41 protein-coding genes and 1 tRNA gene are annotated in these 51,681 nt (G+C 70.3%); 30 read left to right on the top strand and 12 right to left on the bottom strand.

The window, feature by feature from the left end; genetic code table 11:
• Window positions 1-1,657: 1,657 nt before the first annotated feature.
• A complete protein-coding gene (locus tag ASF21_RS17425; RefSeq protein ID WP_235499068.1) occupies window positions 1,658-3,223 on the top strand; it encodes a hypothetical protein in 1,566 nt (521 codons plus the stop codon).
• Window positions 3,216-4,205: an HAD-IIA family hydrolase gene (locus ASF21_RS16180; protein ID WP_055773586.1), complete on the top strand. Its 990-nt coding sequence runs from the start codon at window positions 3,216-3,218 to the stop codon at window positions 4,203-4,205. Before ASF21_RS17425 ends, ASF21_RS16180 begins: the two co-directional genes overlap by 8 nt.
• Here the strand turns inward: ASF21_RS16180 and ASF21_RS16175 are convergent.
• Window positions 4,202-4,489 carry a hypothetical protein gene (locus tag ASF21_RS16175; protein ID WP_055773584.1) on the bottom strand — a complete coding sequence of 96 codons (288 nt, stop codon included), beginning with the start codon at window positions 4,487-4,489 and terminating at the stop codon, window positions 4,202-4,204. The genes ASF21_RS16180 and ASF21_RS16175 overlap by 4 nt on opposite strands.
• Here ASF21_RS16175 and ASF21_RS16170 point away from each other — a divergent pair.
• Genes ASF21_RS16170 through ASF21_RS16140 form a run of 7 tightly spaced genes read left to right on the top strand, consistent with a single transcriptional unit; the run spans window position 4,488 to window position 11,937 of the window.
• Entirely contained in the window at window positions 4,488-5,339 is an 852-nt protein-coding gene (locus ASF21_RS16170; protein WP_082471661.1) for a TlyA family RNA methyltransferase, read from the top strand. The genes ASF21_RS16175 and ASF21_RS16170 overlap by 2 nt on opposite strands.
• Entirely contained in the window at window positions 5,332-6,258 is a 927-nt protein-coding gene (locus tag ASF21_RS16165) for an NAD kinase (protein ID WP_055773583.1), read from the top strand. The genes ASF21_RS16170 and ASF21_RS16165 overlap by 8 nt, the downstream gene beginning before the upstream one ends.
• Window positions 6,255-7,982: a DNA repair protein RecN gene (gene recN, locus ASF21_RS16160; RefSeq protein WP_055773581.1), complete on the top strand. Its 1,728-nt coding sequence runs from the start codon at window positions 6,255-6,257 to the stop codon at window positions 7,980-7,982. The genes ASF21_RS16165 and recN overlap by 4 nt, the downstream gene beginning before the upstream one ends.
• Window positions 7,979-9,679, top strand: a complete 1,701-nt coding sequence (locus tag ASF21_RS16155; RefSeq protein WP_055773579.1) for a CTP synthase — start codon at window positions 7,979-7,981, stop codon at window positions 9,677-9,679. Before recN ends, ASF21_RS16155 begins: the two co-directional genes overlap by 4 nt.
• An 8-nt stretch (window positions 9,680-9,687) precedes the next feature.
• On the top strand, window positions 9,688-10,368 hold the full coding sequence (locus ASF21_RS16150) for an NUDIX domain-containing protein (RefSeq protein ID WP_235499066.1): 681 nt from the start codon (window positions 9,688-9,690) through the stop codon (window positions 10,366-10,368).
• Between the two features lie 5 nt (window positions 10,369-10,373).
• The gene (gene xerD, locus ASF21_RS16145; RefSeq protein ID WP_055773595.1) at window positions 10,374-11,336 is read left to right on the top strand and encodes a site-specific tyrosine recombinase XerD; all 963 of its coding nucleotides are present in this window, start codon (window positions 10,374-10,376) and stop codon (window positions 11,334-11,336) included.
• Complete coding sequence (locus ASF21_RS16140) at window positions 11,329-11,937, top strand: 8-oxo-dGTP diphosphatase (protein WP_235499064.1); 609 nt, start codon at window positions 11,329-11,331, stop codon at window positions 11,935-11,937. The genes xerD and ASF21_RS16140 overlap by 8 nt, the downstream gene beginning before the upstream one ends.
• Window positions 11,938-12,092: 155 nt before the next feature.
• On the opposite strand, the gene ASF21_RS16135 is transcribed toward ASF21_RS16140, so the two are convergent.
• The 4 genes from ASF21_RS16135 to ASF21_RS16120 are packed head-to-tail and all read right to left on the bottom strand — an operon-like array spanning window position 12,093 to window position 16,395.
• Window positions 12,093-13,232, bottom strand: a complete 1,140-nt coding sequence (locus tag ASF21_RS16135) for a bifunctional 2-methylcitrate synthase/citrate synthase (RefSeq protein ID WP_055773576.1) — start codon at window positions 13,230-13,232, stop codon at window positions 12,093-12,095.
• Window positions 13,229-14,185, bottom strand: coding sequence for a methylisocitrate lyase (gene prpB / locus ASF21_RS16130; protein WP_055773573.1), 957 nt, complete (start codon window positions 14,183-14,185; stop codon window positions 13,229-13,231). Before prpB ends, ASF21_RS16135 begins: the two co-directional genes overlap by 4 nt.
• 10 nt (window positions 14,186-14,195) lie before the next feature.
• On the bottom strand, window positions 14,196-15,716 hold the full coding sequence (locus ASF21_RS16125) for an MmgE/PrpD family protein (RefSeq protein ID WP_055773572.1): 1,521 nt from the start codon (window positions 15,714-15,716) through the stop codon (window positions 14,196-14,198).
• Window positions 15,709-16,395: a GntR family transcriptional regulator gene (locus ASF21_RS16120; RefSeq protein ID WP_055773593.1), complete on the bottom strand. Its 687-nt coding sequence runs from the start codon at window positions 16,393-16,395 to the stop codon at window positions 15,709-15,711. Before ASF21_RS16120 ends, ASF21_RS16125 begins: the two co-directional genes overlap by 8 nt.
• A gap of 189 nt (window positions 16,396-16,584) precedes the next feature.
• Here ASF21_RS16120 and ASF21_RS16115 point away from each other — a divergent pair, with 189 nt between their 5' ends.
• A complete protein-coding gene (locus tag ASF21_RS16115; RefSeq protein ID WP_414826635.1) occupies window positions 16,585-18,579 on the top strand; it encodes an AMP-binding protein in 1,995 nt (664 codons plus the stop codon).
• A 44-nt stretch (window positions 18,580-18,623) separates the two neighbouring features.
• On the opposite strand, the gene ASF21_RS16110 is transcribed toward ASF21_RS16115, so the two are convergent.
• Both ASF21_RS16110 and ASF21_RS16105 read right to left on the bottom strand, forming a co-directional pair.
• Window positions 18,624-19,346, bottom strand: coding sequence for a response regulator (locus tag ASF21_RS16110; protein WP_055773570.1), 723 nt, complete (start codon window positions 19,344-19,346; stop codon window positions 18,624-18,626).
• Window positions 19,343-21,181: a sensor histidine kinase gene (locus ASF21_RS16105; RefSeq protein ID WP_082471660.1), complete on the bottom strand. Its 1,839-nt coding sequence runs from the start codon at window positions 21,179-21,181 to the stop codon at window positions 19,343-19,345. Before ASF21_RS16105 ends, ASF21_RS16110 begins: the two co-directional genes overlap by 4 nt.
• A 223-nt stretch (window positions 21,182-21,404) precedes the next feature.
• Here ASF21_RS16105 and ASF21_RS16100 point away from each other — a divergent pair, with 223 nt between their 5' ends.
• The 14 genes from ASF21_RS16100 to ASF21_RS16035 all read left to right on the top strand — a co-directional run bounded on the left by ASF21_RS16100 (window position 21,405) and on the right by ASF21_RS16035 (window position 34,040).
• The gene (locus ASF21_RS16100; RefSeq protein WP_055773568.1) at window positions 21,405-22,808 is read left to right on the top strand and encodes a cation:dicarboxylate symporter family transporter; all 1,404 of its coding nucleotides are present in this window, start codon (window positions 21,405-21,407) and stop codon (window positions 22,806-22,808) included.
• A gap of 360 nt (window positions 22,809-23,168) precedes the next feature.
• Window positions 23,169-24,053 (top strand): ParA family protein, encoded by an 885-nt coding sequence (locus tag ASF21_RS16095; RefSeq protein ID WP_055773566.1) that lies wholly within the window; start codon window positions 23,169-23,171, stop codon window positions 24,051-24,053.
• Window positions 24,054-24,097: 44 nt separating this feature from the next.
• Entirely contained in the window at window positions 24,098-25,036 is a 939-nt protein-coding gene (locus ASF21_RS16090; RefSeq protein ID WP_055773564.1) for a segregation and condensation protein A, read from the top strand.
• Entirely contained in the window at window positions 25,029-25,670 is a 642-nt protein-coding gene (scpB, locus tag ASF21_RS16085) for an SMC-Scp complex subunit ScpB (RefSeq protein WP_055773563.1), read from the top strand. The genes ASF21_RS16090 and scpB overlap by 8 nt, the downstream gene beginning before the upstream one ends.
• A 97-nt stretch (window positions 25,671-25,767) precedes the next feature.
• On the top strand, window positions 25,768-27,168 hold the full coding sequence (locus tag ASF21_RS16635; protein ID WP_082471664.1) for a pseudouridine synthase: 1,401 nt from the start codon (window positions 25,768-25,770) through the stop codon (window positions 27,166-27,168).
• A gap of 3 nt (window positions 27,169-27,171) precedes the next feature.
• Window positions 27,172-28,293, top strand: coding sequence for a prephenate dehydrogenase (locus ASF21_RS16075; RefSeq protein ID WP_055773561.1), 1,122 nt, complete (start codon window positions 27,172-27,174; stop codon window positions 28,291-28,293).
• Between the two features lie 113 nt (window positions 28,294-28,406).
• Window positions 28,407-29,057 (top strand): (d)CMP kinase, encoded by a 651-nt coding sequence (gene cmk / locus ASF21_RS16070; protein ID WP_055773590.1) that lies wholly within the window; start codon window positions 28,407-28,409, stop codon window positions 29,055-29,057.
• Between the two features lie 79 nt (window positions 29,058-29,136).
• Window positions 29,137-30,693: a ribosome biogenesis GTPase Der gene (gene der, locus ASF21_RS16065; RefSeq protein ID WP_055773560.1), complete on the top strand. Its 1,557-nt coding sequence runs from the start codon at window positions 29,137-29,139 to the stop codon at window positions 30,691-30,693.
• An 87-nt stretch (window positions 30,694-30,780) separates the two neighbouring features.
• A tRNA-Pro gene (locus ASF21_RS16060) sits at window positions 30,781-30,854 on the top strand.
• Window positions 30,855-31,053: 199 nt separating this feature from the next.
• On the top strand, window positions 31,054-31,440 hold the full coding sequence (gene gcvH / locus ASF21_RS16055) for a glycine cleavage system protein GcvH (protein ID WP_055773558.1): 387 nt from the start codon (window positions 31,054-31,056) through the stop codon (window positions 31,438-31,440).
• Window positions 31,441-31,562: 122 nt separating this feature from the next.
• Window positions 31,563-32,009, top strand: coding sequence for an FHA domain-containing protein (locus tag ASF21_RS16050; RefSeq protein ID WP_235499063.1), 447 nt, complete (start codon window positions 31,563-31,565; stop codon window positions 32,007-32,009).
• An 8-nt stretch (window positions 32,010-32,017) separates the two neighbouring features.
• Complete coding sequence (locus tag ASF21_RS16045) at window positions 32,018-32,758, top strand: MerR family transcriptional regulator (RefSeq protein WP_055773554.1); 741 nt, start codon at window positions 32,018-32,020, stop codon at window positions 32,756-32,758.
• A gap of 11 nt (window positions 32,759-32,769) precedes the next feature.
• Window positions 32,770-33,273 (top strand): bifunctional nuclease family protein, encoded by a 504-nt coding sequence (locus tag ASF21_RS16040; protein WP_055773552.1) that lies wholly within the window; start codon window positions 32,770-32,772, stop codon window positions 33,271-33,273.
• A gap of 179 nt (window positions 33,274-33,452) precedes the next feature.
• The gene (locus ASF21_RS16035) at window positions 33,453-34,040 is read left to right on the top strand and encodes a MerR family transcriptional regulator (protein WP_055773550.1); all 588 of its coding nucleotides are present in this window, start codon (window positions 33,453-33,455) and stop codon (window positions 34,038-34,040) included.
• An 80-nt stretch (window positions 34,041-34,120) separates the two neighbouring features.
• On the opposite strand, the gene ASF21_RS16030 is transcribed toward ASF21_RS16035, so the two are convergent.
• Window positions 34,121-34,945, bottom strand: coding sequence for a ParA family protein (locus ASF21_RS16030; RefSeq protein WP_055773548.1), 825 nt, complete (start codon window positions 34,943-34,945; stop codon window positions 34,121-34,123).
• Window positions 34,946-35,167: 222 nt separating this feature from the next.
• Between ASF21_RS16030 and ASF21_RS16025 the strand changes: the two genes are divergently transcribed.
• The 3 genes from ASF21_RS16025 to ASF21_RS16015 all read left to right on the top strand — a co-directional run bounded on the left by ASF21_RS16025 (window position 35,168) and on the right by ASF21_RS16015 (window position 41,933).
• Window positions 35,168-38,662: a pyruvate carboxylase gene (locus ASF21_RS16025; RefSeq protein WP_055773546.1), complete on the top strand. Its 3,495-nt coding sequence runs from the start codon at window positions 35,168-35,170 to the stop codon at window positions 38,660-38,662.
• Window positions 38,663-38,803: 141 nt separating this feature from the next.
• Window positions 38,804-40,513, top strand: a complete 1,710-nt coding sequence (locus ASF21_RS16630; protein WP_082471659.1) for a MinD/ParA family protein — start codon at window positions 38,804-38,806, stop codon at window positions 40,511-40,513.
• A 19-nt stretch (window positions 40,514-40,532) separates the two neighbouring features.
• The gene (locus ASF21_RS16015) at window positions 40,533-41,933 is read left to right on the top strand and encodes a mycothione reductase (protein WP_055773544.1); all 1,401 of its coding nucleotides are present in this window, start codon (window positions 40,533-40,535) and stop codon (window positions 41,931-41,933) included.
• A gap of 51 nt (window positions 41,934-41,984) precedes the next feature.
• On the opposite strand, the gene ASF21_RS16010 is transcribed toward ASF21_RS16015, so the two are convergent.
• Window positions 41,985-43,793 (bottom strand): AMP-dependent synthetase/ligase, encoded by a 1,809-nt coding sequence (locus tag ASF21_RS16010; RefSeq protein WP_055773543.1) that lies wholly within the window; start codon window positions 43,791-43,793, stop codon window positions 41,985-41,987.
• Between the two features lie 132 nt (window positions 43,794-43,925).
• Between ASF21_RS16010 and ASF21_RS16005 the strand changes: the two genes are divergently transcribed.
• Window positions 43,926-45,023, top strand: a complete 1,098-nt coding sequence (locus ASF21_RS16005) for an ROK family glucokinase (RefSeq protein ID WP_082471658.1) — start codon at window positions 43,926-43,928, stop codon at window positions 45,021-45,023.
• Between the two features lie 58 nt (window positions 45,024-45,081).
• Here ASF21_RS16005 and ASF21_RS16000 read toward each other — a convergent pair whose 3' ends face one another.
• Window positions 45,082-45,648, bottom strand: a complete 567-nt coding sequence (locus ASF21_RS16000; protein ID WP_055773541.1) for a hypothetical protein — start codon at window positions 45,646-45,648, stop codon at window positions 45,082-45,084.
• Window positions 45,649-45,933: 285 nt separating this feature from the next.
• Between ASF21_RS16000 and ASF21_RS15995 the strand changes: the two genes are divergently transcribed.
• Window positions 45,934-46,797: a lysophospholipid acyltransferase family protein gene (locus ASF21_RS15995; protein ID WP_055773539.1), complete on the top strand. Its 864-nt coding sequence runs from the start codon at window positions 45,934-45,936 to the stop codon at window positions 46,795-46,797.
• A 96-nt stretch (window positions 46,798-46,893) separates the two neighbouring features.
• Entirely contained in the window at window positions 46,894-48,276 is a 1,383-nt protein-coding gene (locus ASF21_RS15990; protein WP_055773537.1) for a class II 3-deoxy-7-phosphoheptulonate synthase, read from the top strand.
• A gap of 70 nt (window positions 48,277-48,346) precedes the next feature.
• Here the strand turns inward: ASF21_RS15990 and ASF21_RS17010 are convergent, their stop codons facing one another.
• Window positions 48,347-50,680 carry a Stk1 family PASTA domain-containing Ser/Thr kinase gene (locus tag ASF21_RS17010; protein ID WP_055773535.1) on the bottom strand — a complete coding sequence of 778 codons (2,334 nt, stop codon included), beginning with the start codon at window positions 50,678-50,680 and terminating at the stop codon, window positions 48,347-48,349.
• A gap of 101 nt (window positions 50,681-50,781) precedes the next feature.
• A partial coding sequence (locus ASF21_RS15980) for a LysM peptidoglycan-binding domain-containing protein (RefSeq protein ID WP_055773534.1) occupies window positions 50,782-51,681 on the bottom strand: 900 nt, incomplete at its 5' end.

Raw genomic sequence — 51,681 nt, 5'->3', positions numbered from 1 at the left:
AGCGCCGATGGTACTGCACCCGAGAGAGTGTGGGAGAGTAGGACACCGCCGGACAACACTTCACAGGCTGAGGCCCCACACCACCAGGTGCGGGGCCTCACCCCATTAACCCCACAACCCCACGGCAAACACCCCCAGGCAAACACCCCCAGGCAAACACCCCCAGGCAAACACCCCCAGGCGAATTCGATCACCCAGCACCGAGGCCAGGCCACCCCCGGGCGTACCCGAACACCTGGCAGCCCGCCAGCATGCCAGTGCCCCGAGGGCACCCGGTCAGGCCCAAAGGCCCACGGCCGCCGCAGCCGGCATCGCCCCGCACTCAATGGCCGGCCAGCAGCGAAGACCCACGGCTGGCAAGCAGGCAGGGAGGCAAGTGAGCCGCACGGCAAACAACCGATGAGTGGTGAAGCGTGGCTTCGTGGTTCCATAGATAGGCAAGACCTACAGCAAAATAGAGATCCGCCGACGGTACACCGCCGGCACCTGATGAGAGGACCGCGCTGCCATGACTGAGCAGGAGCACACCGCTGGACACGATGCGGAGGCCCGCGGAGCGGACAGTCGAGACGGCGATCGTCAGGAAGGATCCACTCAGCGGGGACGCCACTCCTGGGGTTCCAAAGCGGGCAGGCAGTCGAGCCCTGGCAGGGCGCCTGCAACCGGTCGGTCCGCTGGCGATGAAGGGTCGACCCCTGCTTCGCCGTCCGCCCGGTCCGACGACCGCGCACATTCAGCCCTGGACAACCCTCGCCGGGACGCCTCCGATGGATCTCGCCGTGAAGCGACCGATGTCGACGGCGGGGAAGGACGCACGCTGTCCGCCGACCGCTCCGACCGGAGCCGCCCCTCACAGGCGTCGCGCCGCCCGGACCGTCCCGCGGACCGTCCCATGGACGCTCCGCAGGCGGATGGGTCAGGCGACCGAGGCAATGGCGCACAGGGCGAGTCCCGCAGGCCCGCCTGGAAGAGTCAGTCGGACGCCCGGAACGCGAACCGTCGCGACAGCGGCTCCGCAGGTGGCGATCGTGATGATCGACCGAGGGGTGGTTCAGGCGATGGTCGGGCAAGGGCGCCGTACGGCGGGTCCGGCCAGGACAGGCGGCCGGGCTCACGAGACGGAGCGTCGGAGAGTCGGCGTACCGATCGCTTCACGAGTGGATCGGGTCAGGACCGGCGGTCGGATCAGGGAGACACCGGCGGGCGGGGTGCGCACTTGCGTGGCGCCGCGTCGCGCGGGGGCTCGGCCTCCGGTTCGGCTGCTGATCGGCAGGGCACGTACGGCAGCCGTGGCGGCACATCTTCGGGGAAGCCGTCGAACGGCGCGGAGCGTCCTTGGCAGTCGCGGACATCGTCCGGGGGCGATTCCTCCGGCAGGGCTCGTCGACCCTCCCAGGATGGCGGCAGTACCTTCCGTCGGCCCTCTGACAGGCAGGACCGCGGGTCTGCCGGCTATGGACGCAGCGACGACCGGACCGGCCGCAGAGCGGACGACGCCGCGACGGCTCCGCGTACCCACAATGCCCGTGATCTGCGCAGCGCCAACAGGCCCGACAGGGAGCGTTCGCCCGAGATCGACGAGGACGTCAAGGGTGATGAGCTCGATCGTGTTACCCGCGCCCAGATTCGGAACCTCGAGGAGCGGAGCGCGCTCTGGGTGTCCAAGCACCTCGTGATGGCCGGACGGCTCCTCGATCTCGACCCTGAGCTGGCGTTCCAGCATGCCTTGGCAGCCAGCCGCCGAGGCGGGCGGCTGGCCGCGGTCCGCGAGGCCGTGGGCCTGACGGCATACGCGGCGGGACATTACGGCGAGGCGCTGCGCGAGTTCAGGACCTTCCGTCGCATCAGCGGTTCGAATGTGCACCTGCCGGTCATGGCCGACTGTGAGCGCGGGTTGGGGCGACCCGACCGGGCGCTCGACCTCGCGCGCTCGGAGGAAGCGGAATCCCTGGATGCAGCGGGCAAGGCAGAACTCGCGATGGTCGTGTCCGGCGCACGCTCCGATCTCGATCAGCTCGACGCTGCCGTCGCGGCCCTCGAGATCCCGCAGCTCGACCTGCACCGCGCTTTCGCTTTCAGTCCTCGTCTCTTCCGTGCGTACGCCGATGCTCTCGACGCCGTCGGACGGACGGGCGAGTCGGAGAAATGGCGCCGGCAGGCCCGTGTGGCCGAGAAGGCCCTGGGACTCGAGGATGACCTTGAACCGGACATCATCGACCTCGGTGAGGACGACGAGCCCACCCCTGACCGAGTCCCCAAGGTGGCGGAGGTACTCGCCGGTCCGGCTCGGAACGCTCACGGTTCGACGAACGACGAGGTGGGCCAGGCGCCCAACCAGCAGTCCGGAGGGGCCACCGACGAGGGTGCGGGACCGTCGGCACGGAACGAGTCGACCGCCGCACGGCAGGACGGAGACCAGGACGACGACGTGACGGACGGTCTCCTCGAACACCCGGACGAGGAGTTGGGCACGGATCCCACCGAGATGCCGGACGGTGCCGCCGGACGTACGACACAGGACCCAGCCGCCACCACGGCGGCGGTGGACCAGGGTCTCGTGGGCGACGTCTCGCTCGATCTGGAGGCAGACCTCGCAGAACCGGGAACCGGCCGCACCATCGGGACCGCATCGTCCGAGGAGCCTGTCCCGGAGAACAGCTCGCAGGAGACAACGCGGAACCAGGACGCAGCGCAGGTCCGGGAGTCAGGGGATGACCCGGAGCCGGCAGAGGTTCAGGAGCCAGCGGACCGCAGGGCGATGCCGGAGGAAGCAGCCGGCGACAGTCCCGGGAAGACAGGAGGGACGGACCTGGACGAGGTGCAGGGCGCGGACGACGTCGTTCCGGCAGCGGACGCCGTTCCCGCCGGCGAGTCTGCGCCACGGGTCGAACCGCTTCAGACCGAGATGCTGTTCAGCATGGACGCACTGGGCGGAACCCGGATCGAGCCGTCCACCGAGGACGCCGACACCGCGTCGTCGGCCGGGACTCCCGCCGTCCGGTTCTCGGCCGGTGAGGCGCCGGACAGTTCGCTGAGCGACAGCTCCTCGGGAGCCACTGCACTGCAGGACTCAGAAGATGCAGCAACGGGCGCCGCAGTGCAGGACGGGCCGGCGCAGGACGCGCAGGACGTCCCGCCGGTGGCCGAAGCCCCGGCGACCAGTGCCAAAGCCAGGCGGACGCCGAAGACGACGGCGAAAACGGAGGACGCAGCGGATGAGTGAGCGGTTGATCGATGGTTTCGACGGGGTGCTGTCCGATCTCGACGGCGTCGTCTATGCGGGGCCCAACGCCATTCCCGGGGCCATCGAAGCGCTGGATCGGCTCGCGGGGGAGGGCAAGAGCCTCGCCTATGTCACCAACAACGCCTCCCGGTCCTCCGCGCAGGTTGCCCAGCACCTGCGCGAGATCGGTGCACCCGCAACCGCGGAGCAGGTCTTCGGCTCGGCACAGGCCGGCGCCGAGCTTCTCGCCGCGCAGGTCCCGCCGGGGTCGGCTGTGCTCGTCGTCGGCAGTCAGACGCTCGCGGACGCCGTGCGGGCGCAGGGGCTCTCCGTCGTCGGCTCCGCCGACGACGGGCCGGCCGCCGTCATCCAGGGATTCTCCCCGACCCTCGGCTGGAAGGACCTCGCCGAAGCAGCGTACGCGGTGACCGCGGGTGCCACCTGGGTGGCGACGAACACCGATATGTCGATCCCGCAGGAGCGGGGGATCGCGCCCGGCAACGGCACGCTCGTCGCCGCCGTCGCCGCGGCGACCGGCAAGCAGCCGCTCGTCGCAGGAAAGCCGGGCGCCGCCCTTTTCGAGACGGCCGCCCGGCATTCGGGGGTCGATCGTGCCCTCGTGGTCGGTGACCGCCTCGACACCGACATCCTCGGTGGGAACCGTGCCGGCATGGCCACGGCGCTCGTCCTGACCGGCGTCGACACCGTGCGGACGGCGCTCGGTGCGACGGTGGAGGAGCGCCCCACGTACCTCATCGCCTCGCTCGCCGACCTGTACGAGGAGTATCCCGCGGTCGCGCAGGACGGGGACATCTACTCGTGCGGGAGGTCCACGGCTCGCGTGGTCGGCGGTTCGGTCAGCATCAGTGGCAGCGAGGACGACGTCGACAGCTGGCGTGCCGCGTGCGCAGCCTGGTGGGCCGCCCACCCGGCTCACGACCCCGAGCAGCCTCCGGCGGTCGATGTCGTCGCTGCCCGCTAGGGTGGGGGACGGTTCGCCGGCGGACCGCTGCAGGACAGATGGATGAAGGACGAGTGGGAGCAGAACAGGAGGAGCCCGTGCACCATGACGGCGCCGACGCGCAGGCGGAGACCGGCTCCAGCACGTCGTCGACGGGGGATCTGCTGGTCGACGACGTACTGGGCTCCCTCGACCGGTTGGCAGAACTGCCCGTCGACGATCATGCCGCCGTCCTCCTCGAGGTCCACGATCGGCTTGGCGGCGTCCTCGCGCCCGAGCAGGCCCTCCGCCCGGGCGGAGTCCATGGCGCGCCTTGACCAGGAACTCGTGGTCCGCGGTCTCGCCCGCTCGCGGTCCCATGCAGCGCAACTCATCGCCGCCGGACGGATCACGCGGAACGGCGCCCTCGCGGCCAAGTCCTCCGTCTCCACCGGTCCGGCGGACGTCCTGCTCGTCCAGGGCGACGGCGACGACTTCGTCAGTCGGGCGGGGACGAAGCTCGACGGCGCCCTGCGGGCCTTCCCGGACGTGCTGGTCGAGGGTCGGCGCTGCCTCGACGCGGGGGCCTCGACAGGAGGATTCACCGACGTCCTCCTGAGGCGCGAGGCACGCGAGGTGGCGGCGGTCGACGTCGGACACGGCCAGCTCGTGCAGCATCTGCGCGACGACCCGCGCGTCCAGGTGTTCGAGGGCATGAATGTGCGTCACCTGCTTCCCGGTGACATCGGTGGCCCGGTACAGCTCACGGTCGCCGACCTGTCCTTCATCTCCCTGCGCCTGGTCATGGCGGCCCTCGCGGGTGCCACGGAGACAGGCGGAGACCTGCTGCTCATGGTCAAACCGCAGTTCGAGGTGGGCCGCGGGGGGCTGAACCGGCTCGGGGTGGTGACGGAGCCCGCCGCCCGCCGTCGCGCGGTGGCCGGAGTGCTCCGCAGCGCGCTCGGGTGCGGGCTCGACGTGGGCGGGGTGGCGCTGAGCCGTCTGCCCGGGCAGGACGGCAACCTGGAGTACTTCGTGTGGACAAAGGTGCCCCACGAGGGTTTGATGCCTAGGATCGAGGGGGAACTGGACCGGCTGACCGAACAGGCCCTCCCCGGCGGCGATCTGTTCGGACCACCCGACCGTTCCACCGATCAGACGGAGCTCGATGAGTAGACGAATCCTGGTGCTCGCGCATACCGGCCGCAGGAACGCGATGATCGCGGCGCAGGAGGCGTGCACACGCCTCCACAACCTGGGCCTGCAGCCGGTCATGCGTCCCGAGGAACTCGCCGACATCCAGCGCGAGTACGGCGAGCTCGCTGCGCCCGCCCAAGTGCTCGGTGACGACGTGGCCTTCGGCGACGTCGAGCTCGTGATGGTCCTCGGCGGGGACGGCACCATCCTGCGCGCGGCGGAGCTCGTCCGCGAAGCCGACATACCCCTGCTCGGGGTCAATCTCGGGCACGTCGGCTTCCTCGCCGAGAGCGAGCGTGCCGACCTCGAGGAGACCGTCCGCTGGGTCGCCGAACGCAGCTACACGGTCGAGGAGCGCACCACCATCGAGGTGCTGGTCTGGCACGGGGACACCCTGCTCGGCACGAACTGGGCGTTGAACGAGGCCGCCGTGGAGAAGGCGAACCGCGAACGCATGATCGAGGTCGTCATGGAGGTCGACGGGCGCCCGGTCAGCTCCTTCGGCTGCGACGGCGTCGTCCTTGCCACGCCCACGGGCTCCACGGCCTACGCGTTCTCCGCGAGCGGACCGATCGTGTGGCCGGAGGTCGAGGCGCTCCTGATGGTACCCATCAGCGCGCACGCCCTGTTCGCCAAGCCGCTCGTCGTCGCTCCCACCTCGGTGCTCGCCGTCGAACTGCTCGCCCGCACCGACGCCACCGGCATCCTCTGGTGCGACGGGCGGCGGAGCATCGACCTGCCGCCCGGCGCCCGGGTCGAGGTCCGGCGCTCCGAGCATCCCGTACGGCTCGCCCGAACACGGCACACACCCTTCTCGGAGCGGCTCGTGCGCAAGTTCGAGCTCCCCATCCAGGGCTGGCGCGGCCCGATCAGGCATCAGGACGGCGGGACGCCATGATCGAGGAGATGCGGATCCGCGACCTCGGCGTCATCACCGATGCCACCCTGAACCTCGGGCCCGGCCTGACCGTCGTGACCGGCGAGACCGGTGCGGGCAAGACCATGGTGATCACGGCCCTCGGGTTGCTGCGGGGCGCGAGATCCGACGCCGGCGCCGTCCGGCTGGGGGCAGCGTCCGCCTCCGCCGAGGCCGTCCTCCGGCTGGATCCAGCGAGCGGTGCCGCACGGCGGGCTGCCGAGGCAGGTGCTGCCCTCGAGGAGTACGACGGCGCCGCTGAACTGATCCTCGCGCGGACAGTGACGAGTGAGGGGCGCAGCCGAGCCTATGTCGGGGGCCGCGCGGCACCCGTGGGTGTCCTCGCAGAGCTGGGCGACCAGCTCGTCGTCGTCCACGGACAGTCCGACCAGTTGCGCCTGAAGAGCGCTCCGGCCCAGCGCCAGGCCCTCGACAAGTTCGGAGGCAGGCCGGTCGAGGACGCGATCCGTGACTACACGGCGACCTTCAGCCAGTGGCGGGACGCCCTCGCCGAACGCGACCGGCTACGCAGCGAGGCCCGTGAGCGGTTGCGTGAAGCCGAAGGTCTCGAGGCAGCCCTGACGGAGATCGGCGACGCCGACCCGCAGCCGGGGGAGGACGCTGCCCTGAAAGCTGAGTCGATGCGGCTCGGCAACCTGGAGGAGCTGCGGACAGCTGCGTTGGTGGCCCATCAGGCGCTCGTCTCCGAGGACATCGGGGCGAGCGCCGATGCCGTGTCGCTGGTCGACGAGGCCAAGCGCCAGCTCGAGGCGGTCGCGGAGCACGACGCCGATCTCGGGAAGCTGGCGGAGCGGCTCGCCGAGGTCGGGTACCTGCTGGCGGACATCTCCGCCGAACTCGCCGGCTACGGGACGTCCCTCGACGGGGAGGGCGCCGGCAGGCTCGAGGAGGTGGAGTCGCGCCGGGCCGCCCTCTCGGTCCTGGTGCGGAAGTACGCACCGACGATCGACGAGGTGCTGGCGTGGCAGGAGGATGCCGTGAAGCGGCTCCTGGAGCTCGGCAGCGACTCCTCCCGCGTGGAGGAGCTCGATGACGAGATCGAGGACCTCGACCGCCGCGTCCACGACCTGGGCGAGGCCCTGTCCGTGCTGCGGCGGACCGCTGCCGAGGATCTCGCCCACCGGGTCAGCGATGAGCTGACGGCCCTCGCGATGCCGGATGCGCAGCTGATTATCGACGTCACAGCGGCGGAGTCACTGACGATCCATGGTGCCGATGACATCTCCTTCATGCTCCAGCCCCATCCCGGATCGGCACCGCGGGCCCTCGGCAAGGGCGCCTCGGGCGGTGAGCTCTCACGCGTGATGCTGGCGATCGAGGTCGTCCTGGCCGCCGTCGATCCGGTGCCGACCTTCGTGTTCGACGAGGTGGACGCCGGTGTAGGCGGCAAGGCCGCCGTCGAGATCGGGCGTCGCCTCGCGATGCTGGCGGAGCACGTGCAGGTCATCGTGGTGACGCACCTGCCCCAGGTCGCGGCCTTCGCGGCGCGTCATATCCGCGTCACGAAGAACGTGTCCCGCGACGGCGAGGGGGGCGGCGTGACGGCCAGCGACGTCGAGGTGCTGCCCGACGACGAGCGGGTCCGCGAGCTGGCGAGGATGCTCGCCGGCCAGGAGGACTCGGCCTCCGCTCGGGCCCACGCCGAGGAACTCCTGGCCGATGCGGCCCGGACCGTCGCTCGGTGATAGCCTTGAACTCCGTGGCGCAGCAAACAAACTCCCGGTTCCTCAAGTCCGCAACGACCAAGCACATCTTCGTGACCGGCGGCGTGGCCTCCTCACTCGGCAAGGGACTGACGGCATCCAGCCTGGGTCACCTCCTCCGGGCGCGCGGCCTCTCCGTGACGATGCAGAAGCTTGATCCCTACCTCAATGTCGATCCCGGCACGATGAACCCCTTCCAGCACGGCGAGGTGTTCGTCACGGACGACGGCGCCGAGACGGATCTGGACATCGGTCACTACGAGCGGTTCCTCGACGAGAACCTCGACGGCTCGGCGAACGTGACGACGGGTCAGGTCTACTCGACGGTCATCGCGAAGGAGCGCCGGGGCGAGTACCTCGGTGACACCGTGCAGGTCATCCCGCACATCACCGACGAGATCAAGCGCCGCATGCGCCTGCCGGCCGAGGGTGCTCCCGGCAAGAAGGCCCCGGACGTGATCATCACGGAGATCGGCGGCACGGTCGGCGACATCGAATCGCAGCCCTTCCTCGAGTCCGCCCGACAGGTCCGGCAGGACGTCGGACGGAACAACGTCTTCTTCCTGCACGTGTCCCTGGTCCCGTACATCGGGCCGTCCCAGGAGCTGAAGACCAAGCCGACGCAGCACTCCGTCGCGATGCTGCGCTCCATCGGTATCCAGCCCGATGCCATCGTGATCCGCTCCGACCGCGAGGTCCCGGCGGCGATGCGCGAGAAGATCGGCCGCATGTGCGACGTCGACATCGACGCCGTCGTAAACGCGGCCGACGCCCCCAGCATCTACGACATCCCGAAGACCCTGCACGCGCAGGGGCTCGACGCGTACATCGTCCAGGCGCTCGGCCTGAAGTTCAAGGACGTCAACTGGACCAAGTGGAACAAGCTCCTCGAGGCCGTGCACAACCCCAAGCACCACGTCGAGGTGGCGCTCGTGGGCAAGTACATCGACCTCCCGGACGCCTACCTGTCCGTCACCGAGGCCCTGCGTGCGGGCGGTTTCGCGAACAAGGCGAAGGTGACCATCAAGTGGGTCCCGTCCGACGAGTGCCAGACCCCGGAGGGAGCCAGGAAGGCGCTCGACGGCGTCGACGCGGTCTGCATCCCCGGCGGGTTCGGCATCCGGGGCCTCGAGGGCAAACTCGGAGCGTTGACCTATGCCCGCGAGAACAGAATCCCGACCCTCGGCCTGTGCCTCGGGCTGCAGTGCATGGTCATCGAGTACGCGCGGAACGTCGTCGGGCTGGAGGGTGCCTCCTCGAGCGAGTTCGAACCCGACACCACGTACCCGGTCATCGCCACCATGGCGGAGCAGCTCGAGATCGTCGCCGGTGAAGGGGACATGGGTGGCACGATGCGCCTGGGTCGCTGGGAGGCCAAGCTGCAGGAGGGCTCCGTCATCGCCGGCACCTACGGGAAGACCACGGTCTTCGAGCGGCACCGGCACCGCTACGAGGTGAACAACGAGTACCGCGAACAGATCGCCGAGGCGGGCCTCGTGTTCTCGGGGACGACGACGGACGGAAAGCTCGTCGAGTTCGCCGAGCTGCCCAAGGACGTCCACCCGTACTACGTCTCCACCCAGGCCCACCCGGAGCTGAGCTCGCGGCCGACGCGTCCGCACCCCCTCTTCGCCGGCCTCGTGAAGGCGGCGCTCGAGCGCCGCGGCGCGAAGGTCTGACCGTGCGGGTGTCCGGGGACGACCGTGAGACCTTCAGCGACGAGCAGAGCCCCCGCCGGCTGATCGACGCGTCGACGGTCTACGAAGGGCGTGTGTGGGACGTCGTCAGCGAGCAGTTCAGCCTCACGGCGGATGGCGAGGCGATCACACGCGACTTCATCCGCCACCCCGGGGCCGTCGCCGTCCTGGTCCTGAACGACGACGGCCAGGTGCTGCTGATCCGTCAGTACCGGCACCCGGTGCGCATGGCGCTCTGGGAGATCCCGGCCGGCCTGCTCGACGAGGAGGGCGAGGACTTCGTGGACGCGGCGGCGCGTGAACTCGCCGAGGAGGCGGACCTCACCGCCCGCCAGTGGCACGTCCTGGTGGACCTCTTCCTGTCCCCGGGCTCGTCCTCCGAGGCGCTGCGCATCTACCTGGCCCGCGGGATCGGTGACGTGCCCGAGGCCGATCGTCACACGCGCACGCACGAGGAGGCGGAGATCGAACTCCGGTGGATGGATCTCGACGACGCCGTCAGCGCAGCCCTCGAGGGTCGGATCCACAGTCCGTCCGCCGTCGCGGCAGTTCTCGCGGCCCGCGTGGCACGGGAGAACGGGTTCATCGATCTGCGCCCGGCCATGACGCCGTGGCCGGAACACCCGAGCCAGCACTCCACGTGGCCGCGCGGCGCCGTGCTCGAGATCTGACCACCATGGCGGACCAGGCACCTGTCGACGAGGACGGGCCGCTGTCGACGCTGCTCCGGGACTACCTGCAGCACATGTCCGTGGAGCGGGGTCTGTCCGTCAACACGCTCGCGGCGTATCGCCGGGACCTCCGCCGCTATGCCGCGTTCCTCCGGACCAGGGACGTCGGTGATGCGACCGCCGTGACGCGGCACGACGTCTCGGCCTTCGCCCAGGCTGTCGTCTCGGGCGACGACGGCTTCGCGGCACTCAGTCCACGGTCGGCGGCACGGACGATCGTCGCCGTCCGCGGGTTGCACAGGTTCTGGGCGCTCGAGGGTATCACCGAGGGAGATCCGGCCCGGGACGTCCACCCGCCGATGGCGGGGCAGCGGCTCCCGAAAGCCATCCCGGTGGCGGAGGTCGTCAGGATCCTCGAGTCCGTGGACACCTCGACCTCCACCGGTCAGCGGGACCGGGCGCTGCTGGAGTTCCTGTATTCCACCGGAGCCCGGATCAGCGAGGCCGTGGGGCTGGACGTCGACGATGTCTCCGTCAGCGACGCGCAGGACCTCCCGGCCGTCGTCCGACTGACCGGCAAGGGCTCGAAGGAACGACTGGTCCCGGTCGGGTCCTACGCGGCTCGCGCGGTGGACGGCTACCTCGTCCGCGGCAGGCCCCTGCTCGCCTCGAAGGGCACGGGAAGTCCTGCCCTCTTCCTCAACATGCGCGGGGGGCGCCTGAGCCGCCAGAGCGCCTGGAGCATCCTGAAGGCGGCCACCGAACGCGCGGGTGTGACCCGCGACGTCTCCCCGCACACACTGCGCCACTCGTTCGCGACGCATCTGCTCGAGGGGGGCGCGGACGTCCGGGTGGTGCAGGAGCTGCTCGGTCACGCCTCCGTCACCACCACGCAGGTGTACACCCTGGTCACGGCCGATACGCTGCGCGAGGTGTACGCCGCGGCGCACCCGAGGGCCCGTGCCTGACGTCGACGTCCCGGACGGCGATCCGGCGGCCGGCGTGCCCTCGTCCGGCGCTGTGATGCCTGACGGGAGGCTGCCGGGCCCCACCGCGTCCGGAGTGTCCCGCGAGTGGTCGACGATCGACGGCGCAGCCTACAGGCGCGTCGTCCTGTGCTTCCTGTTCCGCCCGTCGTCCACGGGTCGGGAGGTGCTGCTCGGCCTCAAGCGGACCGGTTTCGGGACGGGGAGGATCGTGGCGCTCGGCGGCAAGGTCGACGGCGACGAGTCCGACCTCGACGCCGCGGTCCGCGAGGTCGAGGAGGAGAGCGGGATCGCCCTGCGGCCGTTGGATCTGCGGTATGCGGGCCGGATCAGCTGGTCCTTCCCTGCCCGGCCGGACTGGAACATGCAGTCCGCACTCTTCACGGCCGAGGCCGGACACAGCGTGCCCGTCCCGTGCGAGGAGATCGAGCCGCGCTGGTATCCGGTCGACGCGATCCCCTGGGCCGCCATGTGGAAGGACGCGCCCCATTGGCTCCCGGAGCTCCTGGCCGGAACCCGCGTCGAGGCGCACATCGAGATGGCGGCGGACAACGATGGGGTCGCGCGGGCGACGATCAGCTGACGCGACCCTCCACGGCGACGGGTCGGCTGACGCTACCCTCAGCGGGTGTCGAGCGCCCGGCCGGACCCTCCGCCGGCGCGACCCCGCGCCTGCCGAGCCTGGCGGGCGGGCGGGCGGGCGCCGGCCCGGCGCCAGCCCGGCGACGGCCCCCGGGGTCAGCCGACGTGCCGCTCCTCGGGACCGTTGTACAGGCTGAGCGGCCGGATGAGCGAGTTCGAGGCCACCTGCTCCATGACGTGTGCCGTCCAGCCGGTGATGCGGGCCGCGATGAAGAGCGGGGTGAACATCTCCGTGTCGAAACCCATGAGGTGGTAGGTGGGCCCGGCCGGGTAGTCGAGGTTCGGCTTGATGCCCTTGGCTTCGTCCATCGCCGTCTCCAGCCCCGAGTAGAGGCCGAGGATCTCGCTGCGTCCGTAGTACTCGATCATCGCGTCGAGGGCGGACTTCATGGTCGGCACGCGGGAATCGCCGCTCTTGTAGACGCGGTGCCCGAAGCCCATCACCTTCTTCTTCGATGCGAGGGCGTCCTCCATCCATGCCTTGGCCCGGACGGCGGCGTCCTCGGCGCTCTCGTCCTCGCGGATGCCGATCTCCTCGAAGGTGTGCATGACGGCCTCGTTGGCTCCGCCGTGCAGGGCTCCCTTCAGGGCGCCGATCGCCCCGGTGACCGCGGAGTGCAGGTCCGCGAGGGTGGACGTGATGACCCGCGCGGTGAAGGTCGAGGCATTGAAGGAGTGTTCGGCGTAGAGCACCATCGAGACGTCGAAGGCGTGGACCACCTCCACGGGTGCCTCCTCCCCTAACGTCATCCAGAGGAAGTTCGCCGAGTAGCCGAGGTCGTCGCGCGGCTCCACGAGCGCCTGTCCGCGCCGGCGCCGCTGGTCATAGGCGACGACGGCGGGGAAGGCCGCGAACAGCGTGGCGGCCTTCTCCATGTTCGCGTCGACCGAGTTGTCGCCGGCCAGGGGGTGGCTCGCCCCCATGACGGACACGGCGGTGCGTGCCACGTCCATCGGGTGCGCGGTCGCAGGGAGCAGGTCGATGGCGGCGATGACCTGCTCGGGCAGGGCGCGGTGGGCACGCTCGAAGGCGTCGAACTCCTGCCGTTGCGCGGCGTCCGGCAGCTCGCCGTTCCAGAGGAGATAGGCCACGTCCTCCATGTCCCGGTGGCCGGCCAGCTCCTGGACGGGGTAGCCCCGGTAGAGCAGGGAGTTGGATTCGGGATTCACCTTCGAGATCGCGGTGTGGTCGACGACCACTCCGGCAAGGCCCTTGTGGATCTCTGGTTCTGTCACGATTGCTCCTCCTGTGCATCAGATCCTGCGGGTGCGGGCGGGGCGGCGGATCTGCTGCCCGGTACCTCGAAGTCGAAGATGGACGAGTCGAACCGGTTGTAGCCCTCGTAGTCCACGAGGTCGTACAGCCGGCTGCGCGTCTGCATCCCCTCCACGGCGGGTTGCTGGGTGCCGTGGAGTCGGATCGTGTCCAGCGTACGCTCGGCGGCGCCCATCGCACTGCGCAGGAGCGTGACCGGGTAGATCACCATGCTCACCCCGACGTCCTGGAGCTGCTCCGCCGTGAAGAGATCGCTCTTCCCGAACTCCGTCATGTTCGCGAGGATCGGTACGTCCACGGCATCCCGGATGGCACGGAACTCGTCCAGGGTCCGCATCGCCTCCGGGAAGATCGCGTCCGCGCCGGCCTCGACCAGTGCACGGGACCGGTCCTGTGCCGCCCTGAGGCTGTCCGTGCCTCGGATGTCGGTCCGCGCCATGATGAGGAAGTCGGGGTCGCGGCGTGCGTCGGCGGCGGCCCGGATGCGCTTGACCGCGGTGTCGAGGTCGACGACGTTCTTGCCGTCGAGGTGACCGCACCGCTTGGGGTTGAACTGGTCCTCGATGTGGCAACCGGCCAGGCCCGCGTTCTCGAGTTCCTGTACGCTGCGGGCCACGTTCATGGGCTCGCCGAAGCCGGTATCGGCGTCGACCAGGCAGGGCAGGTCCGTCATCCGGGCGATCTGTCCGGCCCGCTGCGCCACCTCGGTCAGCGTGGTCAGGCCGATGTCGGGGAGCCCGAGATCGGCGGCGATCACGGCGCCCGAGATGTAGACGCCGTCGAACCCCTTGTCCTCGATCAGCCGGGCCGAGAGGGGATTGAAGGCACCCGGGAACTGCTGGAGGCGGCCCGAGGCCAGCCCGTCGCGGAGGGCGCGTCGTTTCTGGGGGGCGGTGACGCTCGAATACAGCATCCCGGCCCTCCTACAGGAGTCCCTGCGGCATCGCGACCGCATCGAGGTGGCCTGGGCGGGCGACGACGTTGAGTTGCCCGAGCGATCCTGCGGGCAGGTCCGGGAGCTGCTCGACGGCCGCGAGGAAGCGCTCGAGTTCCGCGTCCTCGACGATGCCCGCGGCGAGCATGCGCAGCTTCGCGATGTAGTCGGCACGGGCGAAGGGGCGGGCGCCGAGGGGATGCGCATCGGCGACGGCGATCTCGTCCGTGATGACCGTCCCGTCGGTCAGGGTGATCTCGACGCGGCCGCCGAAGGCTTTCTCGGCGATGTCGAGCGAGTGGTAGCGCCGCGTCCACTCCGGGTCCTCGACCGTGGTGACCTTGTGCCAGAGGGCCACTGTGTCGGGGCGGGCGGCGCGTTCGGGCGCGTAGGAGTCCTCGTGGTGCCAGCGGCCGTCCTGCAGCGCCACGGTGAAGATGTAGGGGATGGAGTGGTCGAGAGTCTCACGCGAGGCGGTGGGCTCGTACTTCTGCGGGTCGTTGGCACCGGACCCGATGACGTAGTGCGTGTGGTGGGAGGTGTGGATGACGACGGCCGCGACGTTGTCCTGGTCGGCCACCTCGGGGTGGGTACCGTGGAGGCGCCGTGCGAGGTCGATCCAGGCCTGCGCCTGGTACTCCGCCGAGTGCTCCTTGGTGTAGGTGTCGAGGATGGCCCGCTTCGCCTCGCCCCGGGTGGGGAGCGGCACCTCGTAGGCGGCGGTCGGCCCGTCGAGGAGCCAGGCGATCACGCCGTCCTCGCCCTCGTAGATGGGTGTGGGGGAGGTCTGTCCGCGCATCGCCCGGTCGACCGACTCGACGGCCATCTTGCCGGCGAAGGCCGGTGCGTGCGCCTTCCAGGTGGAGATCTCGCCCTTGCGGGACTGGCGGGTGGCTGTCGTCGTGTGCAGGGCCTGGCCGACGGCGTGGAAGATCACGTCGGCCTCGAGGCCGAGCAGGGTGCCGATGCCTGCTGCAGCAGAAGGGCCGAGGTGTGCCACGTGGTCGATCTTGTGCTCGTGCAGGCAGATCGCCTTCACGAGGTCCACCTGGATCTCGTAGCCCGTGGTGATCGCCCGGAGCAGGTCCCGGCCCGAGGCGCCGGTGTGCTGCGCCGTGGCGAGGATCGGCGGGATGTTGTCCCCGGGGTGGGAGTAGTCGGCGGCGAGGAAGGTGTCGTGGTAGTCGAGTTCACGCACGGCCACCCCGTTGGCCCAGGCGGCCCACTCCGCGGACACGGGCTCCGTGACGCCGAAGACGGCTGCGCCGCTGCCGTGGGCGGACACGGGATGACTGAGGGCCTGCGCACGCGCGGCGACGACCGGCGCCCGGTTCAGGGAGGCGATGGCGACGGAGGCGTTGTCGATGATGCGGTTGATGACCATGTCCGCGACGTCGTCGGTGACCTCGACGGGGTCGGTGGCCACCTCGGCGATCTTCCAGGCGAGCTGGCCGGTCTTCGGGAGGTTCTCCTCGCTGCGGTGGACGCGGACGGGGTGCGATTCAACCATGGTGTACCTTTCGTGGATCTCGGAACGGGGTGGGAGGCGACGCCGGGGCGACGGGCGGATCGAGGAGGTGCTGCAGGCTGGTGTGGAGGTGGACGCGCATGGCGGCCTCGGCGAGGTCGGCGTTCCCGGCCGCGACGGCGAGAGCGATCTGCTCGTGTTCGCGGGCGGAGGCGAGCAGCCGTGCCGGATGGTCACGGGCGAGCCGCCGGACTCGGGCGAGGTGCGTCCGGATGGACTTCTGCGCCTGGTACAGGTAGGAGTTGGCGGCTGCTTCGTCGATCGCCCGGTCGAGCCGGGCCGTGAGCGCGTAGTAGTCCTCGTGCCCGCCACCGTGCTCGAGGCTCTGCCCGGCGGAGCGGAACTCCGTGGCCAGGGCATCGAACACCGCCGCCGATCCCCGCACGGCTGCAAGGCGCACGGCCGCACATTCCAGCGGCAGCCGGACGTCGAAGAGATCGGCCACCGCGTCGAGCGAGATGGCGGAGACCACGACGCCGCGCCCGGCATGCGGCGTGGCCAGTCCTTCGGCGACGAGCCGTGAGAGGGCTTCGCGCAGTGGCGTCCGGGAGACGCCGAGGCGTGCGGACTGCTCGACCTCGGCCAGCACGTCGCCGGGAGCGAGCCGCCACTCGAGGATGTCCGAGCGGAGGAAGGCGTAGGCGCGGTCACTCGCTCTCACACCGACCTCCGCCTGTTCGTCGTCGCCGGGGCGCAGCCCGGCCTTCCGCTTGAATGTATACACGGAGCCCCCCAGAAGCAAGGGTCGCGAGCCCAGGTTCAGGACCGCGGGCGTGTCGTGTATACAGGAGCCGCTGAAGCAGCTCAGGGCCCGTGATACTCTCCTCTCCACGCGCAAGGGAGGGCGAGCATGGCTGCAGCAGGGATGGACGCCGGAGGCGGTACCCCGGGGAACGAGTACACGGCGCTGCACGCCGAAAGCCTCGCCGATCCCGAGCGGTTCTGGCTCGCTGCCGCGGAAGCGGTCGACTGGTCGGCCGCACCCACCTCGGCACTCGACACCACGTCCGCGCCCCTCTACCGGTGGTTCCCCTCCGCCACGCTCAACACGAGTCACAACGCCCTCGATCGCCACGTCGACGCGGGACACGGCACGCGGACGGCACTCGTGTACGACTCCGCGATGCTGGGTCTGCGCCGCAGCTACACCTACGCCGAGCTGCGGGACGAGGTGGCGGTCTTCGCGGGCGTCCTCGCCGGGCTCGGCGTCGGCAAGGGTGACCGCGTCCTCGTGTACCTGCCGATGATCCCCGAAGCCGTCATCGCCATGCTGGCGACGGCGCGCCTCGGGGCGGTGCACTCGGTGGTGTTCGGGGGATTCGCCCCCGCCGAACTCGCCGCGCGCATCCGGGACGCCGGACCAGCGGCGGTGGTCACCGCGACGGGCGGCTTCGAGCCGGGTCGCCGCGTCGAGTATCTGCCGGCCGTCCGGGAGGCACTCGCGCTCGCCGGCAGCGGGGGGACGCCCGTGGTCGTGAAGCATCGTGATGGCTTCGACCACAGGGCCGGGACGGATCCGGATGACGTGTCCGGAGACGGCCGTTCCTCCTCGACCGGCTCCTCGACCGCCGGTGGTGACGCGCCGTGGGTCGATTGGGACGACGCCGTCGGGCGGGCCGAGCCGGTCGCTCCCGTCGACGTGGCGGCGACCGATCCGCTCTACATCCTCTACACCTCCGGCACCACCGGCTCCCCGAAGGGCGTGGTGCGGGACAACGGCGGGCACGCCGTCGCGCTGGCCTGGTCCATGCGGAACATCTACGGCATCGGCCCGGGCGACGTCATCGTGACGGCGTCGGACGTCGGCTGGGTCGTGGGGCACTCCTACATCGTCTACGGGCCGCTCCTGGCGGGCGCGACGACGGTGCTCTACGAGGGCAAGCCGGTGGGGACGCCCGACGCGGGTGCCTTCGGCAGGCTGATCGAGGAGCACCGAGCAAAGGTGCTCTTCACCGCGCCGACCGCCCTGCGCGCGATCCGCCGGGCCGATCCCGAGGGCTCGGCGCTCCGCGGCCACGACCTGTCCTCCCTCGATTCGCTCTTCTCCGCCGGTGAACGCCTCGACACCGGGACCTCCGCCTGGATCGGTGGCGTCCTCGGTGTCCCGGTCGTGGACAACTGGTGGCAGACGGAGACCGGCTGGCCCATCTGTGCCAATCCGCGGGGGTTCGGTGGCGTCCCGCTGAAGCCGGGGTCGCCGTCGCTGCCGTCGCCCGGCTTCGACGTGGCCGTCCTGGACGAGAGCGGTGCGCCCCTTCCCGCGGGGCTCGAGGGCAGCATCGCCCTGCGCCTCCCGCTCCCGCCGGGCACCCTGACGACCCTCTGGGGCAGCGATCAGCGGTACCGCGAGTCCTACCTCGAGGCGTTCGACGGCTACTACTCCAGCGGGGATTCCGGCTACCTGGACGAGGACGGCTACGTGTTCGTCATGGGACGCACCGACGACGTCATCAACGTGGCCGGGCACAGGCTCTCCACCGGCGCCATCGAGCAGGTCATCGCGCAGCACCCCGCCGTCGCCGAGTGCGCGGTCCTCGGACTCCACGATCCGCTGAAAGGCCAGCGCGCCAGCGGCTACGTGGTCCTGAAGGCAGGCTCGACCATCGACGCCGAGACGCTCGAAGCGGACCTCGTACACCTGGTGCGCACGACCATCGGACCCGTTGCGGACTTCCGTTCGGCCGTGGTCGTCGATGCGCTGCCGAAGACGCGCTCGGGCAAGATCCTGCGTAAGACCATGCGCCAGATGGCCGCAGGGGAGCAGTACGCCGTCCCGTCCACGATCGAGGATCCTGCCGTGCTCGATGCGCTGGCCCCGCTGCTGCGGCCGACGTCCGCGGACTGACGGTCGCCCGGGCAGCCCGACCCCGTGGGGGAGCGGGACGGGCGTCAGCGCCCGGTGGTGGTCCGCGCCCAGCTGTACTCGAACTCAGGGCGTCCCCGCGTGCCGTAGCGCGGTGTCCTCAGGACGGACCGCTGATCGGCGAGATGTTCGAGGTAGCGCCGCGCGGTCACCCGTGACATCGACAGCGCCTCCGAGACCTCGATGGCGGTGGTCGGGGCGGACTGCTCCTTCAGATGGGCCGACACGGCGCGCAACGTCTCACCGGAGAGGCCCTTGGGGAGCGCCGCGGATGCGACGGTGCGCAGTGAGGCGAAGGCCTGGTCCACCTCGGCCTGCGTGGTCGCCGTCGCCTGGTCGACGAGGCTCTGCCGGAACTCTTGGTAGGCACCCAGCTTCTCGCTGAACGCCGAGTAGGTGAACGGCTTGATGAGGTACTGGACGATCCCCGACGAAATGGCCGAGCGGACCACGTGCAGGTCGCGCACCGCAGTGATGGCGATGATGTCGATCGGGAGGCCCAGCCCGCGCACCCTGCGGATGATGTCGAGCCCGTGGACGTCCGGCAGGTTCATGTCGAGCAGCATGAGGTCGACGGGCGCGCCGGCCTGCCCCGCGGTGTCGCCCACGAGTTGCAGGAAGGCGGCGAGCTCCGCGCCGCTCCGGGCGACCCCGGCGAGCTCGAAACCGTCGAGGCGGCGCACGTACTCCGCGTGCGCGTCCGCGGCCACGGGATCGTCCTCGACGACGAGGACCCGGATGGCGGTCATGCCCGACCGCCACCGGACGCGGGGCGCGCGCCGGTACCGTCGGGTGCGGCCTCGGAGGCTCGTGAGGTGCTCCGCGGGCGAGCAGCGGCATCCGAGGGAGCCGAGGGACCTGTGGGAACCGGTCCGTCCGCCGGTGCGGCGGGTGCAGGGTAGGGGAGCCGGATCGTGAAGCGTGCACCGCCGTCGTCCGTGTCCGTCACCTCCACCACCCCGCCGAAGCGCCGGACGGCCTGGCGGACGAGCGCGAGGCCGATCCCGCGCCCGGCCCCCTGTACCCCCTGGCCGACGACCCCCGTCCGGCTGTGCATCCGGCCGGTGGTCACCCCACCCGTCCTGCCCCTCTGCGGGCCGCCGTCGTGCTTGGTGCTGTAGCCGAAATCGAAGATCTTCGCCTTCTCGGAATCGGGCAGGCCGTGACCGCTGTCCTCCACGACGATCTCGAGGTACGGCGCGGTCCCCTCCGGCGCGAGACGTGTCACGGAGAGGAGCACGCGTGGTTCCTCGGAGGCCGCAGCCTCGTCGAAGGCGTTGTCCAGCAGGTTGCCGATGATCGTGACGAGGTCCACGGGATTGAGGGCACCGGCCTGTGCGTCATGGCCGATCTCCGAGATCAGCTCGATGCCGCGCTCGTTCGCCTGAGCCGCCTTGCCGACCAGCAGCGCCGCGATGAACGGCTCGTCGACCGCCCGGACCACCTCGTCCGTGAGCCGCTGCGACTGCTGCAGGTCCCTCGTCGCGAAATCGAGCACGTCCGCACTCCTGCCGAGTTCCACGAGCGACACGATGGTGTGCAGGCGATTGGCGTGCTCGTGGGTCTGCGAGCGCAGGGCGTCGGTCAGCGTGCGCATCGTCTCGACCTGCCCGGTCAGTGCCTCGATCTCCGTGTGGTCCCGCAGGGTGGTCACCGTGCCCAGAACGGTCGGATGGTGTGAGGCGCGTCCCGCGGGAGCCGGTGGTACGGCGGGTTCCTGGTTCACCACGAGGACCCGGCTGTCGGTCAGGTGCACCTCGTCGTTCGCCCTCCGCCCCGACGCCAGGAGCTCGCGGAGCGACGGCGGCACGGCGAGGTGCGACGCCGGCACCGGCTCCTGCGTGCCGTCGAGCCCCAGCAGCCGTGCAGCCTGGTCGTTGTAGAGGACCAGTCGGCCCTCGGCATCGGTCAGCAGGAGGCCCTCCCGGACCGAGTGGAGGACGGAGTCGTAGAACACGAAGGTGCGCGACAGTTCCGCCGGTCCCATGCCCAGCGTCGCGTCGCTCAGGCGTCGGCTGAGAAGGAAGGACGCGAGGGCGCCGACCGCGAGCGCACCGAGCGCGATCGACGCGACGAGCGGCAGTTGGGCGTTCCGGGCGATCGCCGCGCGGTCCACCGTGATACCGGCCGCGACCATGGCCCGGACGGTCCCGTCGTCGCCCACGATCGGCACGATCGACCGGATCGACGGCCCCAGGGTGCCGGCGTACGTCTCCGTGTGGGTCCCGCCGGCGAGGGCCTCCGCCACCGACCCGATGTACGGCTTGCCGATCTGGTCGGGGTTGCGGTGGGTGTAGCGGGTCCGGTCCGTCGCCATGATGGTGATGAAGTCCACGCCGAGCCGGTCCATGACGCCCACGGCGTAGGGCTGGAGGACGGACGAGGGATCCGGGCCCTCCACGGCCTCGAGGACGGCAGGATCCAGCGCGATCGTCGTGGAGACGGCGACCATGCGCTCGGCCGCCGCGTCGTCCACGCCCTGCGCCGCATCGACGTACAGGATCACGGACAGCGACGCGGACAGCACCAGGATGAAGACGAGCTGAACGAGGAAGTACTGCCGTGCGAGGCTCCATCGACTCACGCGGGGATCCAGCTCCTTCGGGGTTCGTGGGGCACCGGGCGGGTACCGGCGCACGCGGGTCCATGACCAGTATGAACTCAATCGTGATGCGCATCACGCGCGGTGCGATGATCAGGAGGAAGCACCCAACACTACGCTCCCCGGTAGGACCCCGCAGCCGAAGAACGACCTCCGGCGGCCGGCGCCGCCGGGCGGCCGGACACCCAGGGAGAACACCATGGCTATGGCGCCATCGCGGTCCGACAACGGACCCGCCAAGACCCGCAAACGGGTCGACAAGACCCATTTCCTCTACATCGCCGTGATCGCGGCGGTGATTCTCGGCGCGATCCTCGGCCTGGCGGCCCCGGAGTTCGCCAAGTCGCTCAAACCGCTCGGAACGGGCTTCATCAACCTGATCAAGATGATGATCGCACCGATCATCTTCTGCACGATCGTGCTCGGGGTCGGGTCCATCGCGAAGGCCGCGACGGTCGGCAAGGTGGGCGGGCTCGCACTCGGGTACTTCATGGTCATGTCGACCTTCGCCCTGGCGATCGGCCTCGTGGTCGGCAACCTCATCCAGCCCGGCGAGGGACTCGACATCTCGTCGTCGACCTATGAGCTGCCGGCGACTGCCGAGGGTGCACCCGAGGGGACGGTCGGCTTCCTGCTCAGCATCATCCCCACCACCCTGCTCTCCGCACTGACGGGTCCGAGCATCCTGCAGACCCTGTTCGTGGCGCTGCTCGTCGGGTTCGCCCTCCAGAAGATGGGCTCCGCCGGCAAGCCGGTCCTCCGCGGCATCGGCCACATCCAGGCACTCGTCTTCCGGATCCTCATCATGATCATGTGGCTCGCACCCATCGGTGCGTTCGGTGCCATCGCCGCCGTCGTCGGCGAGACCGGGGTCCAGGCCATCGTCAGCATGGCGACGCTCATGATCGCCTTCTACATCACCTGCGCCCTGTTCATCGTCGTCATCCTCGGCGGCCTGCTGAAGATGGTCACCGGGGTGAACATCTTCAAGCTCATGAAGTACCTGGGCCGTGAGTACCTGCTCATCTTCAGCACCTCGTCCTCCGAAGCGGCGCTTCCCCGCCTCATCGCCAAGATGGAGCACCTCGGGGTCTCCAAGCCCGTCGTCGGCGTCACCGTGCCCACGGGCTACTCCTTCAACCTGGACGGCACCGCGATCTACCTGACCATGGCGGCGCTCTTCGTCGCCGAGGCCCTCGGGAAGCCCCTGGCCCTCGGCGAGCAGATCTCGCTCCTGGTGTTCATGATCATCGCCTCCAAGGGAGCGGCCGGGGTCACCGGTGCGGGCCTCGCGACCCTCGCCGGTGGCCTGCAGTCGCACCGGCCGGACCTGGTGGACGGCGTCGGCCTGATCGTCGGCATCGACCGCTTCATGTCCGAGGCCCGCGCGCTCACCAACTTCACCGGGAACGCCGTGGCGACGGTCCTCATCGGGACCTGGACCAAGGAGATCGACCGGGCCCGCGTGGATGACGTGCTCGACGGTCGCGAGCCCTTCGACGAGAGCACGATGACCACGGACCACCGCTTCGACAATGACGAGAACGACGTCGAGGATGGCGCCGAGGCCCACACGGAGGCCGCCGTCCGCGGGACCACCGCTCGCTGACAGCGCGCCACCCCGGGCCGTCCGCCCGACCACCCGACGACGGCGGTGCCCTGGAGCTCATCCAGGGCACCGCCGTCGTCGTTCCCGCGGGGAGCGGTGCATGATCCGGGTGCATCTGGGCCCGTCCCGGGCGTCCGGTGTCCCGCTCGTCCTCCCACCGAGGACCCCCTGAGTGGTCGTCCCGGACGCGGCGGGGAAAGGAACGTTCGACCTCAGGTTGAGGATCAAGGCTCGTCACCCCGGGACCCCCACCTCCGCGGTGCCCCTCCCGGGCGTTGTACGGTTGACCAAGAGAAACGCCGCCCGGCCCCCCTTCCCGGCCGGCGTGCACCGGATTCGATGGAAGCGTGGAGAAACAACGTGAGTACTGAACAGGGTTCCACTCTGCCCGGCGCAGCGGACACGGAGCTCGGTCCGACCGGCCGGCCCGTGACGGAGTTCCCTGAACCCCCCGTCCTCGAGTCCCACGGCCCGGCGCGGGTCATCGCGATGGTCAACCAGAAGGGCGGCGTCGGTAAGACGACGTCGACCATCAACCTCGGCGCGGCGCTCGCGGAAGCCGGCCGCAAGGTCCTGCTCGTCGACTTCGACCCGCAGGGCGCGCTCTCCGCAGGCCTCGGCACGAACCCGCACGAGCTGGACGTGACGGTCTACAACGTGCTGATGGACCGCAAGGTGACCATCCACGACGCCATCCAGCACACCGCGATCGAGAACATCGATCTCCTGCCGGCCAACATCGACCTCTCCGCCGCAGAAGTGCAGCTCGTGAACGAGGTGGCACGCGAGCAGGTGCTCGACCGCGCCCTGCGGAAGGTCGCGGACGACTACGACGTCATCCTCATCGACTGCCAGCCCTCGCTCGGCCTCCTGACCGTCAACGCGCTCACTGCGGCGCACGGCGTCATCATCCCGCTCATCTGCGAGTTCTTCGCCCTGCGCGCGGTGGCCCTGCTGGTCGAGACCATCGAGAAGGTCCAGGACCGGCTGAACCCGCGCCTGCAGATCGACGGGGTACTGGCCACCATGTACGACGCCAGGACGCTCCACAGCCGCGAGGTCATCGCCCGGCTGGTCGAGGCCTTCGGCGACAAGGTCTTCGAGACCGTGATCAAAAGGACCATCAAGTTCGCCGACGCGACCGTCGCAGCGGAGCCGATCACGTCCTACGCCGCCAACCACTCCGGCGCGGATGCCTACCGGCGGCTCGCGAAGGAGCTCATCAGCAGGGGCGGAGCACCCTAGTGCCGGCGCGCACCGGGTCCGCCCGGGCCCGGTAGGTGACCGGGATGGCACGCGCGCAGGCGGGCACCGCTCCGACGACGGCGGCTCCTGCCGCCGTGTTCGCGGTGCAGCTGACGAATTTCAGCGGGCCCTTCGATCTGCTGCTGAACCTCATCTCGCGACGTGAGCTCGACATCACCGAGATTGCCCTCGCCCAGGTGACGGACGAATTCATCGCGCACATCCGCCGCATCCAGGCGGCCGAGGGCGAGTGGAAACTCGACGAGGCGAGCGAGTTCCTCGTGGTCGCAGCGACCCTGCTGGACCTCAAGGCGGCGCGGCTGCTGCCCTCCGGCGCGGTCGAGGACGAGGAGGACATCGCCCTGCTCGAGGCCCGCGACCTCCTGTTCGCCCGGCTGCTGCAGTATCGGGCCTTCAAGGAAGTGGCCCGCCACCTCGCGCAGCGGCTCGAGGAGGAGGACGCGAGGCATCCTCGCGACGTCCCCCTCGAACCGCACCTCACCCGGCTGCTGCCCGAGCTCATCTGGAAGCACACGCCCGCGGACTTCGCCGCCCTGGCCGCGAAGGTCCTCGCCCCACGGCAGGAGCAGCCGTCCGAGGTCGGGATCGAGCACCTGCACGCCCCGGCCGTCAGCGTCCGGGACCAGGCGGTCATCCTGCAGGATCTCCTCCTGACGAGGGGTCCGCTGTCCTTCCGGCAGCTCACCGAGGACGCCGGTTCACGGTTGGTGCTGGTGGTGCGCTTCCTCGCGCTCCTAGAACTCTTCCGCGACGGGGCGATCTCCTTCGACCAGGCAGCCCCGCTCGCCGAACTGCTGGTGCGGTGGAGTGCCGAGGACGGGCACTGGTCCGCGGAAGCGCTGACGAGCGACTTCGAGGCGGAAGGGTTCGATTCGGAGGGGAACGCGGAGGGGAACAGCGACGCACCCGACGGTGGGCAGGGCCCGCGGTCCGCGGGGGAACGGGAGGCGCAGGATGACTGAGCCTGGACCCCCCGCAGGGGATGAACCCGTGCCCGACGTCGATGTCCTGCCCGGCGGGATCCGGGGCGCCGTCGAGGCGATCCTCATGGTCGCGGACCGTCCCGTGACCGACGAACAGGTGGCCGCGGTCCTCGGGCGGCCGACCGCCGAGGTGCACGGGGTCCTCGTGAACCTGCAGCGGGAGTACGACGGCTATACTGGATCAGGCCTCCAGAGCACCGAACCATCCGAACCGCGCGGTTTCGAACTCAGGAACATCGCCGGCGGGTGGCGGATCTTCTCCCGGACGCACTTCACGTCCGTTGTCGCCGACTTCGTGCTCGATGGCCAGACTGCCCGGCTCTCACAGGCAGCACTCGAGACACTGGCGGTCATTGCGTACCGCCAACCCGTCTCCCGTGCCCGGGTGTCCGCCATCCGGGGCGTCAACGTCGATTCCGTGGTCCGTACGCTGCTGCAGCGGGGGCTGGTCGTCGAGCAGGAGACCGATCCCGAGACCGGAGCGGTCCTCTATGGGACCACCATCCTCTTTCTGGAAAGATTGGGACTCGGCAGCGTCGACGAACTGCCGCGGATCGCCCCCCACCTTCCGGGCCTCGAGAGCCTGGGGGAGTACGACGAGACGACGTACTGAGGTGCATCGGCCGGCATCGATCAGCGGTGATCAGGAGCGGGACGGACGGACCGCCCCGAGCAGTGACGAACAGAGCAGTACCTACACGAAGGACGACATGACACAGCAGCCAGGATCCGATTCCGGACGTAACGCGCCGCGCCGCGGCGGGTCCGCCGGTCGACCCGCCGACGCTGACCGTGCACGGACGTCCCCGTCCCGCGGCGAGCGCACCGGCCGCCCGAACACGGGCGGCCCAGGCGAGGGTCGCTCCTTCCCGCCCCGTGACGATCGCGGTGGTCGGGCCGGCGAGGGCCGCCCGAGCCGCTCCGCCGAGGGTCGGCCGGCGCGGTCCGGCCAGGGCCGCCCCGGCACAGGTCGCACCGGCGAGAGCCGCTCCTTCCCGTCCCGTGACGATCGCGGTGGTCGCTCAGGCGAGGGCCGCTCCTTCCCGTCCCGCGACGATCGCGGTGGTCGCACCGGCGGGGGCCGCCCGAGCCGCTCCGCCGAGGGCAGGCCGCAGAGCGGCGAGCGGCGCGAGTCCGCCGACGGTCGAGCGCGTTCGGCCGCAGGCCGTCCCTCGGCCGGCACGCCGTCGGGCCGCTTCGCAGCGAAGCCGGGCAGCCGCGCCGGCAAGCCGGGACGTCCGGGCCAGGCAGGCCCGCGCCAGAAGCCGGCGGGCGCCAAGGCCTTCGGCAAGGAGCGTTTCGGCCAGAACCTCGGCCCCGTGCGGCAGGCCAGGCCCAAGCACTCGGGCCGACCCGCGGATGAGATCGACGTGCACAACCCCGAGGGCGTGCGCCTGCAGAAGGTGATGGCCCTCGCCGGCGTCGCGTCCCGCCGCGTCTGCGAGGAGATGATCCTCGACGGCCGGGTGGAGGTCGACGGCACGATCGTCACCGAACTCGGTGTGCGGGTGGATCCCGAACAGGTCGCCATCCACGTGGACGGCATCCGCCTGCAGCTCAACGAGCACCTGAAGTACTACGTCTTCAACAAGCCCCGCGGCGTCGTGTCCACCATGGAGGACCCCGAGGGCCGCCGCTGCATCAGCGACTTCCTCAAGAACAAGGACAAGAGCGAGCGGCTCTTCCACGTGGGCCGCCTGGACGCCGAGACCGAGGGCCTGCTGCTGCTCACCAACGACGGTGAGCTCACCAACCGCCTCACGCACCCGTCCTACGAAGTACCCAAAACCTATCTCGTCCAGGTCCGCGGCCCCATGGCCCAGGGCATCGGAGCCCAGATGAAGGAGGGGATCGAGCTCGAGGACGGCGTGGCGACGGTGGACTCCTTCAAGCTCGTCGACTCCACCCCCGGCCACATCCTCGTCGAGGTGGTCCTGCATTCGGGACGCAACCGCGTCGTCCGCCGGCTCTTCGACGCCGTCGGACACCCCGTGGAGCGCCTCGTCCGCACCCAGGTGGGTCCCATCCGCGTCGGTGACCAGCGCCAGGGCAGCATCCGCGTGCTCGGCCGCCAGGAGGTCGGACACCTCCTGGCTTCGGTGGGCCTCTAGTCGATGACCATCCGCACGGACCAGGGGACGCACCTCGCCGGTCCCGTCCTCATCGTCGGGGCGGGTCTGCTCGGCGCGAGCATCGGGCTCGGCCTCCGGGCGCGCGGGCTCGACGTCGTGCTGTCCGACAGCTCGCCGTCCACCGAGGCGGTGGCGCGGGACATCGGGGCCGGCAGGCTCCACTCCGAGCTCGACGGCGAATCGTTCGAGCCGGAACTCGTGGTCGTCGCCACGCCCCCTGACGTCACGGCCCGGGTCGTCGCGAAGGCCCTCGTGGCGCACCCCGCCGCCGTCGTGCTGGACATCAGCAGCGTCAAGGAGTCCATCCTGCGGGAGCTCGAGGGCATGCCCGACGCCGCCGGCCACCTCCCGCGCTACGTCGGGACCCACCCGATGGCGGGCCGTGAGAAGTCGGGGCCCGTGGCGGCCCGCGCGGAGCTCTTCTCCGGTGCCCCGTGGGTGCTGTGCGCCCACGCGACGAGCAGGCCGGACGCGGTGCTCCGGGCCGAGTCACTCGCCGTCGACCTCGGCGCGGTCCCCACGCGGATGTCCGCTGGGGAGCACGACGGTGCCGTCGCCCTGATCTCGCACCTCCCGCAGGTCGTGTCCTCCCTGGTCGCGAGCCGGCTGCAGGACTCGCCCGTGCAGGCGCTGGCCCTCGCCGGGAACGGGCTCCGCGATGTCACCCGCATCGCCGCGAGTGATCCGCGCCTGTGGGTGCAGATCCTCTCGGCCAACGCCGGCCGCCTCGTGGACATCCTGTACGGCGTCCGGGAGGACCTCGACCGCCTCATCTCGACGCTCGAGGACCCGACTGCCGGGGGAGCGCGGCTCGACATGGCGCAACTCATGACGGAGGGCAACGCCGGCCAGGCGCGTGTCCCGGGCAAGCACGGCACCCCACCGAATTCGTTCGCGCGGCTGACCGTGCTGGTCGACGACGTTCCCGGGCAGATCGCGAAGCTCCTGACGGAGATCGGCCACACCGGCATCAACGTCGAGGATTTCCGCCTCGAACATTCACCCGGGCGGCAGGTGGGACTCGCGGAGCTCTCGGTCCTGCCCGGCAAGCGGCAAGAACTGACGGAGTCCCTGACCCAGCGGGGCTGGAAGGTAGTGCAGTGATCACCACATCGGCATCAGCAGCATCGGCAGCACCCGCGGCAGGGGATCCGGAGGCGACGGCGGAGCGGGACGCGAGCCCCCATTCGGGGTTCCGCCTCGGGAAGTCGCTCGTCGTGGCGATCGACGGACCCTCCGGTTCCGGGAAATCGAGCGTCAGCCGGGAGGTGGCGCGCCGCCTCCGCGCGGCGTACCTGGACACGGGCGCCATGTACCGCGCGGTGACGCTGCACTGCATCGCCACCGGCGTCGACCTGCAGGACGGCGTGGCCGTGGAGGCCGCCGCCCGCGGCATCGAGCTGTTCATCAGCACGAGTCCCGATCGGGAGTCGGTGACCATCGCCGGTGACGACGTCACGGCCGCGATCCGCGAGCCGGGGGTCTCCTCGGCCGTCAGCGCCGTCGCCACGACCATGGGTGCGCGCGCCGAACTGATCCGCAGGCAGCGTGCGCTGATCGCCGGAGCCGGACACCGCATCGTCGCCGAGGGACGCGACATCACCACCGTCGTCGCCCCCGATGCCGAGGTCCGCATCCTCCTCACCGCGAGCGAGGAGGCCCGCCTGCGGCGCCGTGGCGACCAGCTCGGCGGGACGCAGACGGACGCGCAGCTGAAGCAGCAGGTCATCGACCGTGACGCCAGGGACTCCACGGTCGTCAACTTCCGGCAGGCCGCCGACGGCGTGGTCACGCTCGACTCCTCCGACCTCGACTTCGAGCAGACCGTCGCCGCCGTGCTCGACGTCGTCCGCACCATCGCGCACTGAGCGCGCCTTAAGACTCCGGGCTCGCGCCCACCAGGATCGCCGTCGGGAGACGGCGTACACCAACCGAAGGAAACCAACGATGAGCGAGAACCTTTCGCCGAACGCGACCGGCCACGGGGCCGGGGCCGACGAGGACTACGAGCCGACCGGCGAGGACCAGGTCAGCGAGCTGCTCGAGACCCTCGACGACGCCGAGGCCGAGCAGCGTGCCGCCTCGCTGCGCGCGGGCCTCGAGGACTACGAACTCGACGACGAGGACGCCGCCCTCCTGGCCCGGCAGGACGAGGACTACGACGACGAGGCAGAGGGGCGGCTCAACCCGGTCCTCGCGATCGTCGGCCGCCCCAATGTCGGGAAGTCCACCCTCGTCAACCGCATCCTCGGACGCCGCGAGGCCGTCGTCGAGGACACGCCGGGCGTCACGCGTGACCGCGTGTCCTACCCGGCGCAGTGGACGGGCCACAACTTCACGCTCGTGGACACGGGCGGTTGGGAGCAGGACGCCAAGGGCATCAACGCCCGCGTGGCCGACCAGGCGGAGATCGCCGTCGACATGGCCGACGCCGTGCTGCTCGTGGTCGACGCCACCGTCGGAGCCACGGCGACGGACGAGGCCGTGGTCCGTATGCTGCGCCGCAAGAAGAAGCCCGTCATCCTCGTGGCCAACAAGGTGGACGACATCCAGAACGAGGCCGACGCCTCCGTGCTGTGGGGCCTCGGCTTCGGGCAGCCCTGGCCGGTCTCCGCGCTGCACGGCCGCGGCACCGCCGACATGCTGGACAAGGTCGTCGAGATCCTGCCGGAGTTCTCCGAGCACGGCGGGATCGAGCGGTCCGGAGGCCCCCGACGCGTGGCGCTGATCGGCCGCCCGAACGTGGGCAAGTCCTCGCTCCTGAACAAGCTCGCGGGTTCCGACCGCGTCGTCGTGGACCCCCTGGCGGGCACCACCCGCGATCCCGTGGACGAGATGATCGAACTCGGCGGCCGCACCTGGCGCTTCGTGGACACCGCCGGGATCCGGCGCCGTGTGCACATGCAGCAGGGCGCAGATTTCTACGCCTCCCTGCGCACGCAGTCCGCGCTCGAGAAGGCGGAGGTCGCCGTCGTGCTCCTCGCCGTCGACGAGATCCTCAGCGAGCAGGATGTCCGCATCCTCAACATGGCCATCGAATCGGGCCGCTCGATCGTGCTGGCCTTCAACAAGTGGGACCTGCTCGACGACGAACGCCGCCGGTACCTGGAACGCGAGATCGAGCAGGATCTCGCGCACGTGGACTGGGCTCCGCGGGTCAACATCTCCGCCCTCACCGGATGGCACAAGGACCGGCTGGTCCCGGCCCTCGACGTCGCCCTCGAGTCGTGGGATCGGCGCATCCCGACCGGACGCCTCAACGCGTTCCTCGGCGAACTCGTCGCCGCGCACCCGCACCCCGTCCGCGGGGGCAAGCAGCCGCGCATCCTCTTCGGCACCCAGGCCTCGAGCCGGCCGCCGAAGTTCGTCCTCTTCACGACGGGGTTCCTGGACCCCGGCTACCGGCGTTTCATCACCCGCCGGCTGCGGGAGACGTTCGGTTTCGAGGGAACCCCCATCGAGGTCAGCATGCGCGTCCGGGAGAAGCGCAGCCGCAAGCGCTGACCCCCGGACGGCGCCGTCCGATGTGCCGATCCACCCGGGGAATGCTGTAGTGTTGTCCGAGTGGTTTGGCCCGCTGGACGGGCTGATCGGGATGTGGCGCAGCTTGGTAGCGCACTTGACTGGGGGTCAAGGGGTCGCAGGTTCAAATCCTGTCATCCCGACACTGCAGAGCCCGTCTCCACTGGTTGTGATGACCGGAGGAGGCGGGCTTTTCGCATGCCCGCGGGGGCGGTCCACGGGCGGTCCACAGGGCGTGAGAGGTGCGTCACGGGGCCCGGTGGATATGCCTATACTCGACCAGTACCCGTAGCGGACGGCGCCCGGCGCCGCCGATGAAGACCGCGCGTCCGAAAGGCAACCATGAGCAACATTCCCGATGGCCTGTACTACACCGCGGAGCACGAGTGGGTCAGTGAGCCGGCAGCCGACGGCACGGTTCGTGTGGGTATCACCGACTTCGCACAGGACGCCCTCGGCGACGTCGTCTACGTCCAGATGCCCGAGGCCGGCACGGCCGTCACGGGCGCCGAGGTCATCGGCGAGGTCGAGTCCACCAAGAGCGTCAGCGACATCTATGCCCCGATCACGGGGGAGATCGTCTCGCGCAACGAGGCGCTCGACGACGATCCCTCGCTCATCAACACCGATCCCTACGGTGAGGGCTGGCTCCTGGAGATCAAGGTCTCCGACAGCTCCGCGGTGACGGGCCTGCTGAGTTCAGCCGATTACTCCCAGCAGGTAGGCTAGATCCACCCCCGCGAGGGCGGCAGGACAGGGCAGCAGGGCAGGACGGACTGTTGCACGCAGTAGGGGAGGAACCACCGATGATGCCGAATGACGATCCAGCCGTGAATGGAGAAGAGCCGAACATGACGTCTCCGGAGACAACCACGATCGGTCTGCCCCCGCAGGCCGTGACGACGGAGCTCGAACGGCATCTCACCCGTGAGGAACAGGCTTCGGTCGCAGCGCTTCCCTCGGGTTCCGCACTCCTGATCGCCCATTCCGGACCGAATGCGGGTGCCCGCTTCCTGCTGGACGAGGACATCACGAAGGCCGGTCGTCACCCCAATGCCGACATCTTCCTGGACGACGTGACGGTGTCCCGGCAGCACGCCGAATTCCGGCGGACGGACAGCGGCTTCATGGTCGTCGACACCGGGAGCCTCAACGGGACCTACGTGAATAACGACCGCGTCGACAGCGTCGCCCTCCGCAACGGCAACGAGGTACAGATCGGCAAGTTCCGGCTGACCTTCTATGCCGCCCGTGCCGTCACGGCCCAGGCAGCGCAGCAGACGACAGCGCAGGCCTAGTCCGCTCCATGCCTTCCCAACCCGCCCGCCGGTCCGCCGGCGTCGCTCCAGGTACCTCGGGCGTCCTCACGATCGGCGAGGTGCTCCGCGAGCTCTCCGGCGAATTCCCCCAGGTCACGGCTTCGAAGATCAGGTTCCTCGAGGAGAAGGGCCTGATCGCCCCGCAGCGCACCCGCGCCGGGTACCGCAAGTACACGGGGCACGATGTCGAGCGCCTTCGGTTCGTCCTCGCCCTGCAGCGCGACCAGTACCTGCCGCTCAAGGTCATCAAGGACTACGTCGACGCGATCGACCGGGGTGAACGCCCCGAGTCGCTGCCGGGCGGCATGACGCTCGCGCCGCGCATCGTCTCCGAGCAGCTGTCACGGGAACTCAGCGCCCACGCCCGGCGGCTCACGGCCGAGACGCTCGCGGCCGAGGCCGGTGCCCCGCGGCGGCTCGTGGACGACCTCGTGAGCTTCGGTCTCATCTCTGCCGTCGACAACCGCTTCGACGAGTACGCCCTCAAGATCACGACGGCCTGCGTCCAGCTCGAGCTGCACGGCATCGAGCCCCGCCATCTCCGTCCCTTCCGGGCGGCCGCAGACCGCGAGCTGGGCCTCGTCGAGCGTGTCGTCGCTCCCGTCGCCTCCCGCAAGGACGTCGCGTCGAAGGCCCGTGCGGCCGAGACGGCACGGGAGATCAGCGAGCTCTGCCTCGGGCTGCACAGCGCCCTCGTGAACAGCCACATAGCCCGGATGGACAGTTAGGCGGCCACCCCGTGATCGAAGTAGAAGTCGTGGGAGTGCGGATCGAGTTGCCCTCGAACCAGCCCCTGGTCCTCCTCCGCGAGTCGTCGGGGGAACGGCACCTGCCCATCTGGATCGGCGCCCCGGAAGCCAGCGCCATCGCCTTCGTCCAGCAGGGGATCGTGCCGCCCCGGCCGATGACGCACGACCTGCTGGTCGACGTCGTCGCCGCCGCCGGCAAGGTGATCACCGAGGTGCGCATCACCTCGGTGGAGGACACCGTGTACCACGCCCAACTCGTCTTCAGTGATGGCGTGACGGTCGGTTCGCGCGCCTCGGACGCGTTGGCGGTGGCGCTGCGTGTGCCGTGCCCCATCTTCTGTGCCGACGAGGTCCTGGCGGTTGCCGGCGTGGAGATCGCCGACGCCGATGCGGAGGACGGCGCGGACGGCGCCACCGGGGAGACGGCGGAGAAGGAGGTCCTCCAGTTCAGGGAGTTCCTCGCCGATGTGGAGCCCGAGGATTTCGAGCGCTGAGGACGGCCTCCGACACGCCCATGCTTGTGGGGCTCGGTCTTTGACCTCAGCCCTCCCGCGATCTAACGTCGGAGCATACAGTTCCCATTGCGTGTGTGGTGGACTCGGGGCACACTTGGTGCACATCCTGAGGTTCCGTCCAGAGCATCTTCCCCGGGAACACTACGAGGAGGCAGCACGTGAGTCCGAAGGGTGACGCCGGCAAGGCAGCCAGCCCGGCAGGCGCTGGCGTCCCAGCAAGCGCCCAGGGCTTACTGTTCACGGAAGACCTCCCCGTCCTCGATGAAGATGCCGGGTATCGCGGTCCCACCGCCTGCAAGGCTGCGGGCATCACCTACCGCCAGCTCGACTACTGGGCGCGGACCGGCCTCGTCGAACCCGCCGTCCGCGGTGCCTCCGGGTCCGGCACGCAGCGGCTGTACGGCTTCCGGGACATCCTCGTGCTCAAGGTCGTCAAGCGGCTGCTCGACACCGGTGTCTCCCTGCAGCAGATCCGCACGGCCGTCGAGCACCTGCGCGAGCGCGGGGTCGAGGACCTTGCGCAGATCACCCTGATGAGCGACGGCGCGAGTGTGTACGAGTGCACCTCCGCCGACGAGGTGATCGACCTGGTGCAGGGCGGACAGGGTGTCTTCGGCATCGCCGTCGGCCGGGTCTGGCGTGAGGTCGAGGGAAGCCTCGCCGCGCTTCCGAGCGAGCATGCGCTGGAGCAGGAATTCCCGGGCGACGAACTGAGCAAGCGCCGCGCCACCCGCAAGATCAGCTAGCTCCCCGCAGGAGTCGGGCGGGGTCGAACCGCATCCCCTCCAGCAACGCGGCGGTCGATCCCGGCAAGGCTCCGGAGCCGTCAACGGCGCCCGCTGCGGCTCCTCATCCTCCCGGTATCCAGAACGCCCCTGAGCAGCTCGTCGAAGTAGCCCGACGCCTGGCGGGCGGAATCGCCCGGCCAGTGGTGCACCGCGTGGGCAGCACCCTGGATCTGCTGCCAGTCGGCCTGATCGGGGATGGTCGGCGTCAGGAGGAGGTCACCGAACATCTGCCTCATCTCGGCAAGGCGGAACGCGTGCTCGTTGGAGGTGGCGCGGACCTTGTTCGCGACGATCCCGGCGGTGGTGAGGCCGGGGGCGAACTCGCGCCGGAACAGCTCGAGGGCGCGCATGGTCCGCTCGGTGCCGGCGACGGAGAAGAGGGCGGGCTCGGCCACCAGGACCACCTTGTTGCTCGCCGTCCAGGCGATGCGGGTGAGACCGTTGAGGGACGGCGGGCAGTCGATCAGCACGAGGCTGTACCCCGTGATCCTCGAGAGGAGCGTGGCCAGGCGTCGCTGGTCCCGCCGCCCGAGGTCCGGCCTGTCGTAGATGCCGGAGTACGCAGAGCCCATGGCGACGTCGAGGACCGAGGGGGACGACCCGGACCGCCCGGCCGCCGTCGCGACCCAGCCGGCCGGGACGGTGTTCGCTCCGAGGTCCGCGCGCCGGGGGTTCTTGAGCAGCCGCCCGATGTCCGTCCGGCCCAAGGGTCTGACGCCGAGACCGGTGGTCGCGTCAGCGTGGGGATCGAGGTCGACGACGAGGGTGGGGTTCCCTGCTGCCAGTGCGGCGGACGCCAGCCCCAGGGTGACCGACGTCTTGCCCACGCCGCCTTTGAGGCTGCTGATACTGACTACCTGCACGTGGTGAACCCATACCTGTCTCTGGCCGCCGCCGGGGCATGCGGCTGTCCTTGACGCCCCGGTCAATCATAGGCGGAACCGCTCATCCGCCCTGATCTGCGCCCGTCCGGCGGCCGTGCGGAGGGCACGTCCGCGGGCCGGGACGTCCGCTGGACCAGGCTGTGCCGGCGGGTAGGATCATGCCAGCGTGATGGACCCGACCGGCGATGATGCAGGAGTGCGATGTTCTCGAAGATTCTGGTGGCCAACCGCGGCGAGATCGCGATCCGGGCGTTCCGTGCCGGGCACGAGGTGGGCGCGAAGACCGTCGCCGTGTTCCCCCATGAGGACCGCACCTCGATCCACCGGCAGAAGGCCGACGAGGCGTACCTGATCGGCGAGGAGGGGCACCCTGTCCGGGCGTACCTGGACATCGCCGAGATCATCCGCGTCGCGACGGAGGCCGGGTGCGACGCCATCTACCCGGGCTACGGATTCCTCTCCGAGAACCCGGGGCTCGCGCGGGCCGCGGCCGAGGCAGGGATCACCTTCGTGGGGCCTCCCGCCGACGTCCTGGAGCTCGCCGGGAACAAGGTGAAGGCGCTGGATGCCGCCCGTAGCGCGGGCATCCCGGTCCTCGCCTCCTCCCGGCCGAGTGCGGACGTCGACGAGCTGATCGCCGCTGCCGAGGAGATCGGGTTCCCGGTCTTCGCGAAGGCCGTGGCGGGCGGCGGCGGCCGCGGGATGCGCAGGGTCGACACCCGGGAGGCACTGCCCGAGGCGCTGGAAGCGGCCATGCGGGAGGCGGAGTCCGCGTTCGGCGATCCGACGATGTTCCTGGAGCAGGCGGTCCTGCGTCCGCGGCACATCGAGGTGCAGATCCTCGCGGACGCACAGGGCAACGTCATGCACCTCTTCGAACGCGACTGTTCCCTGCAGCGTCGACACCAGAAGGTCATCGAGATCGCCCCCGCACCGAACCTCGACGAGGGCATCCGGCAGGCGCTCCACCGGGACGCCGTGAAGTTCGCGACGGCGCTCGGCTACGTGAACGCGGGGACCGTCGAGTTCCTGGTGGACACGGTCGGGGAGCGGGCAGGGCAGCACGTGTTCATCGAGATGAACCCGCGCATCCAGGTGGAGCACACCGTCACGGAGGAGGTCACCGACGTCGACCTCGTGCAGTCCCAGCTGCGGATCGCCGCGGGGGAGACCCTCGCCGATCTCGGCCTGAGCCAGGACACCGTGACCCTGCGCGGAGCCGCCCTGCAGTCCCGGATCACCACGGAGGACCCGGCGAACGGGTTCCGCCCCGATGTCGGACGGATCTCGGCGTACCGGTCCGCCGGTGGAGCGGGCGTGCGGCTCGACGGCGGCACGGTCTATGCCGGCGCCGAGATCAGCCCGCACTTCGACTCGATGCTGGTCAAGCTCACCTGCCGTGGCCGCGACTACCCGTCCGCCGTCACGCGGGCCCGGCGGGCGCTGGCCGAGTTCCGGGTGCGCGGCGTCTCCACGAACATCAGCTTCCTGCAGGCGGTCCTCGACGATCCGGATTTCATCGCCGGGAACGTGGCGACCTCCTTCATCGACGAGCGTCCCGAACTGCTGACCGCCCGCGTCCCCGCGGACCGCGGCACGAAGCTCCTGACCTGGCTCGCCGACGTCACCGTCAACCAGCCCAACGGGCCGCGGCCGGCCCACCTGGACCCGCGCGAGAAGCTGCCGGCCCTCCCGGCCGCGTCGTCCGACCCCGGAGCGGCTCCTGCAGGATCCGACCGGGAACCTGCGGGCGCAGTGACGGGCGCGGGATCCGCCCGTGCGGGCGAGAAGGATCCGGAAGCCCCGGCGGGTAGCCGTCAGCGGTTGCTGGAGCTGGGACCGGAGGGCTTCGCCCGGGCGTTGCGCGACCAGACGGCAGTGGCGGTCACGGACACCACCTTCCGCGATGCGCACCAGTCCCTGCTCGCCACGCGGGTCCGGACGAGGGACCTGGCGGCGGCCGGAGCGAGCGTGTCGCACCTGACGCCGGAGCTGCTGTCCGTCGAGGCGTGGGGCGGCGCGACGTACGACGTCGCGCTCCGCTTCCTCGGTGAGGACCCGTGGGAGCGGTTGGACGTCCTACGCCGCGAGGTGCCCAACATCTGCCTGCAGATGCTGCTGCGTGGACGCAACACCGTCGGCTACACGCCCTACCCCGAGGCGGTGACCATGGCCTTCGTCCAGGAGGCCGCGGCCTCCGGCATCGACATCTTCCGGATCTTCGACGCGCTCAACGACGTCTCGCAGATGGAACCGGCCATCCGGGCGGTGAGGGAGACGGGGACCGCGGTCGCCGAGGTGGCGCTGTGCTACACCTCCGACATGCTGGATCCCGACGAGAAGCTGTACACGCTGGAGTACTACCTCGACCTCGCCCAGCGCATGGTCGACGCCGGGGCGCACATCCTGGCGATCAAGGACATGGCGGGACTGCTCCGTCCGGCCGCGGCGGCGAAGCTGGTCGCCGCCCTGCGGGACCGCTTCGACCTGCCCGTCCACCTGCACACACATGACACCGCGGGCGGGCAACTCGCCACGCTGCTCGCCGCCGTGGAGGCGGGGGTCGACGCCGTCGACGTCGCCAGCGCGGCCCTGGCGGGGACGACCAGCCAGCCGTCCGCCTCCGCCCTCGTCGCCGCCCTCGCGCACACACCGCGGGACACCGGGCTGGATCTCGGGAACGTGTGCGCCTTGGAGCCCTACTGGGAAGCCGTCCGGCGCATGTACGCGCCGTTCGAATCCGGGCTGCCCGGTCCCACGGGCCGGGTCTACCGCCACGAGATCCCGGGTGGTCAGCTCTCCAACCTCAAGCAGCAGGCCATCGCGCTCGGACTGGGGGAGCGCTTCGAGGCCATCGAGGACATGTACACCGCCGCGGACCGTATCCTCGGCAGACTCGTGAAGGTCACCCCGTCCTCCAAGGTGGTCGGGGATCTCGCGCTGGCCCTGGTCGGGAGGAACGCGGACCCCGCTGAGTTCGAAGAGAACCCGCAGTCCTTCGACATCCCGGATTCCGTGATCGGTTTCCTGAACGGTGAGCTCGGCACCCCGCCCGGAGGCTGGCCGGAACCCTTCCGGACCAAGGCGCTGGAAGGGCGCGAACTCAAGCCCCGCGACGTGCAGCTCAGCTCCGAGGACGAGGCGAAGCTCGCGGGCAGCTCGAAGGAGCGACGTACCGCCCTGAACACGCTGCTGTTCGCCGGGCCGACCAAGGACTTCCGGTCCATCCGCGACACGTACGGCGACGTCTCGCTCCTCGGTACGGCCGACTACCTCTACGGCCTGCAGCCCGCCACCGAGCACGTGATCGAACTCGAGAAGGGCGTGCGGCTCATCGCGACCCTCGAAGCCGTGTCCGAGCCCGACGAGAGGGGCATGCGCACCGTCATGTGCACGCTCAACGGGCAGATGCGGCCGGTGAGCGTGCGTGACCGCAGCGTCGAGAGCGATGTGAAGGCGGCGGAGAAGGCCGACGTCGGCACACCCGGCCAGATCGCCGCACCGTTCGCCGGATCCGTCACGGTCACGCGGGCGGAGGGCGACACCGTCGCCGCCGGTGACACGGTCGCCACCATCGAGGCGATGAAGATGGAGGCCAGCATCACCACCCCGATCGGCGGCACGGTGCAGCGCGTCGCCTCCACGGGCGGACCGGCCCAGGGCGGGGACCTGCTGCTCGTCGTCACGCCCGGCTGACGCGCCCGCGAAGTGGTCCGACCGGACCGCCCCGCACCTCGGCGGACAGGACGGTCAGGCTAGAGTGGAGCGCTGGGAACATCCGAACGGTCCCGCTCGCGCAGGCGGGCGGGCCGGCCGCCCGACGATCTGTGAGGAACCATGGCACGCGAATCGACCGATCCCTCCACGCCCGGCGCCCATGCGAGCGCACCCCTCCCGGACGCCGTCCGCCCGGACCTGACGCAGGGCGTGCCGATCGTCCCCGGCGTTCCCCTGCTGCCCGACGGCGGTCCCACCGACGCTGCCCCGCCCGCGGTCGATTCCCCCGGGAGCCCGGTTCCCGCCACAGCAGGCGTGGGCCCGGATCCTGCCGATGCCGGTCCTGACGCAGTGTCTGCTGCCGGGAACGCCGGTGAGCCCGCCGATACCGGAGCCGCGGACATCGGAGCAGCCGGTACGGATCGGGTGGCTGCTGATCCAGGCGACACCGACCCAGCCGGTACCGACCCAGCCGGTATCGAGCCCGACGACGCCCGTCCCGTAGGTGTCGTGCCCGCCGACCCGGGCCCCGTCGGTCCCGCGGGCGCGGGTGGACCGGGGACCACCGGCCCGGTCCCGGCCACCGTGACCGCCCTTGCAGGAGAGGCAGCGACGGCCCTGAACGGGGTCCACCTCAACGCCTTCGCCGTCCCCGTCTCGACCGTCCCCCCATCGACGCTGCAGGGTCCGACGTTGAGCGTGCCCGCACCCCTTCCCGCCGACGCCCTCACCACGTCCGGTCTCGTCACCCGAGGTGCAGCGGTGCCCACGACGACCGACGGATGGACGCCGTCCGGCACCCGATCGCCGAGAACGACCTCGACCGCGCGGGACGACCTGCCGCCGGCGCCAGGGCCGACGGCGGCCGCTGCCGAACGGACGAGCCGCCGTGAGAAGGACCTCGGTCCGGAGCCGGCATCAGCCCTGACGGCGGACCGACTCCTCGTGGGACCGGACCGGCCGCCGGTCTCGGGCTGGCGGCGCTGGCTCTACAGCGCCACGTTCGGACGCATCAATGTCGGCGACTCCGACGCCGTGCGCTCGCAGCGTGCGCTGGAGCACCGTATCTCCGCACGGCTGGGCGGGCGGACACGCTATGTCCCGGTCCTGTCCCGCAAGGGCGGCGTCGGCAAGACCACGGTCACCACCCTCCTCGGGATGGCCCTGGCCGACATCCGGGAGGATCGCATCATCGCCATGGACGCCAACCCGGACCGTGGGACACTGTCCGACCGTTCGCCGGGGCGGGCGGACCACACGGCGCGGCAGCTCGTCCAGAACCGGTACACCATCGATTCGTTCGCGCAGCTCGCGGGCTATGTGACGCGTGACGGCTCCCGGCTCCACGTGCTCGCGTCGGACACCGATCCGGCGGTGGCCCAGGCGTTCGACGACTCCGACTACCGTGCCGTCACGGATCTGCTCAGCCGCTACTACTCGATCGTCCTGACCGACTCCGGTACCGGCATGGTGCACTCCGTGATGAAGGGGACGCTCGAGAAGGCCGACTCGGTGGTGCTGGTCTCCGGGGGCAGTGTCGACGAGGCGAGACTCGCCTCGGAGACCCTCAGCTGGTTGGAGGCGCACGGTCGGCAGGACCTCGTGAAGAAGGCGATCGTCGTGATCAACCTCTCGTCCGGCAACGGGACGCAGGTGGACGTGGGCCAGATCGAGCAGCATTTCCGGTCGCGGGTGAGCACCGTGGTGCGTATCCCGTACGATCGCCACCTGGCGGAGGGTTCGCGGGTCGACCTGTCCCGGCTGAACCCGGCCACGCGGCGGGCGGTGACGGAGCTCGCGGCCCTCGTGGTCGACCAGCTCGCCGCGTGAGCGCGGCTAGACTGCGCAGATGACCCACTACGACCTCGCGATCATCGGCTCCGGCTCAGGAAACACCCTCATCTCGCCGGAATGGGACGATCGGAGCGTCGTGCTCGTGGACGGGGGCACGTTCGGCGGCACCTGCCTCAATGTCGGGTGCATCCCCACCAAGATGTTCGTCTATCCCGCAGAGCTGGCCTCGGCGCCGACGCTGTCCTCGCGGCTCGGGGTCGACCTCCGGTTCGAGGGCGTCCGGTGGACCGACATCCGGGACCGGATCTTCACCCGGATCGACGCCATCTCGCGGGGCGGTCGCACCTATCGGGCGGAGGAGCTCGAGAACGTGACGCTCATCGAGGAGTACGTGCGGCTCACGGGGGAGAAGTCCTTCGAGACGGCCTCCGGGGAGGTCGTCACGGCGGATCAGCTGGTGATTGCGACCGGATCACGCGCCGTCATCCCGGACATCCCCGGCATCACCCTCCCGCAGGTCCACACCTCGGACACCGTCATGCGCATCGATGAGCTGCCCGGACGGCTGCTGATCATCGGTGGCGGCTACATCGCAGCGGAGTTCGCCCACGTGTTCTCCTCCTTCGGCACGGAGGTGACCATCGCCGTGCGCTCCGGCGGGATGCTGCGGCATCTCGACGAGACGGTCGCCGACGCCTTCACGCAGCAGGCGGCCCGGCAGTGGGACCTCCGCCTCGACACCGCCGTCACCGCGCTGACGGCCTCCGCCGGCGGCGTGACCGCATCGCTGGAGGGCCCCGACGGTCCGGTCGAGGTCGAGGTCGACGTCGTCCTGGTCGCGGTGGGGCGCACACCGACCACGGACACGCTCGGCGCAGCGGACGCCGGACTGGACCTGCACGACGACGGCCGTCTCGCCGTCGACGCCCAGCAGCGGGTGCTCCGCGATGGTGCACCCGTGGAGGGACTCTGGTCCCTGGGCGACGTCAGCAGCGAGTACCAGCTCAAGCACGTGGCGAACCACGAGGCGAGGATCGTCGCCCACAATCTGCTGAACCCCGGGGACCTCCGGTCGAGCGACCATCGCTTCGTGCCCGCCGCGGTGTTCTCCCACCCCCAGGCCGCGTCCGTGGGCATGACCGAGGAAGAGGCTCTCGTCCATGCGGACGCGACCGGCGCCACCGTCGTCACGGCAGTGCAGCACTACGGCTCGACCGCATACGGCTGGGCCATGGAGGACACCACCGGCTTCGCGAAGGTCATCGCGGACCGGTCCACGGGCAGGATCCTCGGGGCGCACGTCCTTGGTCACGAGGCGTCCATGATCATCCAGCCCGTCGTCCAGGCCATGTCCTTCGGTCTCGACGCCCACACCATGGCCAAGGGCCAGTACTGGATCCACCCGGCCCTCACCGAGGTCATCGAGAACGCGCTGCTCAACCTGAAGACGGACTGATCCGCCCCTCCTCCCCGGACCGACCGTCCGGCCCGCGGGGGAGGAGCCGGCTCAGACCCGGGCCGAGGAGTAGATGGACTCGACGACGGCCGAGTAGTCCTTCAGCACCTGGTTCCGCTTGATCTTCAGCGACGGCGTCAGGTGCCCGGTGGTCTCCGTGAAGTCCGTCGGGACGATCCGGAAGACCTTGACGGCCTCCGCCCGGGAGACGGTGGTGTTGGCGGTGTCGACGAGTTCCTGGATCTCCGCGAGGACCTTCGGGTGCTCCGCCGCTTCCGCGATGGTGGTCGTGGCCGGGAGCTGGTGCCGCTCGAGCCACCCGGGAAGGGCTTCCTCGTCGAGGGTGATCAGCGCGGAGATGAAGGGGCGCTGGTCGCCCACCACGACGCACTGCGAGACGAGGGCATTGGAGCGGATGGCGTCCTCGAGGACCGCCGGGATCACGTTCTTGCCGCTGGCGGTCACGATGATCTCCTTCTTGCGGCCGGTGATGCGCAGGAACCCGTCGTCGTCGAGCTCACCGATGTCCCCGGTGCGGAACCAGCCGTCGGCGAAGGTGTCCTCGGTCAGGTCGGGACGGTTGAAGTACCCCTTCATCACGCAGACGCCCCGGGTGAGGATCTCGCCGTCGTCGGCGATCTTGACGGCGTTGCCGGGCAGCGGTGCGCCGACGGTGCCGATCTTGATCTTCTTGGGGGTGTTCACGGTGATGGGGGCCGTGGTCTCCGTCAGGCCGTAGCCTTCCAGGACCATGAGTCCGATGCCGTGGAAGAAGTGGCCGAGGCGGTCTCCGAGCGGTGCGCCGCCCGAGACCGCGTGCTGGACCCGCCCGCCCATGGCGGTGCGGATCTTGCCGTAGAGCAGCCGGTCGAAGACCGCGTGCTTGACCTTGAGGCTCAGGGGGATCCGGCCTGCCTGCTCGGCCTTCGACCAGGCGATGGCGACGTCGGCTCCGGCATGGAAAATCTTGCCCTTGCCGCCGTCCTCCGCCTTCAGCATCGAGTTGTTGTAGACCTTCTCGAAGACGCGCGGCACGGCGAGGATGAAGGTCGGCTTGTAGCTCTGGAGGTCCGGCAGCAGATTCTTGACGTCCGGTGTGTGCGCCACGGTGGCGCCGGCCGCGACGCACAGGACGGAGATGAAACGGGCGAACACGTGGGCGAGGGGCAGGAACATGATGGTCTGACCACCTTCACGTGCCACCTCGGGGAGGGCCGCAGCAGCGTTCTCCGACAGCTCCACGAAGTTCCCGTGGGTCAGCTCGCAGCCCTTGGGCTTCCCGGTGGTGCCCGAGGTGTAGATGATGGTCGCGACGTCGTCGAGTCCGGCGTAGGCGCGGCGGTCCGCCAGCATGGCGTCGTCGGTCCCGGCCCCCGCGGTGCGGAGCGTGTCGAGGCCGTTGCCGTCGAACGGCCAGACATGCTGCAGGGAGGTGATGCCCTCCAGTGCCACGGCCTCGCGCACCACCTGCTCATGGCGCGCAGCCTCGACGAAGGCCCCGACCGCGCCGGAATCGCTGAGGATCCAGGCCACCTGGGCGGGGGAGGAGGTCTCGTAGACCGGCACGGAGACGGCCCCGGCGAACCAGATCGCGAAGTCGGCCAGGGACCACTCGTACCGCGTGCGGGCCATGATGGCGACCCGGTCGCCGGGCTGGATACCGGAGGCGATCAGTCCCTTCGCGATGTCCTCGACCTGCCGGCGGAACTCCGTCGCGGGGATGTCCTCCCACTCACCGGAGGGCCGCTTGACCGCGAACAGTGCCGGATCGGACGGCTTGGCCGCCTGCCGGATGACGAGATCCGCGATGTTGGACCGGCGGGGAACGTCCACGAGGACGGGAACGCTGATGTCGCGCACGATAGCTCCTTTGGTATCACCTTGATCGTGGGTCGCCTCAGCCTATCGGTTCCCCTGCTGCACGGACCGTCCAGTAGTGTACAGATCGGTAACGGCGGCGCGTCGGCGCGGTCCGCGACGAGGAAGGACCGCATGGCGATCACGCCCGAGCCGACCACCCCGAGGGTCCGCCGGCCCCGCGGCGAGGCCCCGGCCGGGTGGCGGACGAACGGCCCCCTGGCGCAACGCGCAGCGCGGTCCTCCTTCCCCAACCCGGCACGGCGTGGACTCTCCGTCGGAGTGGACATCGGCGGGACGAAGGTCGCCGCAGGGGTGGTGGACGTGCACGGCCGCATCCTCGCCGAGGCCCGCAGGGCGACCCCGGGACAGGATCCCCGTGCGGTCGAAGCCGTCATCTCCGACCTGGTGCGCGAACTCTCCGGCGACTACCGCATCCGTTCCGTCGGCATCGGCGCCGCGGGGTGGATGGACCTGACCAACAGCACCGTCCTGTTCAGCCCCCACCTCGCGTGGCGCAACGAGCCGCTGCGGCGCAACCTCGAGAAGCTGCTGCGCCGACGCGTGACGGTGGTGAACGACGCCGATGCCGCAGCCTGGGCCGAGTGGCGTTTCGGGGCCGGCCGCGGCGAGAGCCGCCTGGTCTGCGTCACGCTCGGGACCGGCATCGGTGGCGCGATGATCATGGGTGGGCGCGTGGAGCGTGGGCGCCACGGCGTCGCCGGGGAGTTTGGGCACCAGATCATCGTGCCGCAGGGCCATCGCTGCGAGTGCGGCAATCGCGGGTGCTGGGAGCAGTACGCCTCGGGCAACGCACTGGGCCGCGAGGCGAGGGAGCTCGCTGCAGCGAACTCCCCGGTCGCACGGGCCATCCTCGATGCGGCCGGCGCGGACGCGGGGAACGGCTCGGCCATCACCGGGGCCCTCGTCACCCGCCTGGCGATGCAGGGGGACCCGGCGTCGCGCGAACTCGTCGACGACGTCGGCCAGTGGCTGGGGCTCGGCCTCGCCAACCTCGCGGCCGCCCTGGATCCCGGGACCTTCGTGATCGGCGGCGGGCTCAGTGATGCGGGCGAGCTGCTCCTCGATCCCGCGCGTCGCGCCTTCGGTCGGAACCTGACCGGTCGGGGCTTCCGGCCCGCGGCGAGGATCGAGCGTGCCGCGCTGGGCCCCCAGGCGGGGCTGATCGGTGCCGCGGACCTGTCACGCCTGCTGTCCCGGAGCGGGACCTGACCTCCGCCGCCCGTGGCTGCCCGACCGGGCGGGGAACGGATGCGGAGGACGGACGCCGTCAGACCTCGGCGCCGTCATCCCCGATGTCCCGGTGTTTCGGCAGCTTCGTCACGAGGTAGCCCGCACCGGCGAGGAACAGGGCCAGCACGGCCAGTGTCGCGGCCAGGGGAGCATCCTGCCAGAACATGGCGAACAGGAGCAGCAGGACGGGCCCGCCGGCGGCTCCCACCCAGGCGAGAACGGTGAGGGGGTCGCCCGAGCCCAGGGGTGGCGGCTCGTCCGGGGTGAAACCGTCGTCCTCCTCCGGCTCCTCGGGGGCGACGTAGTCGCGTGGTCCTGCCGAGGCGAACGGCTGGTTGCGGAAGATGGCATCGGCCCGCTCGCGGTCCGTCAGGCCGTCCGGCTCGCCGCCGCCCCGCCCCGCAGGAGCGGCGCCGGACGCATCGGTCCTGTGGACACCGCGACCGTCCGGCCGCGCTCCCGGTGCCCCGGCGGGCGGTTCCTGGGTACGGGGTGACGCCTCGGTGGCCAGGGGATCGGAGGCGGTGCCCTCCAGCCGCGCGACGAGATCCTGCCATACGGCGTCGTCGGTGGATTCGTTCGGTTCCTGACCTCGGGGGCCCATACTCTGCTACCTGCTGTCGCGTGCTGCGCCTGGGCCCGAGACGTCGGGCCGGCATCCTGCTGATGGGAGGGCGTGCTCGTTCCATCGTGGACACCACGCGGCGCTACGTCAACCGGCCGTCAGCGTGTCGGCAGTGCTCGACGCCGGGCGGGACCGGGTGCAGGGGTGGCGCCCCGCCCGGAAAGGACGGGCGTCCGCCGGGTCGGCCCCCTTAGAGTAGGCTTCCACAGGAAAAAGCGGGTGGCACGCCACATGCCGCACCGTCCATGCAGGGAGGCTGGCAGCGTGTTCTATTGGGTCATGAAACGGATCATCGTCGGTCCGATCCTGAACCTCCTCTTCCGGCCCTGGGTCAAGGGACTCGACAACATCCCGTCCACCGGACCCGCCGTGATCGTCAGCAACCACCTGTCCTTCTCCGACTCGATCTTCCTGCCGATCGTGGTACCCCGGCCCGTCGTGTTCCTCGCCAAATCGGAGTACTTCACCGGTAAGGGCATCAAGGGCAGACTCACCGCCCTCTTCTTCCGCCTCTCCAACCAGCTGCCCATGGACCGTTCCGGCGGCGCGGCGTCGTCGTCGTCACTGACCGCAGGCATGGACATCCTCAACGACGGAGGCATCCTCGGCATCTACCCCGAGGGGACCCGCAGCCCCGACGGTCGCCTCTACCGCGGCAAGACCGGCGTCGCGAAGCTCGTGCTGGCCACCGGCGTACCGGTCATCCCGGTGGCGATGATCGGGACGGACAAGGTCCAGCCCATCGGCCGACGCATCCCGAACATTAGGCGCGTCGGAGTCATCATCGGGGAGCCCCTGGATTTCAGCCGCTACGGGGGACTCGAGGACGACCGCTTCGTCCAGCGCTCGGTGACGGACGAGATCATGTACGAACTCATGCGCCTCTCCGGCCAGGAGTACGTGGACGCCTATGCCAGCACCGTGAAGGAACGCCTCGCCGCGGAGAAGGCAGCCGGCCGTAAGACGCCGAAGCCCGGGGCGGACACGCGGAAGGCCGCCGTCCGGATCTCTCCCGACGCTCCCGCTCCCGGCGCCGTCACGGAGATCGGCAGGGCCGCGGGGAAGCAGGCCGGAGCGGGCGAGACCGGTGCGTCCGAGGGTCACGAGTCCAGGCCGCAGGCAGGCTAGGCGCACTCCGCTCGAGGGCTCCCCTGTGTGACCTGTCGCGACGCGGCAATGACGGGCCGAATCGGGGGCCCGACGGCCAGCACGTAGAATCCCGGTGTGACCGATTCACTAGCTCCCGCCCTCCCGCGTACCGCGGAACCCACCCCGTCCACCACCGATGGCCTCGATGCCTGGCGCTCGATGGCCGCCGTGCAGCAGCCGTCGTGGCAGGACGCCGGGGTCTATTCGGCGTCGGTGAAGGAGCTCTCGAGCCTGCCGCCCCTGGTGTTCGCGGGCGAGGTGGATGTGCTGCGCGAGCGGCTCGCCGCTGCGGCACAGGGCAAGGCCTTCCTCCTCCAGGGCGGTGACTGCGCCGAGACCTTCGACGGTGCGACCGCCGACAAGATCAGCGCCCGGGTGCGCACCATCCTCCAGATGGCCGTCGTCCTCACCTACGGAGCGTCCCTGCCCGTCATCAAGATGGGCCGCATGGCGGGCCAGTTCGCCAAACCCCGCTCGTCGAACGACGAGACGCGCGACGGCGTGACCCTGCCCGCCTACCGCGGCGACATGGTCAACGGGTACGACTTCACGCCGGAGAGCCGCGGCCACGATGCCTCCCGCATGGTGAAGGCCTACCACACGTCCGCCTCGACGCTGAATCTCATCCGCGCCTTCACCCAGGGCGGGTTCGCGGACCTCCGCCTGGTGCACCACTGGAACAAGGGGTTCATGGCCAACCCCGCGCACTCCCGCTACGAGTCGCTGGCCCGCGAGATCGACCGGGCGGTGCGCTTCATGGACGCCTGTGGCACTGATTTCGAGGCGCTGAAGCGCGTCGAGTTCTTCGCGAGCCACGAGGCCCTGCTCCTCGACTACGAGCGGGCGCTCACACGCATCGATTCGCGCACCTCCCTGCCGTACGACACCTCGGCGCACTTCCTGTGGATCGGGGAGCGGACCCGCGACATCGACGGCGCCCACGTCGATTTCCTCTCGCGGGTGCGGAACCCCATCGGCGTCAAGCTCGGCCCGTCCACCTCGGCGGACGACGCCCTCGCCCTCATCGACAAGCTCGATCCGAACCGTGAACCGGGCCGCCTGACCTTCATCACCCGCATGGGGGCGTCGAACATCCGCGAGAAGCTGCCCTCCCTCGTCGAACGTGTCACGGCGTCCGGTGCGCAGGTGCTCTGGGTCACCGACCCCATGCACGGCAACACCGTCACCTCACCGAACGGGTACAAGACCCGCAACTTCGACGACGTCATCGACGAGGTCCGGGGTTTCTTCGAGGTGCACAACGCCCTGGGCACCTTCCCGGGTGGACTGCACGTGGAGATGACGGGCGACGACGTCGCCGAGTGCCTCGGGGGTGCCGATCCGATCGACCAGGAAGCCTTCCTGGAGCGCTACGAGTCGGTCTGCGACCCTCGCCTGAACCACATGCAGTCCCTGGAGATGGCCTTCCTCGTGGCAGGAGCGCTCTCCAAGAGCTGAGGACCGGCACCGGCTGGTCTCACCGCCCGCCGGCCCGCAGGCGGCCACCCGGGGTGGCCGCCTGCAGGTCTCAGGTGACGGTGATGCGGACGGTCGTCCCCTCGGGCTGCTCACCCGTCGGGCTCTGCCCTGCGACGAGTCCGAGGACCGAGCCACCGAAGGTGTAGTCGACCTCCACCACGAAGCCCGCCTCCTCGAGTGCGGCGACGGCCCGGTCCTCGGACAGCGAGAAGACGTTGGGTACCCTCACCAGGCGCGGTCCCCGGGAGAGGGTCAGCGTCACGGTCGTCCCGCGCTGCACCTCGGTACCGGTCGGGCTCTGGACCAGGACCGCTCCGCGCGGCACCGTGCGGCTGAACTCCTCGACCTCGGCCACCCCCGGTACGAGGCCCGCCTGCTCGAGGGCTGCGGAGGCTTCCGCCACCGTGAGTCCGGTGACCTCCGGAACGGCGACGGGCGCCGGACCGCGCGACACCACGAGGTCCACCGTGGAATTGCGGCGCCGCTCCGCGCCCGCGTCCGGCGTCTGCCGGAGGACGTTCCCAGCGGGAACGGTCTCGCTGTACTCCTGCTCCAGCCCTCCCACGGCCAGACCCGCTGCGCCGAGACGCGCCGCGGCGTCGACCTCGGCGCGTCCGAGGAGGTCGGGGACGGCGAACAGCTCCGGGCCCTTGGACACCATCAACTCGACACGCTCGAAGCGCCTGACCTCGGAGGTGGCGGCCGGGTCCGTGGCGACCACCACCCCTGCGAGGACCTGCTCGTCGAACACCTCCTCGGTGGCGATGGTGGACAGGCCCTGGTCCGCGAGCGCCGCCCGGGCCTCCTCGAGGGGCGTGTTGCTGACGTCGGGCAGGGAGACGAGTCCGGCCGGTCCGGCGCCGAAGAACCAGCCCGCGGTGGCCACGAGGCCGGCGAGGAGGACGAGCAGGACGACGAGCGCGCGGACCCAGCGTCGACCCGCTGTGCCGTGCAGCGACTGCTGCGGGCGCTGGGCCTCGCGGGACTGCCGGCCTTTCGAGAGGGGACGGACGGTGCTGCCCGCCGAGCGCGCGGGGTCGGCGGTGGGACCCGGAGCGGCGTCGGACGACGGGCGTCCCGCGGCGGCCGGGGCGGGCTCCTGACGGGACGACGCCGGTGCGGCGGTCGGCATGGCACCGATCACCCGCGTGGCGTTCCGGTCCGTGCCGATCACGCTCGTCCGGTTGGCGTCGTCGAGGGTGCGGAAGACCTCCGTCGCGCCGGCCGGAGCAGGAAAGGGATGCAGCGCACCGGTCGAGGGTCGTGGCAGTGCCTCGGTGTGGTCCTCGCGCCCGCCCGTCGGCTCCGTACCGATGCGGGCCGTCCGATCGGCCTGCCGCTCCCCCTGCCACGGACCGGTCCGTCCGTCCCGCAGGATCTCCGTGCCGGATGCAGCATCGGATGACGACCGCGCGGCGGTGCCGTCGTCGCGCCGGGCGTCCGGCAGGCGGGGGACGACGGCGGCGGTGAGGCTCTCCTGCACCGCAGCGGCGCCCGCCGTCCCGACCGGGACGAAGTCGAGCTCCTCGTCGGTGAGGACGGTCCGGATGTGCCGGAGTTCACCGAGCAGCGCCGCGCCGTCGACCGGACGGTCCTCGGGATCCCGGGAGGTGCACCACTGGACGAGTTCGTCGATGTCCTCGGGAAGGCCCGGGAGGAGGACGGAGGGCGCGGGGACGTCCGACTGCGCGTGCTGGATCGCGACCTGGATCGGCGTCTCGCCCGTGAAGGGCTGCCTGCCGGTCAGCAGCTCGTAGAGCATGACGCCCGTGGAGTAGATGTCGCTCTGCGCCTCTGCCGGCCGGCCGAGCACCAGTTCGGGGGAGAGATATGCGACCGTCCCGACGAGGGTCGCGGTGCCGGTGGTCGCCGAGACCGCACGGGCGAGACCGAAGTCGGCGATCTTCACCTGCCCGCTGTCCGAGAGCAGCACGTTCTCCGGCTTGACGTCACGGTGGATGAGCCCGGCGTCGTGCGCCGCGGCAAGGCCCTCGACGACGGAGTCGAGCAGCACCAGAGCATGCCTGGGGGTGAGGCGGCCGTGTTCGCGCAGGACCTCGCGCAGTGTGCGTCCCTGGACGAACTCCATGACGAGGTAGGCGATGGCCTGCCCCTCCACCTCGTCCACGCCCTGGTCGAGCACGCCGACGACGTGCGGGTGCGAGAGCCTGGCGGCGGACTTCGCCTCCTGCTCGAACCGGTCGATGAAGCCGGGCTCGTCGGCGAGGTGCGGATAGAGCACCTTCAGGGCCACGCGCCGGTCCAGCCTCCGGTCGGTGGCCAGGTACACGGTCGACATCCCGCCGCGGGCCAGGCGGGATTCGACGACGTACCGTCCGTCGACCGTCGCGCCCTCGAGCGGGTCCCTCCGTTGCTGGTGCACCCTCCGATACTAGGCGGGGACGACGGGAGGGGGCGGGACCACCACGCGATCCCACCCCCTCCCGTCCGTGGTCACGGTCCCGGAGGACGGACCTCCGCGGCCTACCGGAAGTTCTTCTGGTGGGCCTTGATGGCGGCGACGTACTGCTTGGTGTCCTGGAACATCCCGCGGGTCTGCACGGAGTACGCACCCTGGTAGTAGGAGGCGATGGCGATGTCGAGGGAAGGACTGGTCCGCACGAGCGACCGGATGATCGCAACACCCGCCGTCGCATTGTCGTACGGGTCCAGCAGGTTCAGCTTGCGCCCCACGAGGTCGCTCGCCCACTGCCCCGAGGAGGGGATGACCTGCATGGTGCCGATCGCGTTCGCGGGGGAGACGGACCGCTGGTTGAAGCCGGACTCCTGGTAGGCGAAGGCGAGCGCCAGGCTGGGGTCCACCCCCATGGAACGGGCGGTGTCGGCGACGATCTTCTGCATCTCGGCCTGAGACGGTGCCGGCAGGGAGTTCAGGAGGGCCTTGTTCGCATTGGCGTCCGCGACGACGCGGTCCGGGTACGTGTAGCCGAGGAAACTCGACGGCACGAGGTCGGAGGGTGCCGGAGCGGGCGCGGGAGCCGGTGCTGCGCCCTTGCCCGGGATCGTGAGTTTCTGGCCCGGGTAGATGATCGTGGTCATGCTCATCTTGTTGGCGGCCAGCAGGGCCTGCAGGGAGACACCGTGTCGGGAGGCGATGGCGCCGAGTGGGGCGGCTCGGCGGACACCGCGACGACGCAGCAGGGCCTGCAGGGAGACACCGTGTCGGGAGGCGATGGCGCCGAGTGTGTCCCCGCCCTTCACGGTGTAGGACCCGGCCTGCGGCGCGGGGGCCGGAGCCGGTGCTGGAGCAGGTGCGGGCTTACCCGGCGCGGGAGCCGGTGCTGCGCCCTTGCCCGGGATCGTGAGTTTCTGGCCCGGGTAGATGATCGTGGTCATGCTCATCTTGTTGGCGGCCAGCAGGGC

Origin of the sequence: Arthrobacter sp. Leaf234 (assembly GCF_001422665.1) — a bacterium.
Taxonomy (GTDB): Bacteria; Actinomycetota; Actinomycetes; order Actinomycetales; family Micrococcaceae; genus Arthrobacter_D.
This window is presented reverse-complemented; position numbering and strand designations above follow the sequence as displayed.

Bases quoted from the DNA above. Each gene is read 5' to 3' on its own strand.
- prpB (WP_055773573.1), bottom strand. From the start codon at position 14,185: ATGCTGTATTCGAGCGTCACCGCCCCCCAGAAACGACGCGCCCTCCGC.
- xerD (WP_055773595.1), top strand. From the start codon at position 10,374: ATGGCGGACCAGGCACCTGTCGACGAGGACGGGCCGCTGTCGACGCTG.
- gcvH (WP_055773558.1), top strand. From the start codon at position 31,054: ATGAGCAACATTCCCGATGGCCTGTACTACACCGCGGAGCACGAGTGG.
- ASF21_RS16165 (WP_055773583.1), top strand. From the start codon at position 5,332: ATGAGTAGACGAATCCTGGTGCTCGCGCATACCGGCCGCAGGAACGCG.
- ASF21_RS16175 (WP_055773584.1), bottom strand. From the start codon at position 4,489: ATGGACTCCGCCCGGGCGGAGGGCCTGCTCGGGCGCGAGGACGCCGCC.
- ASF21_RS16635 (WP_082471664.1), top strand. From the start codon at position 25,768: ATGACACAGCAGCCAGGATCCGATTCCGGACGTAACGCGCCGCGCCGC.
- ASF21_RS16000 (WP_055773541.1), bottom strand. From the start codon at position 45,648: ATGGGCCCCCGAGGTCAGGAACCGAACGAATCCACCGACGACGCCGTA.
- ASF21_RS16025 (WP_055773546.1), top strand. From the start codon at position 35,168: ATGTTCTCGAAGATTCTGGTGGCCAACCGCGGCGAGATCGCGATCCGG.
- recN (WP_055773581.1), top strand. From the start codon at position 6,255: ATGATCGAGGAGATGCGGATCCGCGACCTCGGCGTCATCACCGATGCC.
- ASF21_RS16100 (WP_055773568.1), top strand. From the start codon at position 21,405: ATGGCGCCATCGCGGTCCGACAACGGACCCGCCAAGACCCGCAAACGG.
- ASF21_RS16125 (WP_055773572.1), bottom strand. From the start codon at position 15,716: ATGGTTGAATCGCACCCCGTCCGCGTCCACCGCAGCGAGGAGAACCTC.
- ASF21_RS16090 (WP_055773564.1), top strand. From the start codon at position 24,098: ATGGCACGCGCGCAGGCGGGCACCGCTCCGACGACGGCGGCTCCTGCC.
- ASF21_RS16050 (WP_235499063.1), top strand. From the start codon at position 31,563: ATGACGTCTCCGGAGACAACCACGATCGGTCTGCCCCCGCAGGCCGTG.
- ASF21_RS16075 (WP_055773561.1), top strand. From the start codon at position 27,172: ATGACCATCCGCACGGACCAGGGGACGCACCTCGCCGGTCCCGTCCTC.
- ASF21_RS16115 (WP_414826635.1), top strand. From the start codon at position 16,585: ATGGCTGCAGCAGGGATGGACGCCGGAGGCGGTACCCCGGGGAACGAG.
- der (WP_055773560.1), top strand. From the start codon at position 29,137: ATGAGCGAGAACCTTTCGCCGAACGCGACCGGCCACGGGGCCGGGGCC.
- ASF21_RS16630 (WP_082471659.1), top strand. From the start codon at position 38,804: ATGGCACGCGAATCGACCGATCCCTCCACGCCCGGCGCCCATGCGAGC.
- ASF21_RS16110 (WP_055773570.1), bottom strand. From the start codon at position 19,346: ATGACCGCCATCCGGGTCCTCGTCGTCGAGGACGATCCCGTGGCCGCG.
- ASF21_RS16015 (WP_055773544.1), top strand. From the start codon at position 40,533: ATGACCCACTACGACCTCGCGATCATCGGCTCCGGCTCAGGAAACACC.
- ASF21_RS16170 (WP_082471661.1), top strand. From the start codon at position 4,488: ATGGCGCGCCTTGACCAGGAACTCGTGGTCCGCGGTCTCGCCCGCTCG.
- ASF21_RS16180 (WP_055773586.1), top strand. From the start codon at position 3,216: ATGAGTGAGCGGTTGATCGATGGTTTCGACGGGGTGCTGTCCGATCTC.
- ASF21_RS16045 (WP_055773554.1), top strand. From the start codon at position 32,018: ATGCCTTCCCAACCCGCCCGCCGGTCCGCCGGCGTCGCTCCAGGTACC.
- ASF21_RS16005 (WP_082471658.1), top strand. From the start codon at position 43,926: ATGGCGATCACGCCCGAGCCGACCACCCCGAGGGTCCGCCGGCCCCGC.
- scpB (WP_055773563.1), top strand. From the start codon at position 25,029: ATGACTGAGCCTGGACCCCCCGCAGGGGATGAACCCGTGCCCGACGTC.